Raw genomic sequence first — 56063 nt, forward strand, 5'->3', positions numbered from 1 at the left:
TCCGGGTGCCGAGGTCGCGTGCCAGCTCATCAAGGCGGTCCCGGTCTGCCGGGGAGCGGAGGTCCACCAGGGAGGCGACGACGTAATGGCGGTGCGGGGCGGTGCGGTGCAGTTCGCGGATGGTGTTGATGATCGTGGCGCCGGTGCTGAGTTCGTCGTCCACCAGGACCACGGTCCCGGCCAGGTCCAGGGCGGCCCGGCTGGTCGGCAGCAGCTGATGGGAGGTTGCATGCGAATGCATTTCCTCGAACGCGCCGTACGGCTCGATCCCGCTGCTGCCCTGCCGGGTGGAGTGGAGGTAATACGTGCCCAGTTGCCCGGCCACCAGCTGCCCCAGCCCGGTGGCGGTTTCCGCGTAGCCGATGGTCACGACGCCGGGAAGTTCCGTTTGCTCTCCGGCGAGCAGGTCGCACAGGGCTGCCACGGCGGCCATCCTGGTGCGCCGTTCAGCCTCGGCCGGGGCCACCCCGCCGTCCGGCAGTGATGCGGCGTCCAGCAGGCGCTCCAGCCTGTCGGCGGCCTCGTCAATGACGGCGGTCAGGGATCCGGAGGCCTCGGGGAGCTGGAGTTCCCGGCGGACCAGGAGCCCCAGCAGCCGCCCCGCCGACGTCACGATCCCGGGTTCGGTGGGGACGTGCTTGGCGAGCACCCGCGAGACCAGCAGATGGGCCCGTTTGGGATTGCGCCGCAGCGCCAGCCCGACCAGTGCCTTCACCGGCAGCACGCTGCGGCCGGGCTCTGAGACCACGTCGACGCCGAGGGCATCGCGCACGTAACCGCCGCTCCAGGGAGCCTCCGTCGAGAGTTGCTTCACCGCATGCTCGCTTCCAGTAGTTCGACAAAATTGACGCCAGGCCGCGCGACCCCGAAGGCCCTGGCCCGCAACAGGGTGCGTTCCGCCCAGGCCCGATGTGGCTTCGCCTCGTTCATCTTGTTTCCATAGGACGATGCCTTCACCCCTCCCCCTGCACTCCCGGCAATGTCCAGCGCATCGAGGTATTCCTCGTGGCTCACGACGCACATGGCGTGCACCACGGGCACATGGGTGGGATGGATAACGGTCTTGCCCAGCAGGCCGTTGGCCAGATCCAGTTCAATCTCGCGGATCAGGCCGTCCAGATTTTCCAGCAGGATCCGCTTCCGGAGTTTGCCCTCGTTGGCGGCTTCGAACGGCGTGGACCGCAGTTGCGGCCGCAGGACCCGTTCTGTGTTGACGAAGTGTTCCCAGACGGGGCCGGTGATGACCCAGCCGTCATTCGGGCGGCCGAAGATGTTCACGACGTCGCCGATGATGTTCGCGACGACCTTGACGTTGTAGATGGTCAGGTCGCGGGAACGGCGCAGGCCAAAGGCACTCGACATGTCGGTGGCACCGATCCGGACGCACAGCACGAGATCACGGAATTCTTCGATCAGGGCGAGGTTGTCCGTCAGCACCCTGACGCGTGACTCCAGGTGGGTTGTCGACAGGTCCTCGATGATCGGCATCGCCATCAGGGCCTGTTCCTCCGGGGCCCCGGTGCGTCCGGCTTCTTCGTTCAACAGCTGCAGTGCCGCCAGGAAGGCGCGCCCGCGCCCTGTTTCGTTCTCGAACTTGGGCAGGACGAAGCCGTAGACCACTTTGAGGGCGGCACCGGCCCTGCGGCCGACGTCGAGCAGCTGTTCGGGCGTACGGCACCGGATGAAGATCAGCGGGAGCTCGCCCGGATCGTCGTGGGCCAGTTCCGCCAGGGCAGCGAGCAGGTTCTCCTCTGCGGCGGGGACTTCCCCGTCGGGGACGGCGTCTTCGAGGCAGACGACGATGCTGAGGCACCCGGCCCGCGCCTGTTTCCGGATTCCGTGTGCCAGCGAGCTTCTGGTGGCCGGCGAGTACAGGGTGGCGCCCAGTGCGACGGCGAGCAGGCCCGGGTCCGAGGTGCGGTGAAGGTGTTCAGGGCGAAGGTGGAAAAGCCTATCCTTGACGGATTCGGTCAGGGCTTTGAAGTGCTGCATCGTCCCCTAGCGGATAGCAGTGGTGCGCTTCCGGATCAGCGCAGGAGGACCCGTTGGTCCAGTGGGATGGTCATGGTGAAACCGAAAATAGCCCAGATGGCTGCATCGGAGGCGTCTGCGGGCACGAACTCGGCGCGAAGTTCAAGGACCGCGCCGACCCGCACGACATACAGAACGCTCCGCAGCCCGGCATCGTTCCGGGCGGCAACCGCGGCGGCCGCGCCGTCGAAGACTCCGACCGTCAGCGGGGTCTCCCCCGCGACGAACAGGGCGCGTCGCAGCAGCCGGATGTGGCGCAGCGACACGATGCCGGCCCCGTCCTGGACGCCGGCCAGGGGCCGATTTCCGGGAGTGACGACGGCTGTCCCGGCCTTGTGCCCGTCCGTGTGGTGTGCGCCGGTGGTGAGCCGCTGGTCCTCCCACGCCACCGAGCGAACCCCGGCCACCAGGAGTGAGCCAATCGCGGATTGCCTGGCGTTCAGGCGCACCACCGGGTTCGCTTCCCCCAACTCGCGGAGGCTGCCAAAGTCCGGGGCAGGGAACAGCCGCTCCGACGCCGTCGGGGCGCGCCGGGGGCCCGGCCTGGATGCCGCCGGGGCGCTCGTGGACGGTGCGGGCGCCGGGGCGGCACCGAGCGTGAGTCCGCCCGACGGGGCCGGTGCGGAGCCGAGCGTGAGTCCGCCCGACGGGGCCGGTGCGGAGCCGAGCGTCAGCCCGCCCGACGGGGCCGGTGCGGAGGCGCGGGCAGTGCTGTGCGCAGGGGTCTGGGTGGGCTCAGGCTGCGCCACGGCCTTCCGGCGCCGGCTGAGGTATCCGATGTCGGTCCGCACTGCGGTTCGATTCAACGCCATGTTCAGAGCTTCAGCTTGAAGTCGGCAGCAACGGCTGCGAGCCCGGCCTCGTAACCTTGGCCGAGGGCACGGAACTTCCAGCCCCCGGCGTGCCGGTAGAGCTCGCCGAGGATCATGGCGTTGATCTTGTCGAGGTTCCCCCGCGGCACCGTGAAACGCAGAAGTTCCCGGTTTTGTTCGGTGGCGACCCGCAGGTAGGCGTTCTTGACGGCCCCGAAGGTACCGGGCCCCCGCACATCCGGATCCACGTAGAGGAGCACCGCGATCTTCTGGACCGACTCGGGCACCCGGTTGAGGTCGACGTCGATCTGTTCCTGGTCTTCCGCTCCCGCGAAGGAAATGCTGCCGTCGGGGCTGGCGATCTGGTTGAAAAACACCAGATGGTCATCCGAGATGGCGCGGCCATCCGTCCCGCACATGATCACCATCGGAACCAGCTCCGCCTGCGGGCCACGGCTCGGGACGAGGTCCCAGCCGATTCCCAGCAGCACTTTCGCCAGTCCCGGGTTCTCAGCAGTAAGGGCGGCGTTGCTGCCCGCGACCATCGAAGTCACTAGCGTCCTTCCAGATGAAGACCATCAATATCAAACTTGTCCCGAAGGAACTGGCCGTGGACGGCCAGTTCCGTTACGGCCCCCGTCCGGACCTGGTTGTCCAGGTTCTGGGCGGTGGAATATAGCGTGTCGAGCTGTTCCAGCAATACCGCTGTGTCCGCCGAGTCGTCGGTCCGCGATGCAGCGGCCAGCATCAAATAGGCCCGCAGCGGCGACGGGAGATAGTCGGTGACGACGGCGTTCAGCAGGACGCGCTGTTCCGTGGACGCCCCCGACTGGCCGATGTAGCCGATGAGGGCACGCAGGATGTCGGCCAACTGCAGCACTTGGGACACCACGACCGTGGGCAGTTCGGCGCCATTGCCCAGGACGGTCCGACGGAGCTCCTCAAGCGCGGTCCCGGTGACGGTCAGTTCGTCCGCAACCGGATCCGCGGCGGGCGGAGATTCGGCCCCGGGGACCGCGGCGGAGCGGGACGCCGCTCCGCCGCCGAACAGCGAGCCTAAGAATTTTGCGACCATAGCCCGTAAGCCTATTGCTCAGGGCTGACGACCACTAATTCCCCTCCTGTTGCCGCACCCTGTCCAGGTAGGGGCGCGCCCGTTCCAGGCCGGTTTCGAGGGCCTGCACGGTGCCTTCCATGCTCTTGTTGGCCTGGGAGCGGAAGGTGTCGATGGCGTCCATGGTCTGGAAGACGTTGTCGAACGCCTTCTGCAGTGTTTCGACGCTGACGCCGGAACTCGCCGCCTGCTGGTGGATCCGCGCGGTCTGATCCTTGAGCATCTCGCTTGTCTTCAGGATCATGTTGTTCGTCGTCGTGTTGATGGCGTCGATCTGGTCCAGCACCATTTTCTGGTTCGCCAGCGCCTGGGCCACAATGACGGCGGTCCGCAGCGCGGAGATCGTCGTCGTGCGGGCCCGTTCAACGCCCTTGATCAGTTCGGTGTTGTTCTTGCGGATCATGTCGATGGCGAGATAGCCCTGAACCGAGACGGCCAGCTGGGTCAGGATGTCCTGGTGGCGCTGGCGGATCGGATACAGCACGTCCGAGTCGAGTTTGCCCGCCTCTTCGATCTGGCCCTGCATCTTCATCTCGTCGATCCTGCTGGCGGTTGCAGTATCCAGGGCCTTGGCGAACACGGCATATTCGCTCAGTCCCTGCATGGTCTCCCACAGCTGGGTCTTTTCCTGCGCAAGCGAAGCGTTGTCCTTGAGCAGTTCGTCCTGCCCCGCCATCAGGGACTTGATGATCTTGTCGAGCTGGGTCTGCGCACTCTCGTATTTCTGGAAGTACTTCGCCAGCTTGTTGCCGCCCGGGATGATTCCCAGGATTTTGCGGCCGACGCTCAAGTCGGAGTTGTTCGGCGTCAGGTCCTCCACGGTGGATCGAAGCTCACCGAGCGTCGAGGCGACCTGCACCTGGGCGTTACTGCCGGACTTCTTCGCACCGGCCAGCGACGTGGATGACCGCTCCAGCAGCCGGCTTGAGGTGCTGGCGGAGGCCACCAGCTGCTGCCCGGCCAGCCGGTTGATGCCATCAATTTTGCTGGAGTACTCGGGGCTGAACGGGCTCATCGCCGACACCTCGCTGATGAACGCGCGCGCCTGCGCGTTGATCTCCTGCTGGCGTTCGGCCGGAACCGGAACCATTCCCGGAGCGTCGTCCACCTTGACGATGTCAACGCTTTCCGGGGCGTTCAGTACCAGCGGCGACGAGGCGGTGGCCTCCGGCGGCGTGAGTTGCATGCTCATGGGTCCGTCTCTCTTTCTAGGGTCTTGGGTGCTCAGCCGAGCTGGACGCCGAAGTCCGCGGCGATGCCGGCGAGGCCGGTGGCGTAGCCCTGGCCGACTGCCTTGAACTTCCACTCGCCGTTGTGCCGGTAGAGCTCGGAAAAGATCATGCAGGTCTCCGGCGCCGCGTCCTCACTCAGGTCGTAGCGGACGACTTCCGCGTCGGTTTCCTGGTTGACCACACGGCAGTACGCGGCACGCACCTGGCCGAAGTTCTGCCGGCGGGCTTCCGCCTGGTCGATCGAGACCACGAAAACGATCCGCTCAACGTCCGCGCCGACGGCGGAGAGCTCGACGGCGACCACTTCGTCGTCGCCGTCGCCGTCACCGGAGCGGTTGTCACCCTTGTGAACAACCGAACCATCAGCGGCGGCCGGTTGGTTGTAGAAGATGAAGTCCGCGGAGCTGCGGACCTTGCCATCCGCGCCGAGCATGAGCGCTGAGGCATCCAGGTCAAAGGCGTCACCGGTGGTCGTGCGGGGATCCCAGCCGAGCCCGACGAGAACTTTGTTCAGCCCCGGGTCGGTCTTGGTGAGCGAAAGGTTGCTGCCTTTGGTGAGGGTCAGTCCAGCCATTGGTTGTTCTCCTTGTTCAGTCGGGGGGGAGGGGTGACTGGGCGGCCCGGGTTTCCCCGGGCCGACCGGCTTTTAGTCCAGCGCGATGCCGAAGTCCGTGGCAACGCCGTGGAGGCCCGAGGCGTAGCCCTGGCCGACCGCACGGAACTTCCACTCGCCGTTGTGGCGGTAGATTTCGGCGAAGATCATGCAGGTTTCGGCAGCGGCGTCCTCGGTCAGGTCGTAGCGGACCACTTCGTTGTCGGTCTCCTGGTTCACGACGCGGCAGAACGCGTCGCGGACCTGGCCGAAGTTCTGCCGGCGGGCCTCTGCCTGGTCAATCGATACGACAATGACGATCTTCTCGATGTCCAGCGCCACGGTGTCGAGGTCAATCAGGACCTGCTCGTCGTCCCCGTCGCCTTCGCCCGTGCGGTTGTCACCCTGGTGGACGACCGAGCCGTCCGGCGAGGAAAGCTGGTTATAGAAGATGAAGTCCGCGTTGGAGCGGACCTTGCCGTCAGCGCGGATAAGGAGAGCCGAGGCGTCGAGGTCGAACTGTTCACCGGCGGTGCTCCGCGGGTCCCAGCCCAGACCGATCATTGCTTTGCGAAGTCCCGGATCGGCTTTCGTGAGCGACAGGTTGCTGCCCTTGCTGAGAGTCAGGCTTGACACGAGGTACTCCTTCAGTTTGGTGGGTGCAGTCGGTAGGGCTCAGAAGCCCCGGTCCCGTTTGGCTACAGGGCGGACGCCGCGGCGCCGAGGACATCCCCTGCCGTGCGGCCGTTGGCCGGATTGCCGATCGCGTGGAAGGTCCAGGCGTTGCCGGTCCGTGAAAGCTTCGACATGATCATGGCAGTGTTCCGGCCTGACTCCGTGAGGGAGTAGCGGGCCACTTCCGGGCTGCCTGCGGCCGAGTCGTCGATAACCCGGCAGAAAGCGTTCTGGACCATGTCGAAGGTCTGCTGGCTGTAGCTCGTGATGACAAACACGATGCTCTGGACCGCCGGCGAGACGGCCGGCAGGTTGACCGTCATGGTCTCGTCATCGCCGTCGCCGGCGCCGGTGAGGTTGTCGCCGGTGTGGCGGACCGCGCCGTCCTTGCTCTTGAGCTGGTTGAAGAAGACCGTGTCCAGGTGCTTGCCTTCGGCGTCGAACATGATGGCCGAGGCATCCAGGTCGATCTCAACGGTCTTCGTGCCGCCGAAGAACCCCTTCTTGGCCGGGACAGCGGAGTCCCACCCCAGACCCAGGCGGACGTTCGTCAGGGACTCGCCGTTCTGCTTGGTGAGCGACAGTGACTGGCCTTTTTGCAGACTCAAACCCATTGATTTACTCGCTTTTCCCTAGTCGTGGTTACTGCTTGGTAAGTGCTGCTAACGAGCTAGCTTTTTACGTCCGCTGGCTCGTGTACTTGCTTGGCGGCGCTGGCGCGCCGGTTGCGCATAATCGATCCGGTAAAGGCGGCGCCGATGAAGACCACGCCGATCAGGCCGGTAATGATTTCGTTGATCGGGGTCACGATGGTGATCAGCAGGATGACCGCCAGGGCGCCGATGGCCCAGTGCGCGCCGTGGTCCAGGTATTCGAATTCGTCCAGCGTTCCTTCGCGGACCAGGAAGACGGTCAGCGAGCGGACGAACATGGCGCCGATGAAGCCGAGTCCCAGGGCAATGATGATGGGGTCGGAGGTGATGGCGAAGGCGCCGATGACGCCGTCGAACGAGAAGGACGCGTCGATGACCTCGAGATAGAGGAAGAGCATAAAGGCGGCCTTGCCGGCCAGTTTGGCGGAACCGGAGGGACCGGAGTGGACCAGGCGGTCCGCATCCGCCGCGTCGATGTCGCCGTCCTGATCGACGTCGAAGAGGTTCCCGAGGCCGTTCACCAGGAAGTAGGTGATCATGCCGAGCAGGCCGGAGAGGAGCACGATGCCCTGCTTCTCGCCGGAGACGGCACCGGCGATGGCCAGGGCGGCCATGCCTGCGATCAGGGAGGCGCCTTCGAGTTTGCCCAGCCGGGCCAGCGGGATTTCAAGGAACTTGATCCACTTGATTTCACGGTGGGCGAGGATGAAGTCCAGGAACAGCATCAGCAGGAACATTCCGCCGAAGGCGGCGATCTGCGGGTGCGCCTCGTGCAGCAGGTACCCGTAGCTGCCGGGCGTGGCCGGGTCACCCTTCTCCATTGCCAGGGTGACGGCTTCGACCGGATTCAGGCCGGCCGTGACACCGACGATCAGGAGCGGGAACAGGATGCGCATGCCAAACACGGCGATGATGATGCCGACGCTGAGGAACATCTTCTGCCAGAACGCGTTCATCCGCTCCAGGATTCGGGCGTTGACCACGGCGTTGTCGAAACTCAGGCTGACTTCCAGGATGCCCAGGATGATGCAGAGGATGAGCGCTTCGGGCCCGCCATAAAAGAAGGCGACCACTAGGGCGATGATGGTGACCGCGAACGACCATCCGAATGTCTTGAGGATCAAGCTGGAACAACTCCTGGAACGACGGGTCCTGTCCGGTCGACGGCAGGACGGCGAAAAAACATCCCGGAAGTTATCCCCCAAGACTTCGTGGCACCCATCCTATCCGCTGGGTGCGACGCTGCGCCCTGCCACGCCCGTATTATCGCTAACGACGAACGGCGGCCAGCACCTGGCCAGCGCCCGAACGGAGAAAGTCCCCGCCGATCAGGGCAGGGACTTTCCGGCGCGACCGGTGCGGCTAGCCGCGCCGCACTTCCACACCGTCGGACTTCAGGAAAAGCTGGGTCTCGGAAGGGACCACCGGAACCAGCCAGAGAACGTTGCCGCTCAGCGAGACCTCTTCGACCTCACCGGCTGCCAAAACCTGGGCGTGCTTAAGGATTTCAACCCGATCTCCGGCCTTCAGGCTCCGCCAGTCAGAAACCGTGGTCGCTGACGTATGGCGCCCGGAAATGACCGTTCCACGTGCTTTCATGAACTTCTACCCCCTTGTATATGTTCTTTATCACAACTTCATTGGTGTGAACTTCCATTTCTACTACAGTTCCCGGGGCCCTGCCGCCCGTGTTGCAGACTATTTCGGGAGTACCGGGAATTGTCCACCCGAAGTGCATTTTGTTTTCCTTCAGGCGAGATTTCCGACGGCGGATTCGGCCGCCGCCCGAATCTTGCCGGAGGCCACGAGAAGGTCCGCCGCTTCAAGTTCCGGTGAGAGGAACCTGTCCGTGCCCGGACCGTCGACGACGTCGCGCAGCGCGGCGATCACGGCGGTACCCGCGGGCCCCGGGGTGAGGTCGCCGCCGGAGAGCTGGGTGCGGATGTCCAGCGCCCGCGCCGAGGCCACGAGTTCAATCGCGAGGACCCGGCGCAGGTTCTCGACCGCGCGGCGGAGTTTGCGGGCCGCGTGCCAGCCCATCGACACATGGTCCTCCTGCATCGCGGAGCTGGGGATGGAGTCCACCGACGCCGGGACGGCCAGCCGTTTGTTGTCCGAGACCAGCCCGGCCTGGGTGTACTGGGCGATCATCAGGCCCGAATCGACGCCGGGGTCCGCCGCCAGAAACGCCGGCAGCCCGTGCGAGCGGGCCGGGTCCAGCATGCGGTCGGTCCGGCGCTCGGCGATGGAGCTCAGGTCCGCGACGGCGATCGCCAGGAAGTCCAGCACGTAGGCCACCGGGGCGCCGTGGAAGTTGCCGTTCGAGCTGACCCGGCCGTCGGGCAGCACCACCGGGTTGTCGATCGCGGCGGCCAGTTCGCGGGAGGCGACCATGGCGGCGTGGTCCACGGTGTCGCGGACGGCGCCGGCCACCTGGGGGGCGCAGCGCAGCGAGTACGCGTCCTGGACCTTGGTGTCGTTGATCCGGTGCGAGGCCACGATCGGGGAGTCGGAGAGGACCCGGAGCATGTTGTCCGCGGAGGCGGCCTGGCCCGGGTGCGGGCGCAGCGCCGCGTGCAGCTCGGGGAGGAACACCTGGTCGGTGCCGAGCAGCGCCTCGACGCTGAGCGCGGCGGTGATATCCGCCGTCGTGAGCAGCCCGCGGATGTCCGCGATCGCCATCAGCAGCATACCGAGCATGCCCTCGGTGCCGTTGACCAGGGCCAGGCCTTCCTTCTCGGCCAGGGTGACCGGCTCGATCCCGTGGGCGGCGAGGAGTTCCGCGACCGGGCGGCCGCCCCTGCTGCCGTACAGCGTGCCGTCCGGGCCGGCCGCTTCGCCCTCTCCCATCAGCACGAGGGCGCAGTGGGACAGCGGCGCAAGGTCGCCCGAGCAGCCGAGGGAGCCGAATTCGCGGACCACCGGGGTGATGCCGGCGTTGAGCACGTCCACCATGGTCTGCAGCACCACGGGGCGGACGCCGGTGCGGCCGGAGGCGAGGGTTTTGGCGCGCAGGAACATGATGCCGCGGACCACCTCGCGTTCCACGGCCGGGCCCATGCCGGCGGCGTGGCTGCGGATGAGCGACTTCTGCAGCTGGGTGCGCAGTTCGGTGGGGATGTGCCGGTTGGCCAGGGCCCCGAATCCGGTGGAGATGCCGTAGGCGGGGGTTTCGCTGTGCGCGAGGTCGTCGATGTGGGCGCGTACCTTGGCGACGGCGTCGAGGGCGTCCGGCGAGATGGTCACCCGGGCGTCGTGGCGGGCGACGGCGACGACGTCCTCGGGGGTGACGCCGCTGGAGCCGAGGGTGACGGTGAGCGGCGTGTGGGTGGTGAGAGTCATGGTGTTCCTACTTCGTTCTCATCGAGTGCTCCGCAAGTGCCCTTCTGGTGGCTCAAAAGGGCAGTTGCGGAGCAGTCGATGTGGGGTTGGGACCGGTTAGCGGGTTTCGTTCATGGGAATGCGGACGCCGCGCTCGGCGGCGACCTCGACGGCGCGGTCGTAGCCGGCGTCGACGTGGCGGATGACACCCATGCCGGGGTCGTTGGTGAGCAGTCGTTCGAGTTTCTGCGCGGCGAGGTCGGTGCCGTCCGCGACCGAGACCTGGCCGGCGTGGATGGAGCGGCCGATGCCAACGCCGCCGCCGTGGTGGATGGAGACCCAGGTGGCGCCGGAGGCGGTGTTGAGCAGGGCGTTCAGCAGCGGCCAGTCGGCCACGGCGTCCGAGCCGTCGGCCATCGCCTCCGTTTCGCGGTACGGGGACGCGACGGAGCCGGAGTCGAGATGGTCACGGCCGATCACAATGGGCGCCTTGACCTTGCCCTCCTTGACCAGCTGGTTGAACAGCAGACCGGCCTTGGCGCGGTCGCCGTAGCCCAGCCAGCAGATGCGGGCCGGCAGCCCTTCGAACTCCACTCGTTCCTGCGCGGCGTCGATCCAGCGGTGCAGGTGTTTGTTGTCCGGGAAGAGGTTTTTGATGGCGGCATCCGTGACCGCGATGTCCTCCGGGTCACCGGAGAGCGCCACCCAGCGGAACGGGCCCATGCCCTCGCAGAACAGCGGCCGGATGTATGCCGGGACGAAGCCGGGGAACTCGAAGGCTCGGTTGTAGCCGCCTTTGCGGGCCTCGTCGCGGATGGAGTTGCCGTAGTCGAACACCTCGGCGCCGGCGTCCTGGAATTCGACCATGGCCTGGACATGCTTGGCCATGGAGGCCTGGGCCTTCTTGGTGAAGCCCTCCGGGTCGGCCGCAGCCTCGCGGTGCCATTCCCCGACCGTGATGCCCTCGGGCAGGTAGCTCAGCGGGTCGTGCGCGGAGGTCTGGTCCGTGACGATGTCCACGGTGAGCTGACCGGCAAGGTGGCGGCGCAGGATTTCGGGGAAGACCGTGGCGGCGTTGCCGACATAGCCGACGGACCAGCCGCGGCGCTCCGCCTTGGCCGCGAGGACCTTGGCGATGGCGGCGTCGAGGTCGGTTTCGACCTCGTCGAGGTAGCGCTTGCCGAGGCGGCGGCGCAGGTGGCTTTCGTCGACGTCGACGATCAGGCAGGCGCCCTCGTTCAGGGTGACGGCGAGCGGCTGGGCGCCGCCCATCCCGCCGCAGCCGCCGGTGAGGGTAAGCGTGCCGGCGAGCGTGCCGTTTTCGTCCCCGGTGAGTTTGCGGGCGATCGCGGCGAAGGTTTCGAAGGTGCCCTGCAGGATGCCCTGGGTGCCGATGTAGATCCAGGACCCGGCGGTCATCTGCCCGTACATCATCAGCCCCTCGGCCTCCAGCCGGCGGAATTCCGGCCAGTTCGCCCAGTCGCCGACAAGGTTGGAGTTGGCCAGCAGCACCCGCGGCGCCCATTCGTTCGTGCGGAAGACCCCGACCGGTTTGCCGGACTGGACCAGAAGGGTCTCATCCTTTTCCATGGTTTCCAGGGTGCGGGTGATCGCGTCGAACGCGGCCCAGGACCGGACGGCGCGGCCGGTGCCGCCGTAGACGACGAGGTCATCCGGGCGTTCGGCGACCTCGGGGTCCAGGTTGTTCATGAGCATGCGCAGCGGGGCTTCCGTCTGCCAGCTCTTGGCGGTGAGCTCGGTGCCGCGGGCCGCTTTGACCGGGCGGGCACCGGTGGTGAAGTCGGCGGGTGCCATGAGGGGCTCCTTCTGGTTCCTGGTGGTTCGGCGAAATGAGGTGCTGTTTCAACTAAAGCCTGCCCGGCTCCGCGGAAACAGGGCCCGCACGCAGGTGCTGTCCGGGATTCCAGACCCGGGCGACAGGTCCGCCGCCCCCACGTTGCGCTATCACATCCCGTGCCTAAAACCTGTGGATAGGGAACGTGGATAGGGACTGTCAGGCGGGGCGGCCGTGGATCCGGATCGAGAGCTCGTCGGCGACCTTTTTCACCCGGGCGGCCAGGGCCGGCCACTCCTCGGGCGGCAGTTTGTCCTCGATAAAGGTCACGGCGACGGCGGCGGTCGGCCAGCCCACATGATCCGTGACGGCGGCGGCGATCGAGCCGAACCCGGGCGTGACCTCCCCATGTTCGGTCGCGTAACCGCGCTGCCGGACCTGGTCCAGATGCGAGGACAGCGCCGAGTACTTCATGATCGGCGACTCAGTCTCGTGCCGGGCCGTGAAAGCGGCAGCGTTGGGGTACAGCGCGCGGACCTGCGATTTCGGCAGCGCCGCGAGGATGGCGCGTCCGCTCGCGGTGAGATGGCTCGGCAGCCGGACGCCGACGTCGGTCACGAGCGACGGGCGGTTTTTCGCCCGTTCCTCAACGATGTACAGCACGTCCCGGCCGTGCAGCACGGCGAGATGGGCGCTTTCGCCGATTACATCCACCAGCGAGGCGAGCATCGGCCGGCCCAGGCGGGACAGCGGTTCCTGCCGCGAGTACGCCGAACTGAGCTCGAACGCACTGATCCCCAGCCCGTAACGCTGTTCCTCGTGCAGATGCATCACAAAGCCGTTGGCCTCCATCACCCCCAGGAGGTGGTAGACGCTGGAGCGCGGCAGTCCCAGCGCGGTGGCAATGTTCGACGCCGCCATCGGCCCCCGCTTCGAGGCCAGCAGTTTGAGGATGCGCAAGGTATTCTCCGCCGCCGGAACCTTGGACGCCAGCTTTGCCGGGGCGGCCCGCGGCGCCGCGTCGTCGGCAGGCGGGGTGGTGCTGGTGGCTGGCATAAATCCTCTTCACATGGTGTGGTGTCCGGTATCCCGTACTTAATCATGCGCCCTGGCCGGGGCCCTGGGCGGTCCGGTGCGGGGTTGTGCCGTCTGGTATCCCGGACATTCCTGCGCAGACGCCGGCCCTTTCCGCCGCGGGGCCGGGGACGCGTCCCGGACGGGGACTTCCGGCCCTTGCCGCTGCCCGGCGGCGGCGCTTGGATGGACCCGACAGCCGGACACAGGAGGGCAGCCATGCGCTGGATTGCCGGGGTGTTTGTGATTGCGCACGGGCTGGTTCATCTGGCCATCTGGCTGCCGAAGCCGGACGAGAAGGCACCGTTCGACGTCGGCCACTCACCGTTTGCCGGCAATGTTCGCCGGCTGGCATCCGGGCTGGCCATTGCCGCCGCCGTGATCCTGGCGTTCGGCGGGCTCGGCCTGATCGGGGACGCGGCGTGGTGGGTTCCGGTCACGGTCGCCGGAGCGGCGGTATCGGCTGCACTGTTGATTCTGACTTTCAACCGCTGGTGGCTGATTGGCCTCGGGCTCAACGCCGCGATCATCGTGCTCGCACTGCAGCAGGCGGACTAAATGGTCGAACTACCCCGCGCCGTCCAAATATCCCCGGGCGGCAGCATATCCTCGGACGGCAGCGGCCTCGGACAGTGGCTGGGCGTTGATCGCCGGTGGGGCGAGCCCCTGGGTTTTTCCCGCTCGCCCCGACGGATCGCGGCGCTGGCCAGGACCGGCGGCGTGCTGATGATTGGACTGGGTGGCACCCTTGCCCTGGGCGCAACGGGGTACAGCCACCGTCCGGCAAGTAGTCGGCGCGGCAGCCTAAGTGGTGCCCGGTCCCGCAGGGGTAGAAGTTACTCGTGTGACGAGAGGGGCGGGCGGCTACAGTTGCTTCACGGCTGGTCCGGACCGCACAGGACGCTGGCTGGAGAGCCATCCCAAATCTGGTCCGGAACCGCCGATCGTGCATGACTCGCTTTTCGAAGGAGTGGTTCCGATGGGGTCCCCAGCATCTCCGCAGGTACAACACCAGAGACATGGCCTGGCACGGCTGCTGTCGAAAACGGTCAGCCGCGCCAAAATTCCGAGAGTTCCATTCCGGGTGGGGCAGGTGCTGATCGGGGATGACCCGTTCACAGGCCGGCACCTGGGCACCGTGGCAGTTATCAAGACCCCGTATGTGGGCCTCCGGACAGCCGGCAGCCCCGCAGGGCGCGTCGTCTTCTACGACTACCGGCAACTCCGGTACCCCGAATAGTGGAAGGGCCAGAAGACGTGAGCTCAGCGAATGTTTCCTCCCACTTCCTGACTATCGCGGAAGTTGCTGCAGCGATGCGCGTGTCCAAGATGACCGTCTACCGGCTGGTGAAAGCGCACGCCATCGCGGCCGTGCGGGTGGGTCGTTCGTTCCGGGTTCCCGAGGAAGCCGTCAATGACTACATCCGGCGCTCCACCGAACCGGCTACCCTGGACCAGGGCGACGACAAAGGCGCCGACGGAGACCAGGGCGCAGACAAGGGCGACGGCAAGAATACTGAGTGATCAGCGTCCGGTCAGCGCGCCGACCAGCCGCCGTCCATCGTGTAACTAGCGCCTGTGACCATACCGGCATCATCGGACGCCAGCCACGACACCAGGGAGGCGACTTCCTCCGGCTCGACGAGGCGCTTCACCGCGGCCTCGGTCAGCATGATCTTGCTGAGCACCTCGGACTCCGGGATCCCGTGCACCTTGGCCTGGTCCGCGATCTGGGACTCAACGAGTGGCGTGCGGACGTAGCCGGGGTTGATGCAGTTGGACGTGACGCCGTGCGCGCCGCCCTCCAGCGCCGTGACTTTGCTCAGCCCTTCGAGTCCGTGCTTGGCTGAGACGTAGGCGCTCTTGAACGGCGAGGCACGCAGCCCGTGCACGGATGACAGGTTAATGATCCGGCCGTAATTATTCGCGTACATGTGCGGCAGCGCGGCGCGGATGAGCAGGAACGGGACTTCCAGCATCAGCGTGATGAGGCGGCGGAAGTCCGCGGGATCGAAGTCCTCGATCGGGCTGATCCGCTGGATGCCAGCATTGTTGATGAGGATGTCGCAGTCCAGGCTGACGGCCTCGAGGGATCCGACGTCGAGCAGGTTCACCGCCCAGACGGTGCCGCCGACCTCGTCGGCCAGGGCCTCGGCCGCGGCCTCATCAACATCCGCGATCACCACCTTGGCACCCCGCGCGGCGAGGGCGCGGACGCTGGCGGCGCCAATTCCGCCGGCTCCGCCGGTCACCAGGGCCTTGCGCCCGTTCAAGCTGCTCTCCATGGCTGCACTCCTCAAGTTTGTGGTCTTATACAGCCCAGAGGAGGTGCGATGCACAGCACTGAGCAGCTTCACTGAGTATTGCCGCACAAAGTTGGCGATTCAATGGTCAAACAGGCACGAGGTATGTGCAGAATTGCAGATATGAAACCGAACCCGGATGACCTGCTCGTACTCCTGGCCGTCTCCCGCTCGGCGAAGTTCACCACTGCCGCGCAATCGCTGGGGCTGAACCACACGACTGTGTCGCGCCGGATTGCGGCACTGGAGAAGGCCCTGGGCGGTCGGGTGCTGTCCCGCGCGTCGGGCGGCTGGGAGCTCACGGATCTGGGCGCCGAAGCGGTGCAGGTGGCGGAACGCGTGGAAGCGGCAGTCCGTGTCCTCGACGAGCCGGGCCGGGCGCCTGACCCTGTGACCGGCGTCGTCCGGATGACCGCAACGGACGGCTTCAGCGCGTACATCGCGGCACCCGCGGTGGCCAGGATCCGCCGGGAGCACCCCGGTCTCAGCGTTGAGATCATCACCATGACGCGGCGGGCGCTGCAGCAGCGTTCCGGCCTGGACATCGAAGTTGTGGTCGGTGAACCGCAGGTGCACCGGGCCGCGGCGGCCCGGCTCGGCGAGTACATGCTGGGTATGTATGCCTCCCGCCACTATCTGGCCGAGTACGGCGCTCCCACGACAATCGAGGAACTGAGCACCCATTCGCTGGTCTACTTCGTGGATTCCATGCTCCAGGTGGACGACCTGGACGCGCCGCGCCGTCTGGTGCCCGCCATGCGGGACGGGCTCAGCTCCACCAACGTCTTCGTCCACATCGAGGCGACCCGCGCCGGCGCCGGCATAGGGTTCCTGCCGTGCTTCGCGGCGGACCTGCACCCCGACCTGGTCAGGCTGCTGCCCGAGGAGTTCGCCGAACTCCTGCCCTACTGGATGGTGCTGCGGCCCGATTCCATGCGCCGCCCCGCCGTCGCCGCGGTGGTGCAGGCCCTGCGCGAGCAGACGAAGGCGCACCGTGAGGCGCTTATGGGGCGGGGAGGAACTGCGCCGACTGCTCCGTAGGCGCCGTTTGGGGCCGCAAAACGGCCGTTACGGAGCAGCCGACGGCGGGAGTGGATCCTCTGTTTTCGGGTCGTGCCGGACCGGAGCGCCGGCGGCAAAGGACCGGACCTTGGCATCATTCCAGATGTGCGCGGGTACCGCCCCGCCCAGCAGGCGCCTTGCCAGCCCCGGGTCGTCGTCGAACGGGATGTCACTGCCGGCCATGATCATGTTCCCGTACCGCCGGCCCTTGAGCATGGCCGGGTCCGCGATAATCACCGTGTGCTTGAAGGTGTCCGCGATGGTCGCCGCGTCCTCGCGTGCGTTCCGCAGGTCCGGGGCGTCCCCGGAATTCACCACGTACATCCCGCCGGGTGCCAGGACGCGCACGGCGTGCTCGGTGAACTCTTTGGTGGTGAGCGGCCGCGGCGTCACCGAGCCAGCAAAAACATCGCGGATGATCAGGTCCCGGGTCTGCGGGGTGAGGCTTTCCGTCACCTCGCGCGCCTCCCCCACGCGCAGGCGCATCAGCGGTGCCTTCGGCAGGTCGAACCACCCCCGGACGTACTCCGCCAGTTTGCCGTCGAGCTCGACCACCACCTGGCGGGCCTCCGGGTAGGCGGCGTGGAAGTAGCGCGCCAGTGAGCATGCTCCGCCGCCAAGATGGAGGGCGCGCAGCTTCGGCCGGGATTCCCGTGCCCAGCGCGATTCCACCAGCGCCGAGATCCAGCGCATGTACTCGAAGTCCAGGAACAACGGATCCGCCAGGTCGATGTGCGAACTCATCACGCCGTTGATCCGCAGCAGCCAGCCGTTGGAATTGTCCTGATCGGCGATCAGCTCGCAGTCACCGGTGTCGATGTAGTAGACGCCCTCCACGGGCCCGTCGGGACGGCTGCCCTTCGGAACGTCCACGACTCCCGCCGTCTTGTCGGTGTTGCTCCGGCCAGCGGCCCTGCCCCGCTTCGCCATCAGCCGTCCACCGTTCTGCCCATGTTTCAAGCCTAGTTGACGGCGCGGGCGGCCTTCGCCGGAAGGATGCGCCCGCGCCGAGCGGTGGTGCGCCCCGTATGCTCCGAAGTGACGTGTGGAAGATCGCGCGGCGGGGTCCAGCACACCGCGCGGGCAGATCAGGGCGCCTCAGCCCCGCCCCGCCCATCCGCCCTGGTCTGCCCCAGGAAAACCCTGCACTGATCGGCCCCGAGAAGAATTAAGCAAAGGGTACTTACTATTTGTTAGTAACCATGCTTACTATTAAGCCTCCAGTTATTGCTGGTTTGTGATCAGCAGCCGATCTTGAAAAGAGAGCGAAGATGACAGAGAACAACTGGCCCGAAAACGGTACCTACGGCACCCCCACGGCCACCCAGCAGACGACTCCCCTCCGGCCGGCAAGCACGTTCCCGCCGACCGCCGAAGCCGACGCCACGTTCCCCCCGACCGCCGACGGCGAGGCCTACGGTACGTCCACCGCAGCCGGGGTCTCGAAGACCGACGCAGCCAAGGACGAGGCAGCCGGCGTCAAGCGCCAGGCCTCGGATTCGGTCCAGAATGTGGCCGAGACCGCCAAGACCGAAGCAGCCAATGTCGCGGCCGAGGTCAAGACAAACGCCAAGGATCTGCTGTACCAGGCAAAGTCCGACCTCACGAACCAGGCCGGCACGCAGCAGCAGAAGGTGGCGGAGGGCCTGCGCTCCATTTCCACCGAACTGCACACCATGTCCGCCGCCTCGGATCAGCCCGGCGTCGCCAGCGACCTGGTGCGCCAGGCCGCCGAGCGGTCCTCCGCCGTGGCCGCCTGGCTCGACGGCCGCGATCCGGGCTCGCTGCTGACCGAGGTAAAGTCCTTTGCCCGCCAGCGCCCTGGCACGTTCCTGCTGATCGCGGCCGGAGCGGGCGTGCTGGCAGGCCGGCTCAGCCGCAGCCTCAGCGCCGGCGCCCCGGACGCTCCGACCACCGCAGGTACCGGCCGCCCGGCCACCCGGGTTGCCGATACCGGAATGGCGGTTCCGCCGCCGCCCGTGCAGATGCCTGCACCGGAAACCACGACGGCGGGCTTCGCGGACACCACTTACCCGCCCGTCCCGCGCGAGACCGACCCGCTCGGCGGCGGCCGCGAGGACCGCTGGGCTTCGGAACCCGTCGTCACCAACCCGCTCCGGCAGGATGGGCTCCGCGACGATCCCTTTGATGGCGGACGTCGATGAGCACCGAAATTCCGCACACCGCCGCGCACGCCAAGGCGGAAACCTCGTCGCTGGGCGATCTCCTGGGCGAGGTCACGCGGGACATGTCCACCCTGATGCGGCAGGAAGTCGAGCTGGCCAAGGTTGAACTGAAGCAGTCCGCCACCCGCGCCGGCAAAGGCAGCGGGATGCTGGCCGGCGCGGGCGTCGCTGGTCACTTCGTCCTGCTGTTCCTGTCCCTCGCGCTCTGGTGGGCGCTGGGGAACCTCATAGGGCTGGGCTGGTCCGGCGTCGTCGTCGCCGTCATCTGGGGCATTGTCGCCGCAGTCCTGGCCGCCAAGGGGCGCAAGGAACTCAACGCGATCAAGGGCATGCCCCAGACCGCCGAAACGCTCCAGGAAATCCCGCCCACGCTCAAGCCCACCCCCTAAGTACAGCGAGGAAACACGATGAGTGAAAACCCGGATGTCATCCGAGCAGATATTGAAGCAACCCGCGCGCGGCTGGGCACGAATGTCGACGCCGTGGCGGACAAAGTCACCCCGTCCCACATCGTCCAGCGGCAAACTGACAAAGTGCGGGACGCCGTCTTTGGAGTGAAGGAGAAAGTCATGGGAGCTGCCGACCACACCGCCGGCAATGTCCATTCCGCCACCGGCAGCGCCGGGGCCCACCTCGGCGACGCCGGCGCGGCGATCGGTGACGCCCCGGCGCAGCTGAAGACCAAGACGCAGGGGAACCCCATGGCGGCAGGGCTGATTGCCTTCGGGGCGGGTCTGCTGGTCTCCTCGCTGATCCCCGCCAGCCAGAAGGAACGCGAAGCCGCGGATGCATTGAAGACCGCTGCCGAACCGCTCACGACGGAGCTCACCGAGGCCGCAAAGCACGTGGCTGAAGGACTGAAGGAGCCTGCCCAGGCTGCAATGGAAAATGTGAAGGCGAGCGCCGCCGATGCCACCGAACACGTCAAGGCCGAGGGCCAGGGCGCGGTAACGGATGTCAAGGACCGGACCGCCGAGGCCAAGGACAACGTCCAGCAGGTCTGATCCCGCTTGAACCGGCCGGCCCTCCTGCGCTCACGCGCCGGACGGGCCGGCCGTCGCACTTAACCCGTAGAGGAAGAATTCCCATGGCAAAGAATCCCGCCACCGCAGACACTGGGGCAGACGCCGAAACCCAGGAGAGCAGCACCGCCAAGGCCCGCACGGCGCCCCATCCGGACGACCCGCGCAAGCCGGACAGCCCTACCGATGTCACCAAACCGTCGTGGAAGTACATCGCCAGGAAAACGTATCGAGAATTCACCAAGGACCAGTGCCCGGACCTCGCCGCGGCCCTAACCTACTATTCCGTGCTCTCCATTTTCCCGGCCCTGCTGGCCCTGGTATCCCTGCTGGGCATCTTCGGCGACGCCGGGAAAACCACCGGCGCGTTGCTGGAAATCATCTCAGGATTCGCCCCCGCCGACACCGTGGACGCCATCCGCGAACCGGTCCAGCAGCTGACCGGCTCCTCCGCCGCAGGCCTTACCCTGGTGCTCGGCATCGTCACCGCACTCTGGTCCGCGTCCGGCTATGTCGGCGCGTTTGGCCGGGCCATGAACCGGATCTACGAAGTCGACGAAGGCCGGCCGTTCATCAAGCTTCGGGGCACCATGCTCGCGGTCACGATCGTAACTGTACTCATCGTCCTCGTCCTGGCCGCCATGCTCGTCCTGAGCGGGCCGGTAGCAGAGTCCGTCGGCAGGATGATCGGTCTGGGCGGGACTGTCCTCGTTGTCTGGAACATCCTCAAGTGGCCCTTCATGGTGCTGCTTGTAGTCCTCACAATCGCCATCCTCTACTACGCCACCCCCAACGTGAAGCAGCCCAAGTTCCGCTGGATGAGCCTGGGTTCCTTCATCGCCCTGGTGATCTTCCTGCTCGCCTCCCTGGCCTTCGGGTTCTACGTGGCCAACTTCAGCAGCTACAACGAGACCTACGGCACGATCGGCGGCGTGATCATCTCGCTGCTCTGGCTCTGGATCCTGAACATGTCGCTGCTGTTCGGAGCTGAGTTCGACGCCGAGATGGAACGTGGCCGCCAGCTCCAGGCCGGCATCGAAGCAGAGGAAACCATCCAGCTCCCGCCCCGGGACACCAAACAAAGCGACAAGCTGCAGGCCCGTGAAGAGGAAGACATCCAGCGCGGCCGTGAACTGCGTGAACGAAGCGGCGAGGACACTGCATCGGAGCCAGCCCGGCGCACGGGTGCCACCCAGGAAAGCGGTCACATTCAGGATTCGGGTCCGCGCAACCCGCGGGACGAAAGCCACTAGCCCTTTCCCGCCCTTTGCGTTCTAATGGGCAAAACACCGCCCGGAGGCGGACAGGGCTGACCGGGAGGACGGATGACGGCACCCGCGGCAGGGCAGGAACGCACCACCGTCGCCGTGGGCTACGACGGGTCAGAGGCAGCGAAAGAGGCCGTCCGGTGGGCCGCGGAGTACGCGGCCGCCGGTAACTACCCGCTCCGGGTAGTCCACGCCTGGGTGTGGCCCGTGTTCACGAAAAAGCTCGGCCCGGTCCCGGGCGTGGAAGGCAGTGGACTGCGGCACTCAGCCGAATCCATCCTGGCCGACGGCGTCGAACTGGCCCGCACTGCCCGCGCCGCCGCCCGGGCGCCGGCGGGACCCACCGTGGAGACGGCAGCCGAAACCGCCCCCGACGTCGAGGGCACTATGGAAGCCGGACTCCCGGCGCCGGTGCTGCGCGATGCGGCCCGTGACGCGCGGCTCCTGGTGGTCAGCAGCCGCGGTCTCGGCAGTGTGCTCGGGCACGTGGCCGGGTCAGTCTGCCTCGAGCCGGCGGCCTCCTCCCCCTGCCCCCTGATGGTCATCCGCCGCCGGCGCAGCCCCGGCGGGCCGGTGGCCCCCGTCGTCGTGGGCGTCGACGGGACGTCCAGAAGCTCCGAAGCGCTGGCTGGCGCCGCCGAGCTGGCGGCAGTGCTGGGTACATCCCTGCGGATCGTCCACATCGACCAGAGCCGCGGCGGCGCCGGCGAAGGCCACGGCCGGCACAGCCCGCTGCGCGGCCAGGAACTGTTGGAACACACACTGGAGGAGGCCCGAAGCCTTGCCCCGCAGCTGTTGATCTCAGCCGACCTGCGGGAAGGTCGCGCGGCGTCCAAAGAACTGCTGGCGGCCGCCAGCGACACCGAGGTACTGGTGATCGGAACCCACAACCGCGAGGGCGGCCCGGGCAACACCGTCACGGCCGTCCTGAACAAGGCGCGCTGCAATGTCCTGACCACGCGCTGACCCCGCCCCACCGGACCACCGCCTTCAGAGGGGAGCTGGAGGTTCTAACAGAGGAGGACACCCGTGCGAGCCTGGCGGGTAGGACAGCCCGGGCCGATGAGAAGCGGCCCGCTGGTTGCGGACGAGTGCCCCGATCCACGTCCGGGCCCCGGGGAGGTGCTGCTGCGGGTCCATGTGTGCGGCGTCTGCCGGACTGACCTTCATCTGGCCGAGGGTGACCTCGCTCCGCGGCGCCCCGGCGTCATCCCGGGCCATGAAGTCGTCGGCGAAGTCATCGCGGCCGGGTCCAGCGCCACGCGGTTCTCCCCTGGCGACCGGGTCGGTGTTTCCTGGCTGGGCGGGACCTGCGGCTCGTGCCGCTTCTGCCTCCGGGGGGCGGAGAATCTCTGCCTCTCCCCCGTGTTCACAGGCTGGGACCGCGACGGCGGCTATGCCGAACTCATCACGGTGGCCGAAGACTTCGCCTACCGGCTCCCGTCGGGCTTCTCGGGTGAGGAGGCCGCACCTCTGCTCTGCGCGGGGATCATCGGCTACCGCGCGCTGTGCCGCGCCGAGCTGCCCATCGGTGGCCGGCTGGGCATCTACGGATTCGGCGGATCCGCGCACCTCGCAGCACAGATTGCCCTCTTCCAGGGCGCGCGGGTGTACGTGATGACCCGGTCGGAGGAGGCGCGCCGCCTAGCCCTCGAGCTGGGGGCGACTTTTGCCGGCGCCGCCGACGAGCAGCCGCCGGATCCGCTGGACTCCGCCATCCTCTTTGCCCCGGCCGGCGCTCTGGTTCCGGTGGCCCTGCGGGCCCTGGACCGGGGTGGCATCCTGGCCGTCGCCGGTATCCACCTGAGCGATATCCCGCCGCTGCATTACGCCACAGAACTGTTCCAGGAACGCCAGCTGCGCAGTGTCACGGCCAACACGAGGGCCGACGGCGAGGAGTTCTTCCGCATCGCCGCGGAGATCCCGCTGCGCCCGACGACGGTGCCCTATCCGTTCGCGGCCGCGGACCAGGCCCTGCTGGACCTGTCGGAGGACCGGATCACGGGCGCTGCCGTACTCCGGATGGACTCCCCGTAGCCGGCATCCCGGCGCATCCCACGCAGCCGTCCCGGTTCAGCCGTCCTGGCGCAGGAACACGTGGTCCTGGCCGGCCCGGAGCAGCACCCGCTGGGTGCCGACCCGCACCAGCACCGGGGCGGCGTCGCCGGGGGCCGCCGACACCAGCAGGCGGTCGCGTTCCAGATGGACCGCGAGCATCTGGTCCCGGTAGCGGACCTGGAATTTCACCCGGCTGAGCTCTTTGGGCAACCGGGGCGCGAAGTCGATGGCATCCCGTGTGATCCGCAGCCCGGCGAAACTGCGTTGGATGACGTCGATCGTCCCGGCCATCGCACCCAGATGGATGCCGGAGCTGGTGGTCCCGCCCTGGGTGTCATCCAGGTCCGCGTCCAGGGCCTCCCGGAACACCGCCCACGCCCGCTCGGGATCCCGCTGCGCCAGTACAGACGCGTGGGCCACCCGGCTGAGGGTGGACCCGTGCGCCGTCCTGGCCAGGTAGAAGTCCACCGTGGCAGCCATCTGAGCGGAGGTGACGGCATAGCCCATCCGGGCCAGGAACTGGATGAGCTGGTCCTCGCCCAGGACATACAACAGCATCAGGACGTCCGCCTGTTTGGCCAGCCGGTAGTGATTGGCGCTGTCCCCTTCCGCCTCCAGGATCAGGTCCAGCCGCTCAATGAGCCCGTAAGTCCGGCGGTAATGCTTCCAGTCAAGTTCCCGGAGCGCTTCGTAGCCGTCGAACTGGCTGAGGACGCCGTCGTCGTGGAACGGAACGAACATGCGGCGGCTGAGGTGTTCCCAGACCTCGATCTCGGCGGCGGTGACCAGCAACCGGATACGCAGTTCCTCCATGTCAAAACCTCGGACTGAATGCATGACCCAGACCGCCTGATCGAACACCCAGGCTGCCATGACGTTGGTGTACGCGTTGTCGTTCAGTCCGCCGCCCGGGTCGCCCGGGTTTCCGGTGTGGTATTCATCCGGGCCCATGACGCCCCGGAGGTGGAAGCGGTCTTCCGCCGGGTCAAACTCCGCCATCGACGCGAACAGCCGGGCGACGTCGACGATGATTTCCGCGCCGTGTTCGGTCAGCCACCCGCGGTCCTGGGTGGACTCGAAGTATTGCCAGGCGTTGTAGGCGACGGCGAGGCCAACATGCCGCTGGAGCCGGGAATGGTCCTGCATCCAGCGCCCGGACAGCCTGTTGAACAACAGCTTGGGCGTCTGTTCGGTGCCGTCGCTGCCGCTTTGCCACGGGAACATTGCCCCCTTCAACCCCGCTGCCCGGGCTGCGTCCCGTGCTGCGCCGAGCCGCCGCCACCGGTAATCGACCAGCTCCCGCGCGAGCGACGGCAACCTGGAGTTCAACAGCGGGAGAACGAAGAGTTCATCCCAGAAGACGTGCCCCCGATAGCCCTCGCCATGCAGTCCGCGGGCCGGTACGCCCGCGTCCAGTTCGGCGGTGTGGGTGGTGAGCGTCTGCAGCAGATGGAAGACGTGCAGGTTGAGGATGAGCTGCGTCTGTGAGCCGTCCTCGAGCTCGATGACGAAGGGAGCGAGCAAAACCTCCCATGCCGCCTCGTGCTCGGCCTGGAGCGCCGTAAAACTGCGTGGGGCGCGGGCCAGGACGGCCCCGGCTGCCGCCAGCGGCGAGGCGATGGCGTGGTCGCGCGAGGAGGCCACGGCCACGGTTTTGAGCACGGTCAGCGGCTCCCCGGCTGCCAGGGAAAGCTCGAAGCGGTGCGCTTGCAGCCCGCCCAACACGTCGGGAACCCCGGCCCCGGCCGGTCGATCGGACCCGGAGACTTCGGTCCGGAGCGCGAGGGCGATTCCGATCCCGCTGGTGACGGTCCGGACTTCCACGGTAAGGTCGGCGGCGCCAGGACCGGCAGTGGAAGCGGCAATGTTGACGGACCCCAGGTGCCGGTTCGACAGCGCCTCGTCATCGGGGACGTTGGCGTTGGTGACGTCCGTGTCACAGCCGCTGCGGATGCTGACGGCGCCGTCCCAGCCGACAGCAGTGATCACGGTTTCCAGGGCGGCGAGGTTCGGCGTGGCCATGGACACGAGTCGGCGCTGCCGCAGCTGGAGCTGGCGGCCGGCGTTGTCCTCCAGAAGCGCCTCGCGGATCAGCACCGCGTGCTTCAGGTCCAGGGTGCGCCGCTCGCTGCGGAGGGATAACCCGCCCTCGGACCACCACCGGCCCTCGCCGATCCGGAGGTCCAGCGGCAGCCAGTCGGGGATGTTGACCATGTGCTCGTCGACGGTTTCCTGGTCCATCACAACACTGCGCAGGCTGTTGTAGACGCCGGCGAGATAGCTGCCGGGATAATGCACTGCCCCGGCGCGGTGTTCGGGGGCGGCGCCGCGGGTGGCCAGGTAACCGTTGCCCAGGGTAGTGAGGGCTTCACGGTGGCCTTCGTGCGCCGGGTCGAAGCCCTCGTAGACCAGCAGCCACGGGTGCGTGATGGCAAGTCCAATGTCCAGTTGGCCGACATCTTCGACGACGACGTCGGCCCCCGCCGCTTCCAGTAGGTCTCGGCGTCCGGCGCGGTCGATGCCGACGACCAGCCCGAAGCCGCCGCGACGGCCTGCCTCGATTCCGGCGACTGATTCCTCGATAACCATCGCCCGGGCCGGCAGGATCTGGAGCCGGCGCACCGCTTCCAGGGGCAGCGCGGGGGCAGGTTTTCCCGCGACATCCCGGTCAAGGGCTGTCTGCCCGTCGATGATGTGGTCGAAGGCGTCCCCGAGGCCGGCTGCGGTTAGCAGCGCGCCAGCGTTCTTTGCGGAGGTGGCCAGCACTACGGGAATCCGGCCTGCCTTCAGCCGGCTGAGCAGTTCGGCAGTGCCGGTAAAGGCCCTGACCGGGTTGCTGCTGAGAAGCTTGTCGAACAGTTCGCTCTGGCGGGCCGCGAGGCCGAAAGCGGTCCAGTCCGCGGAGCCATCCGACGGTGAGCCCAGCGGGATGGCTGCGCCGCGGGAGCGAAGAAACGTTGTGACCGCGTCCTCCCCGGTCCGGCCGGCGACGAGGTCCCGGTAGTCGTCGGTGCTGAACGGCTCCCGCCGTGTCCCGGCGGGAAGCCGCGGGTCCTGCAGGACGTCGTCAAAGAGGTGCTGCCAGGCTGCGGCGCGGAGTTCCGCGGTGTCCGTGACCACGCCGTCGAGGTCGAAGATCACGGCATCGACCGGCGCCAGGGCGGCGGCAAGGGTGGGCGACTCCGTCATGGCTCAGTCGTATCAGGCATCCGGCCGCCGCGACAGTGTCGTTCTGCCGCGATTTCCTGCCGGCACCGGGCCTCCATGGCCGCGGTCAGCCCAGCAGCGCATCGAGAGTGGTGAAGCCGTAGCCTGCCTGGCGGATCCGGTCGATCATCCCGGGCAGCGCGTCGGCGTCGAGGGTGGTCCCGTCGTCGGGGTTGGAGCCGACGTGCATCAGCACGATCTCGCCGGGCTGAAGCCGGGCGAGCACGCGGTCCGCCACGATTTGCGCAGTGATCCCTCCGCTGCTGCCCTTCCAGCCCAGGCTGTCAACGGTCCAGCGGACGGGGAGGTAGCCCTGGGCGTTGACGGTGGCGATGGTCCGGGCGTCGCGGTCGCCGAGGGGGAAGCGGAACAGCGGCCGCGGGTCCGCTCCGCCGGCCTTGATGGCCTGTTCGGCTCCCGACAGCTGGTCCCGGATGGCGGCGTCGGGGAGCCCGGTGAAGCCCGGGTGGGTCATCGAATGGTTGCCGACCCGGTGGCCGCCCGCCACGATCGCGGCGACGCCCGCGGGGTTGGCGGCGGCCCAGTTGCCGGTGAGGAAGAAGGTGCCGCGCACCCCGGTGGCGGCCAGGGTCTGCAGGATGCGAGGCAGCCCCGCGGAGTTGGCTCCGGCGTCGAACGTCAGCGCCACGACTGTCCCGGCGCCCGGGATCACCTCGAGGTCGCGTCCGGCGAGCGCGGCGGGGAACGGTGCGGCGGGTGCCGGGGCCGGCGGTTCGGGAGCGGGCGGTGGCGGCGGTGGCGGCGCCAGGGGTCCGGGCGCAGGGGGTGCCGGGGGCGGGGCAGGTGAAACCGGGGCGGGGGCGGCCGTAGCCGTTCCGCTGGGGCCGGGGGCCGGGGTTTCCGACGGCGACGCTGGCACCGGAAGGTCCGAAGGGCTGTCCGACGGGCTACTCGACGGGCTGGCGGTGGCCGGGAGCGACGGCGAAGTGGCTGCCGGCGTCGGACTGGCTGAGGGCGGCCCGGACGAAAAGACGACGCCCAGCACCACCGCGGCGGCCAGCAACAGCACCGCAGCCGCGGCCGCCAGCCACCGGCGCCGGTCCCCCGAAAAGATCGCCCACATGCCTCACAGTGGCACCAGCGGCCACGGCCGGAGTAGGGCTAAAGTGCCCAGCGCCCGTCAAAACCCCCATGCAACGCGGGGTCACTCCGCGCCCATGTTGACCCCTCGGATGGGCGCGGTCTGACCCCGCGTTGCTTAGGCTGAGCCGGAGGGCGCTGCGGGAATCAGGCGGTCGGCCCGGCACCGGTCGAACAGGCGGATGAACGAGTCTTCCGTTCGCCGGTACCCGGTGAAGCCTGCAAGGCGGCTCTTGCTCATGTCGGTGACCACTTCCAGGTTCCGGCCCAGATCACCGTCGGTGTGCCACCAGGAGGCGACCCGCGAAAGATCGGGTTCGGCCAAGCCATGGCGGGCAGCGATGTCAGCCCACTCCCCCTCCCTGCCGAGCATCTGTTGTTCCAGCGGGCGGGGTTGGCCGGCGTACCCTTCGGGCTCAACGCCGAAATAGGCGGCCAGCGCGGGCCACATGCGCCTCCACCGGAAGATGTCGCCGTTGACGATGTTGTAGGCCTCGTCACCCACACCCTCAGCAGTGGCCGCCCAGATCATGTGTTCCGCCAGCAGCCCGCTGTCCGTCATATCGGTGAGGCTGTTCCACTGCGTCTCGGACCCGGGGAAGATAAACGGCTGCCCCAGTTCCCTGCAGATGGATGCCTGGACGGCGAGCGTTAGGCCCATGTTCATGGCATTGCCGACCGCATGCCCGATCACCGTATGCGCCCGGTGCACGGACCAGCCGAAGCCTTGCTTGCCGGCGGCAGCCCACAACTCGTCCTCCTGGGCGTAGTAGAAGTTGGGCGTCGGCAGCCGCGGCTCGCTTTCGCGGAACGGGGTGTCGGGCATCTCCCCCGCCGCATACGCTTCAAAGGGCCCAAGATAGTGCTTCAGCCCGGTCATCAGCGCCACGTGCTTTACCGGATGGCCGCTGAGGCTGGCGAGCAGGTTCCGCAGCATAGCCGCGTTGGTCTCGATGTTTTCCTGTTCCGTGCTCATCCGTGACCACGCCGTGTAGAACACGTGGCTCGGCCGCTCGCCGGCCAGGCCTTTCCGCAGGTTCTCCACTGAATTCAGGTCCGCACTCACATGCCGAACATCCCCGCGCTGAATCGGGCGGCGGGACAGTGCAACGACATCCCAGCCCTCATCCGCGAGCCTGTCGACCAGGGCCGATCCGGCAATCCCGCTGGCCCCAACCACAAGGGCAGTCTTCGTCTCAACGGTGTCTGAACTGCTTCGCACGCTATGCCTCCTGTTGCTTTCCCGCTCCAACTTTCCCGCTCCAGCGTCTCACGCCCCTGCGCGGGGGCGGCCCGCCGGCGCGGCGTAACCTGTAGCCGCCCGGCCTCCCGGGGAGCCCATCGCAGTAGGATGCAAAGTAGTCCACAACGCGAAATCTAAGGCGGGCTCTCCGTGAAACTTTTGCTCCGGTATCCGCTCGTGGCGGGCACCCTCGCCGTCCTCCTGGCCGTACTGGTTCTGCTGGTGTCCGGGCAGCCGCTGATAGCGCAGATCGCGGCCAGCCTCTACGCCCTGGCAGTGGCGGTCTATCTGGGGGTCGGCATGGTCCGCAGGCTGATGGGCGGCCAGTGGGGCATCGACATCCTGGCGGTCACCGCGATCGTAAGCACCGTCCTGGTGGGCGAGTTCATCGCCTCGATGATCATTGTCCTGATGATGGCCGGCGGCACAGCCCTCGAGGACTTCGCTGCCGGCCGGGCCAAGAAGGAACTGACGTCGCTGCTGGAACGCGTCCCGCAGACGGCCCACCGGGAACGCAACGGCAGCTCCGAAGCCGGCACCCCCGCAGCCGGAACCCATACAGACGAAAACCACGCAGGCGGCCAACACGAGGATGTCGCCGCCACCGATGTCCGGATCGGCGACATCCTGCTGGTCAGGCCGGGGGAAGTCGTGCCGCTGGACGGCATCCTGCTCTCCGAGTCCGCCACCCTGGACGAGTCCTCGCTCACCGGCGAGAGCCTTCCGGTGGAGCGGGTCACCGGCGACGGACTGATGAGCGGCTCCCTGAACGGGGAAGCCGCCGTCCGGATGCAGGTCACGGCCCTGATGGAGGACTCGCAGTACAGCCGCATCGTCGCCCTGGTCAAGGAAGCCGCGGACAGCAAGGCACCCATGGTGCGGCTCGCGGACCGGTACGCCGTTCCGTTTACCGCCCTGGCCTACCTGCTGGGGGCGATCGGCTGGATCATCAGCGGCAGCCCGGCCCGGTTCGCGGAAGTGCTGGTGGTCGCCACCCCGTGCCCGCTGCTGATCGCCGCCCCCGTGGCCTTCCTGGGCGGCATGAGCCGTGCCGCGCGCGGCGGCATCATCGTCAAATACGCCGGCGTGCTGGAACAACTGAGCCGGATCAAAACCGTCGCCTTCGACAAGACCGGCACCCTGACCTATGGCCGGCCCGCGCTCGTCGGGGTGCGGACATCTGGTTCCTTCACCGAGGACGAGGTTCTCGGGCTGGCGGCCTCCGCCGAACAGTATTCCTCCCATGTACTCGCCGCCTCCGTGATGGATGCCGCACGGACCCGCGGGCTGGTCTTCGAAGCCGCCACGGAGGCCACCGAATTCGCCACGCACGGCGTCCGGGCACGCTTCGACGGCCGCGACGTGGTGGTCGGCAAGCCCAAGTTCGTGGCTGAATCGGCCCCCGGCGTCACGGAAACAGAACTGGCCAGCGGCGAGCTCGCCATTTACGTGGGCGTGGCCGGGGAATTCGCCGGGTCCCTCGTGATGAGCGACCCGATCCGCAAGGAAGCCCGCCGCACGCTGGCCGAACTCACCGGGCTCGGCGTCACCCGGACGGTCATGCTGACCGGCGACGCACTCGCCACCGCCGAGCACATCGCGGACGAAGCCGGGCTCACCGATGTCAGAGCCGAGTGCCTGCCGCCGGACAAGGTCGAGGCCGTCCGCTCGCTGCCCGTCCGCCCGGTCATGATGGTCGGCGACGGCGTGAACGACGCGCCCGTCCTGGCCGTCGCCGACGTCGGGATCGCGATGGGCGCGCGCGGCTCGACGGCGGCCGGCGAGTCGGCCGACGTCGTGATCATCCTGGATGACCTGTCCAAGGTGGCGTCCGCCGTGCGGATCGGGCAGCGCACCGTCAAGGTGGCGCTGCAGAGCATCTGGATCGGGATCGCGCTGAGTGTGGCGCTGATGGTCGCGGCGATGGCCGGCTATGTCCCCGCCATCGCAGGTGCCCTCTCCCAGGAACTGGTGGACCTGGCCACGATCCTCAATGCGCTGCGCGCGCTCAGCCCGGGCAAAAGCTCCGGCAGCTCCGCCGGCAAGAAGACCGCCGGACCCAAGGGCCCGGGGCTCAAGGGCGACGTCGGTGCTACCGGGCGGCCTGTCTCTCGGCTTCCGCGATCCGCGGAACGGTTTTGAGGTAGCTGTCCGGGTTCAGCGAGATCGAGTCGATGCCCTCGCTGACCAGGAACGCCGCGAACTCGGGATGGTTGCTGGGCCCCTGGCCGCAGATCCCGATCTTGATCCCGGCGGCATGGGCCTTGCGGATGGCTTCGCTGATCATCGCCATCACGGCCTCGTCCCGCTCATCGAAGAGCGCGGCGAGCTGCGCCGAATCCCGGTCCACGCCCAGGACCAGCTGGGTGAGGTCGTTGGAGCCGATGGAAAAGCCGTCGAAGCGGGTGGCGAATTTTTCGGCGAGGACAACGTTGGACGGAATCTCGCACATCATGTAAACCTCCAGGCCGTTCTCTCCGCGGACCAGGCCGTTCTCCGCCATCACGGCCAGCACCCGGTCCGCTTCCTGCGGGGTCCGGCAGAACGGGATCATCACGATGATGTTGCCGAACCCGAGCTGTTCCCGGACCCGTTTGAGGGCCACACATTCCAGGGCGAATCCCTCCCGGTAGCGCTCGTCGTAGTAGCGGGAGGCGCCGCGGAAGCCAAGCATGGGGTTCTCCTCCGGCTCCTCGAACGCGGACCCGCCGATCAGGTGCGCATACTCGTTGGTCTTGAAGTCGCTGAGCCGGACGATCACCGGCCGGGGATGGTAGGGAGCGGCGATTTTGGCGATGCCGCGGGCCAGGGCGTCCACAAAGTAGTCCTTCGGGTCCGCGTAGCCACTGGTCAGCGCGCGGATCTGCTCGGCTTCCCCGGGGTCGGTGACCCGCTCGGGATGGACCAGCGCCATCGGGTGGACCCGGATCAGGCTGCTGATGATGAATTCCATCCGGGCCAGCCCGACGCCGTCGGCCGGCAGCCGCCACCACTGGAACGCCGCCGCGGGGCTGGCGATGTTGACCATGACTTTGGTGTGCGTCTCCGGCAGTTCCCCCAGGTCCACCTCCTCGGTGTCGTAGGCGAGGCTGCCCTCGTACACGCGGCCTTCATCGCCCTCGGCGCACGAGATCGTCACGGCCAGGTCTTCCGCCAGCACGGTCGTGGCGTTCCCGGTGCCGACGACGGCGGGGACCCCGAGTTCGCGGCTGACGATCGCCGCGTGGCTCGTCGGGCCACCGTGGTCGGTGACGATGCCGGCCGCCCGCTTCATGATCGGCACCCAGTCCGGGTCGGTCATTTCGGTGACCAGGATGGCGCCGTCGCGGAAGTTTTCGATGTCGGCCGCGCTCCTGATCACACACGCCGTGCCCTGCGCGATGGAGTCACCGATCGCGGCGCCCCTGGCCAGCACGGTGCCGGTCTCCAGCAGGTGGTGGAGGGTGAACCGCGACCCCGCCTTCTGCGACTGGACCGTCTCCGGCCGGGCCTGGACCATAAACAGTTCCCCGGTCACGCCGTCCCGGGCCCACTCCATGTCCATCGGCCGGGCGTAGTGCTCCTCAACGCTAACGGCCCAGCGCGCCAGCGCCAGGATCTCGGCGTCGGCCAGGACAAACGCGCGGCGTTCCGCTGCCGAGGTGTCCACCATCTTGGTGCGGGCGTGGCCGCCCCGGCTGTAGATCATCTTCCGTTCCTTGGAACCAAGGGTCTTTTCGATAATCGGGCTGATTTCGTCCGCGGCCGCGGCTTCCGCCAGAAGCGGCTTGAACACGAGGTATTTGTCCGGGTTGATGGTGCCCTGGACCACGGTTTCGCCCAGGCCCCAGGCGGCGCTGATCACCGCCACGCGGGGGAACCCGGAGTCCGTGTCGATGGAAAACATCACGCCGGAGGCGCCGACGTCGGAACGCACCATCCGCTGCACGCCGATGGAGAGCGCAACCTCGAGGTGGTCAAAGCCCTTGACCTCGCGGTAGCTGATGGCCCGGTCGGTGAAAAGCGAGGCGTAGCAGCGGCGGCAGGCGTCCAGCAGCTCCCGTTCCCCGGAGATGTTAAGGAACGTCTCCTGCTGCCCGGCAAAGCTTGCGTCCGGCAGGTCCTCGGCGGTGGCGCTGCTGCGGACCGCGACCGAGAGCCGGTCCAGTCCGGCTCGCTCCCCCAGTTCCCGGTAGTGGGAGCGGATGGACCCGGCAATGTCCGCCGGGAACTCACTGTCCAGGAACAGCTCGCGGATGGCCTCCCCGGTGGCGCGCAGGGAGGTTTCGCCGGCCCGGTAGGACTGGATCCGCGCGCGCATCGCGGCCTCGATCCCGTTGGCCTCGAGGAACCGGCGGTAGGCGTCCGCGGTGGTGGCGAAGCCGTCCGGCACGCGCACACCCTTCGCTTTGAGGGACTGGATGAGTTCGCCGAGGGAGGCGTTCTTGCCGCCCACCTGCGGGACATCGCCCATCCCGATCTCGTCAAACCACAGCACCGGGGATTCAGCCATGTCGCAGCTCCTGCTTTCGGCAACGGGAAGGGCGCGCCGGGCACGGTAGTGAACTGCTGCTGCCTGACGCCTCTGGACCCATCCTGTGGCTGCGGGCCGTCCGGTGTCAGAGTCTTTGGACCTTTGTAACGGTTGTGTCCTGCCCGGCCCGGCGGTGGCGCACGATCTTGTACAGCCAGTCCGCGAGCAGCACGGCGGGGATGGCGGCGAGCGCGACGGCCAGGCCGCCGGGCGAAGGCGGTGCGTGGCCCAGCAGGGTGGCGAGCGGACCAAGGAACAGGAACACCGCCAGCAGGCCGAGTTCGGCCAGCACGGCCCAGACCAGCAGCCGGTTAGTGAACCAGCCGAGCCGCCACGGCGGGACCGAGGCGCTGCGGCAGGCGAAGGCGTTGGCGAGCTGGGCCAGGACCACGGTAGTGAACGCGGCGCCGGAGCCGGCCATCAGGACGTCCGCCGCGGGGAGTTCCGCCCCGGGGGTCCAGCCGGCGCCGAGCAGGACCGCCGTGTAGGCCGTCATTTCGAAAAGCGCCTCGACCGGGCCCAGCAGGCCGAACACCCGGAACATCAGCGCCCGGTCCATCAGGTGCCTGCGCTCCGGAGGGCGTTTCAGCGTCCCCTTGCTGGGAGCCTCACTGCCCAGCGCCAGCGCGGGGAGCAGGTCGGTGCCGATGTCCAGGGCGAGGATCTGCAGCACGCTCAGCGCCAGCGGGAAGCGGCCGCCGGACAGTGCCCAGATCACGAAGGGGGTGAGCTCCGCGACATTGTCCGTCAGGTGGTAGGTCAGGAAACGCCGGATGTTCGCGTACGTGGCGCGGCCCTGCTCCACCGCCGCGATGATGGTGGCAAAGTCGTCATCCAGCAGCACGAGGTCGGCCGCCTCACGGGCCACGTCCGTGCCGCTCAGCCCCATGGCCACGCCGATGTCGGCCTGCTGGAGGGCGGGACCGTCGTTGACGCCGTCGCCCGTCATCGCCACCACGTGGCCGCGACGCTGGAGCAGACGGGCCACCCGGAGCTTTTGTTCGGGGGTGACGCGGCTGACCACGACGCCGTCGCGGTCCAGCAGCGCGGTCAGGACGGCGTCGTCCTCGGGCAGGCTGTGTCCCTCCAGTACCACCTCGGGTGTTCCGATCAAACCGGTTTCCCGGGCGATGGCGGCCGCCGTGAAGGCATGGTCGCCGGTAACCATGGCGACCTTGATGCCGGCCCCGCGGGCCGCCTCGAGTGCCAGCCTTACCTCGGCCCGGGGCGGGTCGTGCAGCCCGATCAGCCCCAGCAGCGTCAGTCCGCGCTCAACTTCCTCGAGCCTGAAGCTGGCGCCCGGCAGTCCGGGCAGGCTCCGCTCGGCCACGGCCAGTACCCGCAGACCGTGCGAGGCCATCTCGTCGACCATCTGCAGGGCCCGGTCGGCACCGGATGGCTCAGCGGCGCCCGCTGCCGCACCGGCGCCGGCCCCACCTCCTCCGTCCCCGCCTCCAACTCCGACCCCGTCTCCAACTCCGTCCCCGCCGCACAACGGAATCACCGACTCCGGGGCGCCCTTGACATACAGCGTGGTCCCCACGATCGCGGACTCCCGCAACCGGCGGGGATCGAAGGCAAAGCGGTGCGATACCGCGGGCTCTGCTGGAGCCGACCCGGGACCTGGCCCGGCAGCTGCCAGCCGGACGGCCAGCGCGTGGATGGCGGCCTCCATGGGGTCGCCCTCGGCGATCCACTGCCCCTCGTGGAGCACCGCGCGGCCCACGGAAGCGGCCAGCGCGGCGGTGCTGAGGTGCAGCGCCTCCCCGGTTCCCGTCCCGGTGATCTCAGCCTCCGGCCCGTAGCCTGCGCCGATGACGCTGAGCACCCCGGCCGGGGTCCAGACCTCGACGGCGTTCATCCGGTTCTGGGTCAGCGTGCCGGTTTTGTCCGTGCAAATGAAGGTGGTGGAGCCGAGGGTTTCCACCGCTTCCAGGTTCCGGACCAGTGCGTTGCGCTGCGCCATCCGTTGCGCCCCGACGGCCAGGGACAGCGTGACCGTGGGCAGCAGGCCCTCGGGCACCAGCGCCACCATCACGCCGATGGCAAACAAGAAGGCGTCCCGCCAGGAGATTCCGACCAACAGGGAGAGCACAAAAAACAGCACGCCAATGCCCAGGGCCATCGCGGCGGTGATGCGGACGATTCGTTGCAGCTCCCGCGCGAGCGGGCTTGGCGGCGCCTTGACTTTTCCCGTCAGGGCGGCGATTTCGGCGAGTCGGGTCTTGGCGCCTGTTCCCGCGACCACGCCTTCAGCCTGGCCGTTGACCAGGAAGGTCCCGCCGAAGACGTTGTCCCCGGGTGCCTTGGCGACGGCCTCGCTTTCACCTGTGAGCATCGATTCGTCCACGGAGCAGCCTGCCGCCACGGCCAGCCGGAGGTCCGCCGGAATCCGGTCGCCGGCAACCAGTACGACGGCGTCGTCCGGCACCAGCTCGGTGGTGTGGACCTTGATGAGGCGGTTGTCCCGGCGGACCGAGACCATGGCCGGGAGCAGTTCGCGGAGCTTTGCGGCGGCGTGCTGGGCGCGCTCCTGTTGGATGTAGGCGAAGATACCGTTCACCAGGATGACAACAACGATCGCGATCGCCAGCTGCGGCATACCCGCCATGTAGGCCAGCACGGAGGCACACCACAGCAGGACGGCAAAAAAGTGCGTCAGTTCGGCCAGCAGCCTCCGCCAGCCAGGGACGGTGCCGGTCTCTGGAAGCTTGTTCGCCCCGACTTGAGTGAGTCTTCGGGCCGCCTCGGCGGAGCTCAGTCCTGCAACGCCCGGCAACGCCGCGGCGTTCGACCCCCCGGCGGAAGCCTCCGGCGTCACGGCCGGCCGGGGACGCTCAGGCGTAACACCGGAGACCGGCCCGGGTCAGGTAGCTCATGGGATTGAGGGTGCCCCCCGCGGGTGCGCGCCGTTAGGGCCAAAGGTCACTGGGCCTCACCGGGGGCCCAGAAGCGCCCACACCATTGTGAGTGTCCTGTCCCGAGAACAAATCCATTGACAAAAAGCGAAGAGAAACGAAGTGTAAAGGTAGAAGCGCCAGAGTTTGCAGACCTCGGCTGACGACTCCAATCAACTCGCTCAGCAGTGGTTTCGCTCAGCGACGACGCCGCGGGATCGGCAACCCGTTTCACACAGCAATCTCACAGGCGATCCTTATGACGAACACAGTCGGCGAGCCCACTATTGTTCGAACCCGGGTTTGCCGCGGTCGCGACGGCCGGTGCACCTTATTGGAGCGTCGGCGGCGAGAGCCGTGGCCTTCCGACGCAAGAAGAATGGCACGTGTACCAACTGATGGTGGCGGCTCAGCATGATCACTTTGCGCAGGCACGTACTTCCTCCGGTCCTGGCCGTCCTGTTGCCATCAACGCAGGCCTGTCTTCCGTAAATCGGCCCCTTGGCCGCTGGAGAATCCGCTCCAGCTGTCATTCAAACAAGCAACACCAGTTAGGAACCCTCGAACATTGAGGTGCCACCAATGTCACCAAAACGCGAAACACGCTTCTGGAACCATCAAAATGCGCCCTTGATCGTCCTCGGCGTCGGCATTCTCCTGGTGCTGATCGCCGCTGGGATAGTCGTATGGGCTATCAATATTGCCCCGGTCATCTCTCACCTTCCATGAATCTAGGCGAACGGGGTCCTCAGCCGATCGGGCACGGCATCGGTCCCGACGGCCTTGCGGGGCCTGTACCGGCAGGGCGGGTCGCCAGCGTACGCGCCAGCATCAGTCGAGGGCAGGCGCGCGGTGCCGTCCCAGCGTCCGGAGATAGGCGCCGAAGCCGTGCGGCGCCCGGGCGTGGATCCGGCCTGAGGTCAGCACCCGCATGCTGTCCGTGGCCATGACGGTGAACGCGCGGCTGCGCAGGCTTTGCACCAGGGTCCGGTCCTCCTGCGAGGCGAGCTTCGGGAAGCCTCCGGCGGCCAGGTAGGCGGAGGCCCTGACGCCGAAGTTGGCTCCGTAAATGTGCGGGTGGTCCTCCTCGAAGGGGTGGCGTTCCTGCCAGCTCCGGAGCAGCTCCGGGTCCATCCCTGCGGGGTCCGGTTCCACCGAGCCCAGCACGGCGTCGGCTCCGGCCTCGGCGAATTCCAGCTGGCGGACCAGCCAGTTTCCCGGGACCTGCGAGTCCGCGTCCGTGTTGGCCAGCCAGGTCCGGCCGGCCCAGGGCGGCGGTGTCCACCGCTTGCCGGGCGGTCTCCGCCGGGATGTTCCGATCCCGGCGGCCCGGACCCCGGCCGCGCGGCTGGCTCCGGTGTTGCGGAAATCCACGTCCAGGGCGCGGAAGCGCCGGTCCGCCGCGGCGTACCGGGCCGCGATGTCTGCGGAGCCGTCGCTGCAGCTGTCCAGCACCACGATCACGCGGACCTCGACTTCGGGCCGGAGCCGGTGCAGCGTATCGGCGGCGCATTGCACCGCGCCCAGCGCGCGGCTGAGGTGCTCCTCCTCATTGTGGGCAGGCAGCACGACGGCGATCCGGTCGAGGCTGTGCCCCCGGGGCAGCGGCAGGGCAAGGGCGGCCATTCCGGCTAGCCTTTCCGGGCCCGCGCGCCGGCGTCAGCGCGCGGCGGTTCCCCGCCGGCCCCGGGCGCAACCAGGACCTCGAGGATGAAGTCCCGTTCCCGGTAGAGCCCGGAGTCGGCCCAGCCGAGTCGGCGGCGGGCGGCGGCGTGGACGGAGTCGCCGTCGAGCTCCCAGCCGGAGATAGGGTGCCGCCAGTGGCACAGGGCCAGGGTGCCGCCGGGCAGGAGTGCTGCCTCAATCCGGTCGAACAGTTCGGCCAGCTCACCGGGGGCGAGGTAGTAGCCCACCTCGGAGACCACGATCAGGTCGAAGCGGCCCTCCGGCCAGTCCTGCGGGACGGTGACGTGGCGGGTCCGGGCGGCCGGCAGGTGTTCGAGGCGCCGGGCGGCGTGGGCGAGTGCGGCGCTGCTGGCGTCGACGGCCAGGAAACTGACACAGCGTTGCGCGAGTTCCAGGCTGAGCGTCCCGATCGAGCAGCCGATTTCGAGTCCGGCCGTGTAGTTCAGGCCGGGCAGTGCTGCGAGCGTGAGAGCGCGTTTGCGGTGTTCGTACCAGCTGCTGGTGTACTGCCAGGGGTCGTCGTTTCCGGTATGCACGCCGTCAAAGACGCGTTCCGCGTCGGCGGCGGCGTAGGCGCCGCCGCCGACGCTGCCGCCGGCCCGGACCGCCGGACGCTGCCACGCGAACATCTCGAACGGCCGGTCAAAGTGGGCCAGGAATGCCGGCGGAAGCAGCACCTCGTCGCCGGGCCGGCCGGACAGCGCGCGGGTTTGCGAGCCGTGGGCCGCCATCGCCGCAGCCTTGGCCTGCTGTTCGGCGGGCTGCAGCGGCAGGCGCAGCCAGGACTGCCAGGCCGGGTCCGCGGGGGCCGCCCAAAGCCAGTACCAGATGGGGTATTCCAGCAGCCCGTGGCCGCCTTCCACGGCCGCCTCGGCGGCTGCGGCACCCAGTGCCTCGTGGTCAGGGTGGCCGTCGTGCCGGTAAGGGGCCACCAGCGTAATCTGCTCCGGCGGCAGTTCCGAACCGGTGGTTATGTGCGCCAGGGCGCGCTGCAGGGCTGCGTCCACCTCCGGCCGGTGGTCTGCGAGTTTACCGTCCGGCAGGGCGAGGAATTCCCAGTCCGGATCGGGCAGCAGGCGCGCGAGGGCTCCGTCGAATTCCTGCAGCCGGACGGCCGCAAGCTGATCCGGCGTCGTCGTGGGGGAATCCGGGTGCGAGGCCTCACCGGCCGTGCACAGCAGCACGGTGACGCGGGCGCCGAGCCCCCGCAGCCGGGCGAGCAGCCCGCCCGCGCCGAGGGATTCGTCGTCCGGGTGCGCGGCCAGGACGATGAACGCCTGGCCGGCGAGTTCGCCGGCGTCGAGCGGCAGTTCCGGGAGGGCGGCGAGTCCGCTGGCAACCCAGGCGTCCTCGCTGGTGCCGGCGTCGCGGTGGCTGAAGTTCACCATGGGTGGTCCCCCTTGAGCGTGCGGGCACCAAGCTGGGCGTCGTCGCGCATGGCGTGGTGCTGGCGGATGTAGAGCGAGAGGTCAGCCATCCGCTTGCCGTAGACCGGGTCGAAGGCGAGCGGGCCGGGTCCGAGGTTCTGGCTGACCAGGGTCTGGATGCGTTCGACGGCGGCGGCGACGTGGCCGCGGATGCGGAGGGCCTCGCTCCAGGCGCCGGTGTCCGAGAGTTCCCCGGCATCGATCCTGGCGGCGGTCCGGGCGAGGTAGCCGGTCAGGGCGGTGAGCGTCCGGTCGATCTCGCCGAGGTGGGCGAGCGCGATCTGGTCAGGGTCGCGGCCGCCGTCGGCCGCGGTGAGCAGGGAATCCCTGAAGCTGCGGGCCACCGCGACGGCGCCGCCCAGCCAGCAGGCTGCCACACCCATGCCGCCCCACGCGAAGCCGGGCCGGCGGTAGTACCAGCCGGCGTCGCCCAGCGGCACGGCAGGGACGGCGTCGAAGTGCACGGTGCCGCTGGGGATCTCCGCGAGTGCCCGGGTGGTCCACTGCGGGTCCTCGAAGCTGATGCCGTCGGCGTGCAGGTCGACGGCGAACGCCGCCCGGCCGCCGTCGTCCAGCTGGGCGGTCACGACGGCGTGGTCCAGCTGGGCGGCGAGGGAGCACCAGGGCTTGGCACCGTGCAGCCGGAAGCAGCCGTCCACCTCTGCGGCCTTGAGCCGCAGGCCGGGGGCTTCCGCGGCGAACACACCCCAGGCGCCGTCGAAGTGCACGCTGGCAAAGTCCGGGCAGTCCCAGCCTTCCAGTTCCGCCTGGCCGGTGGCCTGGGTGAGGATGGCGGCGGCGTCCAGGTGGGGTTCAACGGCCCGGCCGGCGGCGACATCGACAGCTGTAACGGAGGCCTGGATTTCCCAGAGGACCGCCGTCTTGCCCGCACCGGGGTTCGGGGCAGTTGCCGCTGCGGCTTTGGCCAGCTCCAGCAGGGCCGGGACGTCGCCGACCGCCGACTGTGCGGCCGCCAGCAGAGGGCCCAGCCGGGCGAGGTCCTGCGGCGCCGAGCTGATCCTGACGGCGAGTGGCCGCTGGGAATCGGGAGTCCGGTTCATTCGGTGCCCTGTCCTCCTTCGAAGTGCTTGCTGCTCCCGGCGTCCGTGCCTGCCGGCCGCTCTACTGGCCGGTAATTTCAGGCCGTCCCGTAAATCTAAGCACACTTAGCACTTTGGGGTTCCCGTGGCAGTCCTTCCCCCGGGCGACACCCCGGATGCCGCAACACCCGTTGCTGCAGCACCTGCGGCTACAGCACCCGGGCAACGGCGAAGCCGTCCCAGCCTTTGGAGCCCACGGTCTGGATCACCGTGCCGTCCAGCCGGCGGTCCGAGCCCAGCAGTTCCAGGGCGCTGATGATGCCCGGGGCGTTGACGGGGTCCATGGTCGGATCCAGCACGGCGCCTTCCCAGACCACGTTGTCTATCACGACGGCGGTGCCGGGCCGGCCGAGGCGGATGGCCCAGTCGAGGTAGCGCGGGTTGTTTTCCTTGTCCGCGTCGATGAAGACGAAGTCGAACGGCTCGGCCCCCTCGTTGGCGAGCGCCTGCAGGGTATCGAGTGCGGCCCCGACCCGGATCTCCACGAGAGAGCCCAGCCCGGCGAAGTCGACGTTGGCGCGGGCCACCGCGGCGTGTTTGGGGAGGTATTCGCAGGTGATCAGCCGGCCGCCGTCGGGCAGGCCCTGCGCCATCCAAATCGTGCTGAACCCGGCCAGCGTCCCGATCTCCAGCACCCGGCGGGCGCCGGAGAGCTGGACGAGCAGTTTCAGCAACTTGCCGGCGGTGGGGGCGACTTCGATGGGCGGCATGCCCGCCTCGAGCGCGGTGGTCACGGCATGCTTCAGGGTGCCGTCGGGACGGACCACGGACTCGGACAGGAAGTCCTCGACGGCGGTCCAGCGGGCAGTGGGCTGATGCTCGAACATGCGCCAAGTCTCCCAGCTGGCCGGTCCCGGCGGTAGGCTCCGACGGCCCGGGATCCGGCGGTAGGCTCGGGGGCCTAGCCTGCCGCGGGGCCCGATCCGCCGTCGAGCGCCTGCTCCAGGCGGTCCAGTTTCCCGGTGAGTTCGCCCGCGAAACCGGGGCGGATGTCTGCCTTGATTACCAGAGATACCCTGCTGCCGTAGCGGCCCACGGCCTCGGTGGCGCGCTTCACGACATCGAAGACTTCATCCCACTCCCCCTCGATCGTGGTGAACATCGAGTCGGTGCGGTTCGGCAGGCCGGACTCGCGGACGATCCGCACCGCCTCGGCCACGGCGTCGTGGACGGACGCCTCGTCCGACGGGATGGCCTCGGAACCGGCGGGCGGGCCGCCGGCAGTGGCTGCGGGACGGCCTGAAGGTGCGACAGAGAATGCAAGCAACATGGAACCAGTCTGTCACGTGCGCCGGCGGCAGGACGGCGCACGTGGGCCCGATCGGTCCTGCTCCCGGACCGAACCAGAGCCCGTCCTGGGCCTGGTGCCTGCAGCCGCATCCGTCACATAAATCAATACCCGGAAGTAATCTCCCCGGTCCGGCCCTGCGTTGCTAACCTAAGCAAATGAACCGGGTAGCAGACCGCAGGCCGCTCCGCGCCGATGCCGCGCGGAACGTGGACAAGATCATTACGGCCGCCCGCCAGTGCTTCCGGGAGCACGGCCCCGAGGTCCCGCTACAGACGATCGCCGTGACCGCCGGCGTCGGCCCGGCCACGCTCTTCCGGAACTTCGCCGACAAGGAAGAACTGGTCCTCGCTGCGCTGCACCGGCAGCTCGGCCTGCTGGTCGATCCCGTCATCGAGGAGGCCCTCGCCGGGCCGGACGCCGCGGAAGGGCTCTTCCGTGTCATTGATGCCCTGATGGGCGTGGCCAGCGAAGAAGCCAACCTGTTGGGAGCGGTCGCCGGCCGGCGCGGGCTGCTCACCGGCATCACGGGCGATCTGATCGAATCCGTGGCGGTGCTGCTGGGCCGCGGACAGGGCCAGGGGACCCTGCGCAGCGACATTTCGATGACGGACCTGATCCGTCTGCTGGCCATGCTGATCGGTGTTGTGGACACGATGGAGGCTGGTTCGGATGCCTGGCGCCGCCCCGTCGCCCTGGTCGAGGACGCCATCCGCACCGAGCGCCCGCACCGGCCGCTGCCGCCACAGGCGCCGCTGCCGGGCACGGCGTACGATTCGGTGCTCGGCTAGAAACCTGTGGGCTGGGAAACAATCGTCGGCGCAGTCGGCGGTCTGCTGCTGGTCTACGCCGTCCTCCTGCTTCTGCTGTGGGGCTATGCGCGCCGCCACCCGGAAACCGTGACGATGAAGGACGCGCTGCGGCTGCTGCCGGACCTGCTCAGACTCCTGCGGCGGCTGCTCGCGGACAAGACCCTGGGCGCAGGGGCGCGGGTCCGGATTGCCTTGCTCCTGGCGTACCTGCTCTCCCCGATCGACCTGGTGCCGGATTTCGTTCCGGTGATCGGCTACGCCGACGACGTTATCATTGTGGCCGTCGTCCTGCGCGCAGTGATCGCACGGGCCGGAGCGGATGCGCTGCGCCGGCACTGGCTGGGGACGCCCGAGGGGCTGCAGCTCATCCTCCGGCTCGGCGGCCTCGGAGCACCCTTGTAGGAGCTCAGACCCTGAAGGACGTACCGGCGGGGCCGCCGTCGAACCTGCGGAGGATCTCCCGGGCAACGATGCGGAGCTTGACGTTCCTGGTGTTCGAGACCCTGGCCAGCAGCGCGAGCGCGTCCGACTGCGAGCATCTGCTCTGTGCCATCAGGATGCCGGCGGCCAGGTTGATCTCGGTCCGGGACCGCATAGCCTGCAGCAAGTCCCGGTTCACGCTTTGGGCGGATTCCAGCCGGATGGCCAGCCTCGTCACCTTGGCGGCGCGGGCGGCGAGCGCCCCACAGGCCGCCAGGGCGCCGTCGTCGAAAGCCTCGGGGGACGTCGAAAAGAGCGTCAGGGTGGCCGCCGCGTCCCGACCCACAAGCAGCGGGACAGCGAGAATGCTGCGGCTCCCGCGCTGGGCAGCCGCCCGCTGGTAGCGCCTCCACCGCGGATCCATAATCGTGTCCGGCACCATCACGACCTGCCCGGTCTGCCGGGCCTCCAGCCCCGGCCCCTGCCCGATGTCATCCTGCAAGCGGTCCAGAACCCGGGCTTCGGCGTTGCTGGCGGCGAGGACTGCCGCCTGACGTCTCCCGGCTGCCCTCACCGAGCACAGCATCGGGCGGCCGGTCTCAGCGGAGGCGAACCCGGCGGCCAGATCGGACAGCTGCCGGAGGAAATCCTCGAGCAGTTCATTATCCAGCAACAGATCCTGCAGGCGCTCCGTGAGCCGGGATCCCTGCATCAATCCTCCGCGGGCTTTTCTTTGGCCTCCTGCAAGTGGTGCTGCAGCTTTTCCTCGGCCTCCCGCCGGCGCCGGGCCATCTCGCGCAGCTCGCGGGTGGACTCTGCCCCCGGCGGAACGAACGGCGCGGGCGGCTTGTGGTGCTGGCCCTTTCCGGGCGCGGGGGTATCCGGATCGTCGGTCTCGCTCATACCCGAATGCTCCCACGGGGGCCTTGCGGCAAATAGGGACTAAAGACCGTTACGGAGCGGTACGGGCGGGCGTGCAGAACCGCGTCAGGCCTGCGGGCCTGCGGCAGGTCCGCTAGCCCCAGCCCAGCAGCCGGAGTCCTGCTGCCGCGCCGGCTCCGGCGAGGACAACGACGAGGAACGGTGCGCGGAACGCCAGGGCAATGACGGCCGCGGCGAGTGCCCCCAGGCGCCCATCCAGTGTGAGCGTCTGGCCGGAAGCCACGGTGTTCACGATCGTCAGGGACGCCAGCAGGCCAATCGTCATGGTCCCCGCGATCCGGGACATCCGGGGGTCGCGGAGCACGCTGGCCGGGACCAGATAGCCCAGCAGTTTCCAGGCGTAGGCCAGCAGGCAGGAGAGCAGCACCCACATCCACAGTGTCATCTGTCGTCCCCCGGGTGATGGATGTGCGGGTGTTCGGCGTAGGGGTCCACGTCCGGTTCCAGCCCTTCGTCACTGCGGCCATGGCTGAACCAGCCGATGGCCGCCGCAACCACCGCGGCCACCAGGATCGGCACCCCGGCGGGCACAAACGGTACGGCCAGCACGGTGGCCAGGGCACAGACGACGGCGATCGCGACAGGTTCGCGGCCCTTGAGCCGCGGCCAGAGCAGGCCCAGGAACGCCGCCACGGCGGCGCCGTCGAGGCCCCACTGCTTGGGATCGCCCAGCGCCCCACCGGCCAGCGCACCCACGGCGGTGAACAGGTTCCAGAGGACGAAGATGCCCAGGCCCGCGGTCCAGAAGCCGCGCTTCTGCTCGAGCGGGTCCGTCTGGCCGGTGCTTGTGGCGGTGGACTCGTCGATGGTGACGTGCGCGGCTGCGAACCGCCGCCAGCCCCGCGGCTGCAGCAGGGCGTTGATCTGCATTCCGTAAATCCCGTTGCGCATGCCCAGCAGGGTGGCTGCCCCCATCGCGGCGACGCCGGAGCCGCCCCCGGCCACCACGCCGATGAAGGCAAACTGCGAGCCGCCGCTGAACAGCAGCAGGCTCAAGGCCATGGTCTGCCAGAAGTCGAGTCCGGAGGTGACGGACAGGGCACCGAAGGACACCCCGTAGAGACCGGTGGCGATGCTGATGGAGAGACCGACGCGCACGGCCGGGGACTGCAGGAGGGTCATGGCCGGACCGGTTTCGGCGTATGGGTGTCCCGGCCGGACCAGCGAGATGGCATGGGACAACTCAATCACAGCCGCGGAGCTCCCTGCCAACCCCGGCTGGCGTCGCAGAAACAGGACTTTGCGCAGGGGTCGCTGCCCGTCAATCCGACGTACCGTGTGACTATGAGCGGTGTCGTGGAGATGACAGCTGTGGTTAAGCGTTTCGGGTCCGTGACGGCCCTGGACGGACTGGACTTCGAGGTGGCCGCCGGCGAGGTGCACGGCTTCCTCGGCCCCAACGGATCCGGCAAGTCCACCACGCTGCGGCTCCTGCTGGGCCTGCTGCGCTCCGATGCCGGTTCCATCCGGGTTCTCGGGCTGGATCCGTGGCGCGAGGTCGCAACCCTGCACCGCCGGCTGGCGTACGTCCCGGGGGACGTGGCCCTCTGGCCGAACCTGACGGGCGGCGAAGTGATCGAGCTGCTGGGCCGGTTGCAGGGCGGCCAGGACCGCGCCCGCCGGGACCGCCTGCTGGACCTGTTCGAGCTGGATCCCACGAAGAAGTCGCGCACCTACTCCAAGGGAAACCGGCAGAAAGTCGCCCTGGTGGCTGCCCTGGCCACCGACGCCGAACTGTTCCTGCTGGACGAGCCGACGAGCGGGCTGGACCCGCTGATGGAGGACGCGTTCCGCGGCTGCGTCCGCGAGCTGCGCGCGCAGGGGCGCACCGTCGTGCTGAGCAGCCACATCCTCAGCGAAGCCGAGGCGCTCTCGGACCGGGTCAGCATTATCCGCGCCGGACGGGTGGTGGAGACCGGCCCGCTGGAGCAGCTGCGGCACCTGACCCGCACCTCCGTCACCGCCGACGTCGCCGTGGTGCCTCCCGGACTGGACCTCCTGCCCGGCGTCCACGACGTCGTCATCACCAATCACCGGGTCACCGCCCAGGTCGAGCCCGCCGGTCTGAACCATCTGATGCAGGCGCTTACGACGGCGGGACTGACGTCGCTCACGAGCCAGCCGCCGACGCTGGAGGACCTGTTCCTGCGCCACTACGGTGACCTCAGCGCCGGTGTTCCTGCCGCGGCCGTCGGCTCGGCGCCGGCCCGGCCCAGCACCCCGGGGCCGGGCGGACGGCGGGCCGGCGATGCCTGAGACCCTGGCCGGGACCGGCGTCCTGATCCGGCTCGGGCTCCGGCGGGACCGGTGGATGCTGCCGGTCTGGATCGCAGGTTTTGCCCTCATCGCGTACTCGACGGCGGCGGCCGGAGCCGAGCTCTATCCGGATGTGGCGAGCCGCGTCGAGGCCTCCACCGCCTTGAATGCGACCGCCTCGATGGTGGCGCTCTTCGGCCGGATCTACGACCCCAGCTCCATCGGCGCCCTTTCACTGATCAAATACACCGCGTTCATGACCGCCATCCTCGCCGTCCTCATGGTCATCCTCGCCATCCGGCACACGCGCAGCGACGAGGAGACCGGCCGTCTGGAGCTGCTCGGCGGAGGGCGGCTGGGCCGCGACGCGCCGCTGGCAGCTGCCCTCACGATCAGCCTGGGCGCCAACGTGCTGCTCGGGTTGCTCTCGGCCGCCGCGCTGGCGGCCGGGGGGCTGCCGGCCGCCGGCTCGCTCGCCTTCGGTCTGGGCTGGGCTGCCACGGGCATGGCTTTCAGCGCCGTGGCCGGGCTGGCCGCCCAGCTGACCGCCAGCGCCCGGGCCGCCACCGGGTTCAGCATCGGCGTCGTCGCCGTCACCTACGCGTTGCGGGCCGTGGGTGATCTCGCCGAACCGGGTCCGTCATTCTTCTCCTGGCTGTCGCCCATCGGATGGAACCAGCAGATCCGCGCCTTCGCCGGCGACCAATGGTGGGTCCTCGCGCTGCCGGTCAGCCTGTCCCTGCTGCTGGTCCCGGCATCCTTTGCGCTCCGCGCCAGGCGCGACCTTGGGGCAGGGCTCCGCGCTGAACGCCCGGGGCCGGCCGTCGGCTCGCTCTCCGGCGTCTGGGACCTGGCCGTCCGCCTGCAGTACCGGGTGCTGCTGGCCTGGGCCGTGGCCTTCCTCGTTTTCGGCGTTGTGATCGGTTCCCTGGCCAGCAATGTGGGAGAGCTGCTGAGTTCACCGAACGCCCAGGACCTGATTAAGATGCTGGGTGGCCGGCAGGCCCTGACCGAGGCCTTCCTGGCCGCCGAGATCAGCATCATGGGGTTGTTGGCCGCCGCCTACGGGGTGTCCTCGGCCAACCATCTGCGCGGCGAGGAGGCCACTGGCCACACCGAAGCCCTGCTGGGCACCGCGACCACCCGGATCCGCTGGGCGAGCAGCCACTTCGCGTTCGCCCTCGCCGGGGTCGCCGTGCTGTTGCTGCTGGCGGGGGCGTCGATCGGCGTCGGGGCCGCCTTCGCCGTCAACGACTCCGGATTGGTGGGCCGCAGCACTGTGGCCGCTCTGGCCCAGATCCCGGCAGCGTGGGTGGTGACCGCGATTGCGCTTGCGGTGTTTGGCTGGGCGCCCCGGCTCGCCGGCGCGACCTGGGGCATCCTGCTGGCCTTCGTCGCGCTGGGAGAATTCGGTGTGCTCTGGAACGCCCCCGAATGGCTCATGGACCTCTCGCCGTTCCGGCACTCCCCGCTGCTGCCGGTGGGCTCCGCGGGCGTGCCGGGGCTGGCCGGCCTCATCATGGCTGCGGCGGCTCTAGCGGCGCTGGGCTATGCCGGCTGGCGGCGCCGCGATCTCGCGGCCTAGGCACCTACCCGGTCAGCGGAAGCTCGGGGAGCCCGCCGTCAGCTGGGCGAGAACCTGCGCGGGACGGTTGGTGGTGATCTCGTGGATCCCAAGCTGCTGGCAGAGTGCGACGTCGGATTCGGCGTCCACGGTCCACACCCGGAAGCGCCGGCCGGAGTCGAGCCAGCGCCGGATGGTCCGGGAATGCCCGCGGACATAGTCGATGCCCGGCCCGGCCAGCCCGGCCTGGCAGTCGTCCAGGATCCGCTCGGCCTCGGTTTGCGCGGCCCTCATCACGTTCGCCAGCGCCCCGCCGGTGAGCGCCCCGAGGCCGAGTTCCTCCCGGATCTCCTCGGCGTTGACGTCGTCCACGAGCTGGCAGACGGCGAACGCCGGGACTGACTTCAGCAGGTGCTTGACCGAGTCCGGGCTGAAGCTCATGAACGACACCCTGATGTTGCCAAGCCGGGACGTCGCGGGATCCCACCCCTGGGCCCGAAGGACGGCCAGGACCCGGTCTTCCAGCTTGAGCTGGAAGGGGCTGGGGTGTTTGAGCTCAATTGCCAGCCCGATCTCCCGGTCAGCGGTCCGCAGCAGCACCAGCAGCTCGGGCAGCGTCAGCAGCTGCGTGGACCGGGCACCGTATTTGTCCGGAATCCTGGCACCTTTCCAGGAGGAGAAGTCCAGCTGCCGAAGCTGCTCGAGGGTGCGGTCCGCGACCGGCCCGGTGCCGTCCGAGGTGCGGTCCAGATTGGCGTCGTGCACCAGCACAGCGTGCTGGTCCCGGGTGAGGTGGATGTCGCACTCCACCCCGTCGGCGCCGTCGGCGATGGCCTGCAGGTAGGCGGCCCGGGTGTGCTCGGCGAAGGCCGCACTGGAACCGCGGTGGGCGTAGACCAGCGGACGGGCTGTGGTGGACTCGTCAGTCGTCATGCTGCCACGTTAGCCGACGGCGGCTGCCAAACCGGGGCTAGGCTGGGCACATGCAGGTGAATACTGAGCCCAGTACCCGTTCGGAAGGCCCCGGCGGCGCCGGCGCTGCCGCTCCCGGCGGTCCCGACCGCCGCCACACCGTGTCCGCCGGCGACGCCGAAAAGGCCGCCGCGCTGCGGAAAATGAAGCTCCTGGCGCTCTCGCTGCTGATCCTGATGGCCGTCATCTTTGTAGTCGCCTTCGCCTTGCAGAAGCAGTATCCCTGGCTGGAGTACGTCCGGGCCGCGGCCGAGGGCGGTATGGTCGGCGCCCTCGCCGACTGGTTCGCCGTGACGGCCCTGTTCAAGTACCCGATGGGCCTCAAGATCCCGCACACCGCCATCATTCCGCAGCGTAAGGACCAGATCGGCGCCTCGCTGGGCGAATTCGTGGAAACCAATTTCCTCTCCGAGCAGGTGGTCCAGGAAAAACTGGCCACCGTTGACATCGCCCGCAAGGCCGGCGCCTGGCTCTCCGGACCCGGCGGCGCCGAACGCGTGGCCAGGGAGGGCGCCGCCGTGCTCCGCGGCGCCTTCACCGTACTCAACGACGACGACGTGCAGGCCGTGATCGAGGGCATGGTCCGCCGGCACCTGATCGCCCCGCCATGGGGTCCGCCGGTGGGACGGGTCGCCCAGCGCATCTTCGAGGACGGCCACCACCACGCGCTGGTGGACGTGCTCGTGGACCGCACCGTGGACTGGGTCCGGGACAACCAGGACACGGTCAACCGGCTGGTCACCGACCGTTCCCCGACCTGGGTGCCGTCGTTCGTGGACGGGCTGGTCGGCGACAAGGTCTACGTGGAGATCCTCAAGTTCACCCGCGCCGTGCAGTCCGATCCGCAGCACCAGGTCCGCCGCTCGATCGACAAATACCTCAAGGACCTCGCGCAGGACCTCCAGCACGATCCGGTGATGATCGCCCGGGCGGAAGGCATCAAGGCCCAGGTCCTCGGCGATCCCGAGATCCGGGAACTTGCCTCCCGCACCTGGGGCACGATCAAGGCCGCGCTGCTGTCCGCCGTCGACGACCCGCACAGCGAACTGACCGTCCGGTTTAAAGCCGCCGTCCATGACTTCGGCACCCGGCTGGTGGTGGATCCCGAGCTGGCCGGCAAGGTGAACAAGTGGATCGGCGACGCCGCCGGATACCTCGTGAAGACGTACCGCTCGGACATCGCCGGGGTCATCACCGATACCGTGGCCCGCTGGGACGCCGAGGAAACCTCGCAGAAGATCGAGCTCCAGATCGGCAAGGACCTGCAGTTCATCCGGATTAACGGCACTGTGGTGGGGGCCCTGGCCGGGCTGGCGATCTTTGCCCTGGCGCATCTGGCCTTCGGCTGACGTGCCCACGGTCCGCGGCTCCGGCTAGGCGGCCGCGACCTTTGCCTTCGCCCGGCCCGGCAGGGCAAAAACGGTGAAGGCCAGCGCGCCCAGCGCCGTCACCACGAGCAGCAGCAGTCCGATCGAGTAGCTGCGCGTCGCGGCGTCATACGTCGCTCCCATCACCAGCGGCGGGAAGTACCCGCCCAGGCCCCCGGCGGCGCTCACCACGCCGCTGATGCTGCCGACTTTCCCGGCCGGGGCGAGTACCCCGACCCAGGCGAACACGCCGCCCGTGCCGAGGCCCAGCGCCGCCGCCATGGCGACGAATGTCAGGCCGGCGGGGACCTCGCCGTCGGGCTGCAGGTTCACCACCCACGCGAGGACCGCAACGCCCGTCAGTGAAACGACCACCACGGGCTTGGGCCCGATCTTGTCTGCGAGCATGCCGCCGACCGGCCGGGCCAGCACGGCCGCGAGCGCGAAGCCGGCGGTGCGGGCCCCGGCGCCGCTGGGGTCGAAGCTGTAGACGTCGCGGAGGTAGGTGGGCAGGTAGGTCGCGAAGGAAACGAACCCGCCAAAGACCACCGCGTAAAGGAAACACATCTTCCAGGTGACCGGCGTCTTTGCGGCGTCCAGCAACTTGGGCAGGACGGGGAGGGTGCTGCGGGTCCAGCCCGGGGCTTCCTTCATCCGGAACCAGACGAGTGCCGCCATCACGGCAAGGATCGCGGCGATCAGCAGGTGCGTTGGGAAATAGCCGATGCCGGCGACCAGCCGCGGGTTCAGGAAGGCGGCCAGCGCCGTGCCGCCCATCCCGGCGCCGAAGACGCCGGTCGCGAAGCCGCGCCGGGACGGTTCGTACCAGGCGCTGACAAAGGGAATCCCGACGGCGAAGACCGTTCCGGCGACGCCAAGGAGGAGGCCGGCGCCGAGGACCAGGGCGAAGGAACTGAGGAGCCCGCCGAGCGACACAAGCAGAATCGGCAGGATGGAGGCGAGCAGCACGAACGTGAACATCACGCGGCCGCCGTACCGGTCCGTCAGGGTGCCGACAACGATCCGGCCCAGCGAGCCCACGAACACCGGCATAGCCACGAGCACGCCGGTGGCGGCCGGGTTCAGCTGCAGGTTCTGCGTATAGAAGGCGCCGAGGGTGGCCACGGAATTCCAGGCCCAGAACCCGACCACCGAAGCCGAGGTGGCGAGCACCAGGTTGAGCGTCCGCCCGGCGGGGACGGCCGAGGGATTGGGCGCGGATCCGGCCACTGGGTTTCCTCTCAGTCAGGTCAGTTTTTGGGTCAGTTTTCCGTCGATTTCTGTTCGGTTCAACGGTTCCGGGTGTCGCGGTCGCGGGTTCCAACCGCGGACCAGCCGCGGCGGGCGGCGACGTTGGAGGCACGCCCCGCGGGTGTGCCTGCCTTGCCGCCGCTCCGGTCCCGGTCCCTGTCACGCGAGCGGTAGACGATGTAGGGGCGGAACAGATAGTGGAACGGCGCGGTGAAGGCATGGACCAGCCGGGTGAAGGGCCAGATCACAAAGAGCGCCATGCCCACCAGGGTGTGCAGATGGAAGGAGAACGGCGCGGCCGCCATGGCCCCAAGGTCCGGCTGGAAGACGAACAGCGAGCGGAACCACGGGGCCACCGTTTCACGGTAGTTGTGCCCGTGTTCGCCCTCGAAGACACTGGCCAGGGTGGTCCACAGGCCGAACACGATGGCCGCGGTCAGCACCACGTACATCATCTTGTCGTTCCTAGTGGTGGCCATAAAAACCGGCCCGGTGGTGCGGCGGCGGTAGATCAGCAGGAGGATCCCGCCCAGGGTCCCCACCCCCGCGATCCCGCCCACGAACAGGGCGTTGAAGTGGTAGAAGTCCTGGCTCATCCCCACCGCCTGGGTCCAGGCCATCGGGATGACCAGGCCGAAGAAGTGGCCCGCGATCACGGCGAGCAGGCCAAAGTGGAACAGCGGCGAGGCGATCCGCAGCAGCCGGGATTCGTACAGCTGGGAGGATCTGGTGGTCCAGCCGAACTGGTCGTATTTGTAGCGCCAGACCAGCCCGCCCACCAGCACCACGACCATCACGTACGGCAGGACGCCCCAGAGCACAATGTCCAAGGCGGAGAGTTCGACGGCGGATCCGGGCTCAACGTCGGATGCGAGCATTCTCAGGCCCCCTTCACGGGCAGCAGGCGGGGATCGTACGGGTCCAGGCCCACCGCTTCGGTGGGCGGACCGTAGCCGGCCATCCGCATCACGGACTGCTCGTCCGCCGGCGATTTCCCGGGCAGCGTGGTGCAGATGGCCTGCAGGATCCTGGCGTGCGGCAGTTCGTCCCGCAGCAGCCCGAAACGGAGCATCTCCAGGCTGGCCCGGAAACTCGTCAGCAACTCCCGGCCGGCGGCGAGGTCCACCCGGGCGGCGTATTCCAGCACCATCGGCAGGTAGTCGGGCAGCTCCCCGTGGGTGTCGACCAGGATGTCGCTTTGCCGGTAGGTCTTTTTGAAGTTTCCGAGAACCTCGCCGCGGCGCCGGGTGTCCCCGTCCGTCCAGTAGGACAGGTGCAGGGCGTGGCGCTTGCCGAGGTCGAACTCACGCACGTAGTGGGCCTGGCTCTGCATCGGCGGCGAGGATTCCAGCGAATCGAGTACCTCCTCGAAGTCCGCGGCGGCGCCGGGGAACTCGCCCAGCGCGGCCCGCATCAGCGGCACCTTGCCGATCAGGTCCTCGTCCGGGTAGGACAGGCACCAGGCCGCTGCGAGGTAGACGACCTGCTGGCGCCGGCTCACGGCTGTTCCCCTTGCGGCAGGTTCGGTTTGTCCGGGATCGACGCTTTTTCCGGAAAGAGCCCGGAGGGAGCCCCCGTGCCGTCCCAGTTCAGCAGGTTCACCCGGCCGCGGAGGGTGGTTCCGCCGGGCGCCTCGCTGGAGGTCTGCCGGTCCCGCAGGGCGTTGAAGGTCTCCACGGCCACCGGGACGGGCCTGCCGCTGGCCTCGCCGAACGGGGAGGAATCCTGCATGCCCGGGCCGCCCTCGAAGTCCAGCGAGCAGCCCATCTCCTCCAGGTCATGCGCCTGCTCCACGTGCGCCTTCGGGATCACGTAGCGCTCCTCGTACTTAGCGATCGCCATCAGCCGGTACATCTCGTACATGGTCTGCCCGTCCATGCCCACGGCCTCGGGGATGGAGTCGTCCGGGTCGTTGCCCAGGCTGATGCCGCGCATGTAGGAGCGCATCGCCGCGAGTTTCTTCAGGACCGCGGTGACCCGGTCCGCGTCACCGGCGGTGAAGAGTTCGGCGAGGTATTCCACCGGGATCCGCAGCGCGTCGATGGCGCCAAAGAGGTTGCCGGCGTCCTCGCCGTCGTGGCCCTGGTCGCGGAGCAGGTCCACCACCGGGGATAGCGGCGGCACGTACCAGACCATCGGCATGGTCCGGTATTCGGGGTGCAACGGCAGCGCCACCTTGTAGACCTTGGCGAGGGCGTAGACCGGCGAGCGCACGGCGGCGTCGATCCAGTCCTCCGGAATGCCCTGGGCACGGGCTTCAGCCTGGACAGCGGGGTCATTCGGGTCCAGCAGCACGTCCATCTGGGCGTCGTAGAGTTCCTGCGGGTCCGTGACGGCGGCCGCCGCGGTGACGGCGTCGGCGTCGTACAGGAACAGCCCCAGGTACCGCAGCCGGCCCACGCAGGTTTCCGAGCAGACCGTCGGCAGTCCCACTTCGACCCGTGGGTAGCAGAAGGTGCACTTCTCGGCCTTCCCGGTCTTGTGGTTGAAGTAGATCTTCTTGTACGGGCAGCCGGTGACGCACTGCCGCCAGCCGCGGCACTTGTCCTGGTCCACCAGCACAATCCCGTCCTCCACCCGTTTGTAGATTGCGCCGGAGGGGCAGGAGGCCATGCAGGACGGGTTCAGGCAGTGCTCGCAGATCCGCGGCAGGTAGAACATGAACGTCTGCTCGTACGCGAACTTGATCTTGTCCTCGGATTCGCGGCGGACCTTCTCCACGATCGGGTCCAGGTGGCCGTACTCGGTGGAGCCGCCCAGGTCATCGTCCCAGTTCGCGGACCAGGTGATTTTGGTGTCCTCCCCGGTGATCAGGGACTTGGGCCGCGCCACCGGGAAATCGTCGCCCAGCGGGGCATCGATGAGCGTTTTGTAGTCGTAGGTCCACGGCTCGTAGTAGTCCTTGAGCTCGGGCTGGACGGGGCTGGCGAAGATCCCGAAGAGCTTCTTCACCCGGCCGCCGGCCTTGAGGACCAGCTTGCCGCGTTTGTTCAGCACCCAGCCGCCCTGCCACTTGTCCTGGTCCTCGTAGCGGCGCGGATACCCCTGCCCGGGGCGGGTTTCGACGTTGTTGAACCAGACGTACTCGGTGCCGGCACGGTTGGTCCAGGCCTGCTTGCAGGTCACGGAGCAGGTGTGGCAGCCGATGCATTTGTCCAGGTTCATGACCATGCCCATTTGAGCCATAACACGCATCAGTACTGCACCTCCTGGGAACGACGGCGGACGGTGGCAACCATGTCGCGCTGGTTTCCGGTTGGGCCAAGGTAGTTAAACGCGTAGGCCAGCTGGGCGTAGCCGCCGATCAGGTGCGAAGGTTTGACCAGCAGCCGGGTCACGGAGTTGTGGATGCCGCCGCGCCGTCCGGTCGCCTCCGACTTCGGCACGTCGATGGTGCGTTCCTGCGCGTGGTGGACGTAGACGACGCCGGCCGGCATCCGGTGGCTGACGATCGCCCGGGCCACCAGGACGCCGTTGATGTTCAGGCACTCCACCCAGTCGTTGTCCCTGACCTGGATGGATTCCGCGTCGGCGGGGCTCATCCAGACCGTCGGCCCGCCCCGGGAGAGCGAGAGCATCAGCAGGTTGTCCTGGTATTCGGAGTGGATGGACCATTTGGAGTGCGGCGTCAGGTACCGGACCACCACCTCCAGCTGCCCGTCCCCGCCGAGTTTGGGCTCGCCGAAGAGCCGGTGCATGTCCAGCGGCGGCCGGTAGATCGGCAGCGCCTCGCCGATGTCGATCATCCAGTCATGGTCGAGGAAGAAGTGCATCCGTCCGGTCAGGGTGTGGAAGGGCTTGAGCCGCTCCACGTTGATGGTGAACGGGGCGTAGCGCCGGCCGCCCGTTTCGGAGCCGGACCATTCCGGCGAGGTGATCACCGGAACCGGCCCGGCCTGGGTCTGCGCGAACGTGATGAACTTTTCCTCCGACCCTTCGGAGAGGTCCGCCAGTTTCCGGCCGGTGCGGATTTCCAGGTCCTTGAAGCCCTGGACGGACAGGGCGCCGTTGGTGGTGCCGGAGAACGCCAGGATCGCCTCCGCCATTTTCGCGTCGGTGTCGATCGCGGGCCGGCCGTCCGCGGCGCCGCCGAGCATCACCCCGTTGGAACGGCTGAGCCTCTCCAGCGGGCCGGCGAGTTTGTAGGTGACATTCTTGACCGTGAAGCCCAGCTTGTCGGCCAGCGGCCCGACGGCGGCCAGCTTGTCCGCGATGGCGGTGTAGTCCCGCTCCACCACGGAAAAAATGGGCATGTTCTGCCCCGGGACCGCGGGGATGGACGTGTCCCGCCAGTCCCGGACGACCCCGCCGGGCTGGGCGAGCTGGCCGGGGGTGTCGTGCTGCAGCGGCACGCTCACGAGGTCCCGGCGCACGCCCAGGTGGGTCCTGGCCTGCCGGGAGAACTCCTGGGCCAGCAGGTGGAACAGGTCGAAATCCGTTTTGGTCTCCCACGGCGGGTCGATCGCCGGGGTGAAGGCGTGCACAAACGGGTGCATGTCGGTGGAGGACAGGTCATGCTTTTCGTACCAGGTGGCGGCCGGGAACACGACGTCGGAGAGCAGGGTGGTCGAGGTCATCCGGAAGTCCGCGGAGACCAGCAGGTCCAGTTTTCCCTCCGGCGCCTGCTCATGCCATTTCACGTCCGTGGGCCTGAGGCCTTCGGCGTGGTCCTTGCCCAGGACGTTGTTGTGCGTGCCGAGCAGGTTCCGGAGGAAGTACTCGTTGCCCTTGGCGGAGGAGCCGAACAGGTTGGAGCGCCACAGCACGAGCGTCCGCGGCCAGTTCTCCGGGGCGTCCACGTCCTCGATGGCCGGGTTCA

Annotated in this window: 53 protein-coding genes (2 of these 53 only partly in view); 17 read left to right on the forward strand and 36 right to left on the reverse strand. The window is 68.3% G+C overall.

The genetic code is table 11. From position 1 onward, the window contains the following. From AC50X9_RS06325 to AC50X9_RS06390, 14 genes are all read right to left on the reverse strand, one after another. Positions 1-814, reverse strand: the beginning of a protein-coding gene (locus tag AC50X9_RS06325; RefSeq protein WP_494891454.1) for a phosphoribosyltransferase domain-containing protein. The gene continues 1799 nt to the left of window position 1, outside the view; only the first 814 of its 2613 coding nucleotides appear in the window; it begins with the start codon at positions 812-814; its stop codon lies beyond the left edge, outside the window. Continuing rightward, the gene (locus AC50X9_RS06330) at positions 811-1992 is read right to left on the reverse strand and encodes an HpcH/HpaI aldolase/citrate lyase family protein (protein WP_494891456.1); all 1182 of its coding nucleotides are present in this window, start codon (positions 1990-1992) and stop codon (positions 811-813) included. Before AC50X9_RS06330 ends, AC50X9_RS06325 begins: the two co-directional genes overlap by 4 nt. 35 nt (positions 1993-2027) lie before the next feature. After that, positions 2028-2843 (reverse strand): hypothetical protein, encoded by an 816-nt coding sequence (locus AC50X9_RS06335; protein ID WP_494891458.1) that lies wholly within the window; start codon positions 2841-2843, stop codon positions 2028-2030. A 2-nt stretch (positions 2844-2845) separates the two neighbouring features. Then, on the reverse strand, positions 2846-3388 hold the full coding sequence (locus AC50X9_RS06340) for a TerD family protein (RefSeq protein WP_494891706.1): 543 nt from the start codon (positions 3386-3388) through the stop codon (positions 2846-2848). An 8-nt stretch (positions 3389-3396) separates the two neighbouring features. Beyond that, positions 3397-3918, reverse strand: a complete 522-nt coding sequence (locus AC50X9_RS06345) for a hypothetical protein (protein WP_494891460.1) — start codon at positions 3916-3918, stop codon at positions 3397-3399. A 34-nt stretch (positions 3919-3952) separates the two neighbouring features. Further along, on the reverse strand, positions 3953-5149 hold the full coding sequence (locus AC50X9_RS06350) for a toxic anion resistance protein (RefSeq protein WP_494891462.1): 1197 nt from the start codon (positions 5147-5149) through the stop codon (positions 3953-3955). Positions 5150-5181: 32 nt separating this feature from the next. Further along, positions 5182-5763: a TerD family protein gene (locus tag AC50X9_RS06355; protein ID WP_494891464.1), complete on the reverse strand. Its 582-nt coding sequence runs from the start codon at positions 5761-5763 to the stop codon at positions 5182-5184. A gap of 72 nt (positions 5764-5835) precedes the next feature. Continuing rightward, a complete protein-coding gene (locus tag AC50X9_RS06360) occupies positions 5836-6417 on the reverse strand; it encodes a TerD family protein (RefSeq protein ID WP_494891466.1) in 582 nt (193 codons plus the stop codon). Between the two features lie 62 nt (positions 6418-6479). Further along, positions 6480-7070, reverse strand: a complete 591-nt coding sequence (locus AC50X9_RS06365; RefSeq protein ID WP_494891468.1) for a TerD family protein — start codon at positions 7068-7070, stop codon at positions 6480-6482. Positions 7071-7126: 56 nt separating this feature from the next. After that, on the reverse strand, positions 7127-8233 hold the full coding sequence (locus tag AC50X9_RS06370) for a DUF475 domain-containing protein (RefSeq protein ID WP_494891470.1): 1107 nt from the start codon (positions 8231-8233) through the stop codon (positions 7127-7129). A gap of 238 nt (positions 8234-8471) precedes the next feature. Beyond that, on the reverse strand, positions 8472-8708 hold the full coding sequence (locus tag AC50X9_RS06375) for a hypothetical protein (RefSeq protein WP_494891472.1): 237 nt from the start codon (positions 8706-8708) through the stop codon (positions 8472-8474). Positions 8709-8858: 150 nt separating this feature from the next. Then, the gene (gene hutH / locus AC50X9_RS06380; protein ID WP_494891474.1) at positions 8859-10451 is read right to left on the reverse strand and encodes a histidine ammonia-lyase; all 1593 of its coding nucleotides are present in this window, start codon (positions 10449-10451) and stop codon (positions 8859-8861) included. 96 nt (positions 10452-10547) lie between these two features. Continuing rightward, positions 10548-12245 carry a urocanate hydratase gene (gene hutU / locus AC50X9_RS06385; RefSeq protein WP_494891476.1) on the reverse strand — a complete coding sequence of 566 codons (1698 nt, stop codon included), beginning with the start codon at positions 12243-12245 and terminating at the stop codon, positions 10548-10550. A 199-nt stretch (positions 12246-12444) separates the two neighbouring features. Beyond that, positions 12445-13281: an IclR family transcriptional regulator gene (locus AC50X9_RS06390; RefSeq protein WP_494891478.1), complete on the reverse strand. Its 837-nt coding sequence runs from the start codon at positions 13279-13281 to the stop codon at positions 12445-12447. A gap of 237 nt (positions 13282-13518) precedes the next feature. On the opposite strand from AC50X9_RS06390, the gene AC50X9_RS06395 reads away from it, so the two are divergent. The 3 genes from AC50X9_RS06395 (at position 13519) to AC50X9_RS06405 (ending at position 14823) form a co-directional block, all read left to right on the forward strand. Continuing rightward, positions 13519-13857, forward strand: coding sequence for a hypothetical protein (locus AC50X9_RS06395; protein ID WP_494891480.1), 339 nt, complete (start codon positions 13519-13521; stop codon positions 13855-13857). Positions 13858-14383: 526 nt separating this feature from the next. After that, positions 14384-14539: a hypothetical protein gene (locus tag AC50X9_RS06400; RefSeq protein WP_494891482.1), complete on the forward strand. Its 156-nt coding sequence runs from the start codon at positions 14384-14386 to the stop codon at positions 14537-14539. 17 nt (positions 14540-14556) lie between these two features. Beyond that, entirely contained in the window at positions 14557-14823 is a 267-nt protein-coding gene (locus AC50X9_RS06405) for a helix-turn-helix domain-containing protein (RefSeq protein ID WP_494891484.1), read from the forward strand. 11 nt (positions 14824-14834) lie between these two features. Here AC50X9_RS06405 and AC50X9_RS06410 read toward each other — a convergent pair whose 3' ends face one another. After that, positions 14835-15584, reverse strand: a complete 750-nt coding sequence (locus tag AC50X9_RS06410) for a 3-hydroxybutyrate dehydrogenase (RefSeq protein ID WP_494891486.1) — start codon at positions 15582-15584, stop codon at positions 14835-14837. Positions 15585-15725: 141 nt separating this feature from the next. Here AC50X9_RS06410 and AC50X9_RS06415 point away from each other — a divergent pair, with 141 nt between their 5' ends. Continuing rightward, positions 15726-16643: a LysR family transcriptional regulator gene (locus AC50X9_RS06415; RefSeq protein ID WP_494891489.1), complete on the forward strand. Its 918-nt coding sequence runs from the start codon at positions 15726-15728 to the stop codon at positions 16641-16643. A gap of 27 nt (positions 16644-16670) precedes the next feature. On the opposite strand, the gene AC50X9_RS06420 is transcribed toward AC50X9_RS06415, so the two are convergent. After that, complete coding sequence (locus tag AC50X9_RS06420; protein ID WP_494891491.1) at positions 16671-17594, reverse strand: spermidine synthase; 924 nt, start codon at positions 17592-17594, stop codon at positions 16671-16673. 341 nt (positions 17595-17935) lie between these two features. On the opposite strand from AC50X9_RS06420, the gene AC50X9_RS06425 reads away from it, so the two are divergent. From AC50X9_RS06425 to AC50X9_RS06450, 6 genes are all read left to right on the forward strand, one after another. Beyond that, complete coding sequence (locus tag AC50X9_RS06425; protein WP_494891493.1) at positions 17936-18829, forward strand: hypothetical protein; 894 nt, start codon at positions 17936-17938, stop codon at positions 18827-18829. Then, entirely contained in the window at positions 18826-19239 is a 414-nt protein-coding gene (locus AC50X9_RS06430; RefSeq protein WP_494891495.1) for a phage holin family protein, read from the forward strand. The genes AC50X9_RS06425 and AC50X9_RS06430 overlap by 4 nt, the downstream gene beginning before the upstream one ends. 18 nt (positions 19240-19257) lie before the next feature. Next, on the forward strand, positions 19258-19854 hold the full coding sequence (locus AC50X9_RS06435; RefSeq protein WP_494891497.1) for a DUF3618 domain-containing protein: 597 nt from the start codon (positions 19258-19260) through the stop codon (positions 19852-19854). Between the two features lie 83 nt (positions 19855-19937). After that, a complete protein-coding gene (locus AC50X9_RS06440) occupies positions 19938-21125 on the forward strand; it encodes a YihY/virulence factor BrkB family protein (protein WP_494891499.1) in 1188 nt (395 codons plus the stop codon). Positions 21126-21197: 72 nt separating this feature from the next. Then, positions 21198-22106 (forward strand): universal stress protein, encoded by a 909-nt coding sequence (locus tag AC50X9_RS06445; protein ID WP_494891501.1) that lies wholly within the window; start codon positions 21198-21200, stop codon positions 22104-22106. A 63-nt stretch (positions 22107-22169) separates the two neighbouring features. Further along, entirely contained in the window at positions 22170-23177 is a 1008-nt protein-coding gene (locus AC50X9_RS06450; RefSeq protein ID WP_494891503.1) for a zinc-dependent alcohol dehydrogenase family protein, read from the forward strand. Positions 23178-23213: 36 nt separating this feature from the next. Here AC50X9_RS06450 and AC50X9_RS06455 read toward each other — a convergent pair whose 3' ends face one another. From AC50X9_RS06455 to AC50X9_RS06465, 3 genes are all read right to left on the reverse strand, one after another. Beyond that, a complete protein-coding gene (locus tag AC50X9_RS06455) occupies positions 23214-26387 on the reverse strand; it encodes an HAD family hydrolase (RefSeq protein WP_494891505.1) in 3174 nt (1057 codons plus the stop codon). Between the two features lie 85 nt (positions 26388-26472). Then, on the reverse strand, positions 26473-27489 hold the full coding sequence (locus tag AC50X9_RS06460) for a polysaccharide deacetylase family protein (RefSeq protein WP_494891507.1): 1017 nt from the start codon (positions 27487-27489) through the stop codon (positions 26473-26475). Between the two features lie 135 nt (positions 27490-27624). Further along, positions 27625-28728 (reverse strand): SDR family oxidoreductase, encoded by a 1104-nt coding sequence (locus tag AC50X9_RS06465; protein ID WP_494891509.1) that lies wholly within the window; start codon positions 28726-28728, stop codon positions 27625-27627. A gap of 171 nt (positions 28729-28899) precedes the next feature. Here AC50X9_RS06465 and AC50X9_RS06470 point away from each other — a divergent pair, with 171 nt between their 5' ends. Beyond that, the gene (locus tag AC50X9_RS06470) at positions 28900-30891 is read left to right on the forward strand and encodes a heavy metal translocating P-type ATPase (protein WP_494891511.1); all 1992 of its coding nucleotides are present in this window, start codon (positions 28900-28902) and stop codon (positions 30889-30891) included. On the opposite strand, the gene ppsA is transcribed toward AC50X9_RS06470, so the two are convergent. Both ppsA and AC50X9_RS06480 read right to left on the reverse strand, forming a co-directional pair. Further along, positions 30842-33241: a phosphoenolpyruvate synthase gene (ppsA, locus tag AC50X9_RS06475; protein ID WP_494891513.1), complete on the reverse strand. Its 2400-nt coding sequence runs from the start codon at positions 33239-33241 to the stop codon at positions 30842-30844. The genes AC50X9_RS06470 and ppsA overlap by 50 nt on opposite strands. 106 nt (positions 33242-33347) lie before the next feature. Then, positions 33348-36083 (reverse strand): cation-translocating P-type ATPase, encoded by a 2736-nt coding sequence (locus tag AC50X9_RS06480; protein ID WP_494891515.1) that lies wholly within the window; start codon positions 36081-36083, stop codon positions 33348-33350. 658 nt (positions 36084-36741) lie between these two features. Between AC50X9_RS06480 and AC50X9_RS06485 the strand changes: the two genes are divergently transcribed. After that, on the forward strand, positions 36742-36888 hold the full coding sequence (locus AC50X9_RS06485; protein ID WP_494891517.1) for a hypothetical protein: 147 nt from the start codon (positions 36742-36744) through the stop codon (positions 36886-36888). Between the two features lie 102 nt (positions 36889-36990). Here AC50X9_RS06485 and AC50X9_RS06490 read toward each other — a convergent pair whose 3' ends face one another. The 5 genes from AC50X9_RS06490 to AC50X9_RS06510 all read right to left on the reverse strand — a co-directional run bounded on the left by AC50X9_RS06490 (position 36991) and on the right by AC50X9_RS06510 (position 41642). Further along, positions 36991-37785, reverse strand: coding sequence for a glycosyltransferase family 2 protein (locus AC50X9_RS06490; RefSeq protein ID WP_494891519.1), 795 nt, complete (start codon positions 37783-37785; stop codon positions 36991-36993). Between the two features lie 5 nt (positions 37786-37790). Beyond that, positions 37791-39233 (reverse strand): PIG-L family deacetylase, encoded by a 1443-nt coding sequence (locus tag AC50X9_RS06495; RefSeq protein ID WP_494891521.1) that lies wholly within the window; start codon positions 39231-39233, stop codon positions 37791-37793. Then, positions 39227-40333, reverse strand: a complete 1107-nt coding sequence (locus AC50X9_RS06500; RefSeq protein ID WP_494891523.1) for an acyl-CoA dehydrogenase family protein — start codon at positions 40331-40333, stop codon at positions 39227-39229. Before AC50X9_RS06500 ends, AC50X9_RS06495 begins: the two co-directional genes overlap by 7 nt. Positions 40334-40521: 188 nt before the next feature. Beyond that, entirely contained in the window at positions 40522-41199 is a 678-nt protein-coding gene (locus tag AC50X9_RS06505; protein WP_494891525.1) for an O-methyltransferase, read from the reverse strand. Positions 41200-41273: 74 nt separating this feature from the next. Continuing rightward, on the reverse strand, positions 41274-41642 hold the full coding sequence (locus AC50X9_RS06510) for a thiamine-binding protein (protein ID WP_494891527.1): 369 nt from the start codon (positions 41640-41642) through the stop codon (positions 41274-41276). A gap of 176 nt (positions 41643-41818) precedes the next feature. Between AC50X9_RS06510 and AC50X9_RS06515 the strand changes: the two genes are divergently transcribed. Beyond that, positions 41819-42451 (forward strand): TetR/AcrR family transcriptional regulator, encoded by a 633-nt coding sequence (locus AC50X9_RS06515; RefSeq protein ID WP_494891529.1) that lies wholly within the window; start codon positions 41819-41821, stop codon positions 42449-42451. 6 nt (positions 42452-42457) lie between these two features. After that, positions 42458-42874 carry a YkvA family protein gene (locus AC50X9_RS06520; RefSeq protein ID WP_494891531.1) on the forward strand — a complete coding sequence of 139 codons (417 nt, stop codon included), beginning with the start codon at positions 42458-42460 and terminating at the stop codon, positions 42872-42874. A gap of 4 nt (positions 42875-42878) precedes the next feature. On the opposite strand, the gene AC50X9_RS06525 is transcribed toward AC50X9_RS06520, so the two are convergent. The 4 genes from AC50X9_RS06525 to AC50X9_RS06540 all read right to left on the reverse strand — a co-directional run bounded on the left by AC50X9_RS06525 (position 42879) and on the right by AC50X9_RS06540 (position 44956). Next, on the reverse strand, positions 42879-43604 hold the full coding sequence (locus AC50X9_RS06525; protein ID WP_494891536.1) for a GAF and ANTAR domain-containing protein: 726 nt from the start codon (positions 43602-43604) through the stop codon (positions 42879-42881). Continuing rightward, a complete protein-coding gene (locus AC50X9_RS06530; protein ID WP_494891541.1) occupies positions 43604-43795 on the reverse strand; it encodes a hypothetical protein in 192 nt (63 codons plus the stop codon). Before AC50X9_RS06530 ends, AC50X9_RS06525 begins: the two co-directional genes overlap by 1 nt. A gap of 112 nt (positions 43796-43907) precedes the next feature. Further along, a complete protein-coding gene (locus tag AC50X9_RS06535) occupies positions 43908-44219 on the reverse strand; it encodes an AzlD domain-containing protein (protein ID WP_494891543.1) in 312 nt (103 codons plus the stop codon). After that, entirely contained in the window at positions 44216-44956 is a 741-nt protein-coding gene (locus AC50X9_RS06540; protein ID WP_494891708.1) for an AzlC family ABC transporter permease, read from the reverse strand. The genes AC50X9_RS06535 and AC50X9_RS06540 overlap by 4 nt, the downstream gene beginning before the upstream one ends. 162 nt (positions 44957-45118) lie before the next feature. Between AC50X9_RS06540 and AC50X9_RS06545 the strand changes: the two genes are divergently transcribed. Continuing rightward, the gene (locus AC50X9_RS06545) at positions 45119-46090 is read left to right on the forward strand and encodes an ABC transporter ATP-binding protein (protein ID WP_494891545.1); all 972 of its coding nucleotides are present in this window, start codon (positions 45119-45121) and stop codon (positions 46088-46090) included. Beyond that, entirely contained in the window at positions 46083-47675 is a 1593-nt protein-coding gene (locus AC50X9_RS06550) for an ABC transporter permease (RefSeq protein WP_494891547.1), read from the forward strand. Before AC50X9_RS06545 ends, AC50X9_RS06550 begins: the two co-directional genes overlap by 8 nt. Positions 47676-47687: 12 nt before the next feature. Here the strand turns inward: AC50X9_RS06550 and AC50X9_RS06555 are convergent, their stop codons facing one another. Then, positions 47688-48587 carry a glycerophosphodiester phosphodiesterase gene (locus tag AC50X9_RS06555; protein ID WP_494891549.1) on the reverse strand — a complete coding sequence of 300 codons (900 nt, stop codon included), beginning with the start codon at positions 48585-48587 and terminating at the stop codon, positions 47688-47690. 50 nt (positions 48588-48637) lie between these two features. Between AC50X9_RS06555 and AC50X9_RS06560 the strand changes: the two genes are divergently transcribed. Further along, a complete protein-coding gene (locus AC50X9_RS06560) occupies positions 48638-49975 on the forward strand; it encodes a DUF445 domain-containing protein (protein WP_494891551.1) in 1338 nt (445 codons plus the stop codon). A 24-nt stretch (positions 49976-49999) separates the two neighbouring features. Here the strand turns inward: AC50X9_RS06560 and AC50X9_RS06565 are convergent, their stop codons facing one another. The 5 genes in view from AC50X9_RS06565 to AC50X9_RS06585 are tightly spaced (at most 59 nt apart) and all read right to left on the reverse strand, a layout consistent with a single transcriptional unit that may run on beyond the window. Beyond that, positions 50000-51223, reverse strand: coding sequence for an MFS transporter (locus tag AC50X9_RS06565; protein ID WP_494891553.1), 1224 nt, complete (start codon positions 51221-51223; stop codon positions 50000-50002). Between the two features lie 59 nt (positions 51224-51282). Continuing rightward, positions 51283-52122 carry a respiratory nitrate reductase subunit gamma gene (gene narI / locus AC50X9_RS06570; protein ID WP_494891556.1) on the reverse strand — a complete coding sequence of 280 codons (840 nt, stop codon included), beginning with the start codon at positions 52120-52122 and terminating at the stop codon, positions 51283-51285. A 2-nt stretch (positions 52123-52124) separates the two neighbouring features. Beyond that, positions 52125-52745 carry a nitrate reductase molybdenum cofactor assembly chaperone gene (gene narJ / locus AC50X9_RS06575; protein ID WP_494891558.1) on the reverse strand — a complete coding sequence of 207 codons (621 nt, stop codon included), beginning with the start codon at positions 52743-52745 and terminating at the stop codon, positions 52125-52127. After that, the gene (narH, locus tag AC50X9_RS06580; RefSeq protein WP_494891560.1) at positions 52742-54439 is read right to left on the reverse strand and encodes a nitrate reductase subunit beta; all 1698 of its coding nucleotides are present in this window, start codon (positions 54437-54439) and stop codon (positions 52742-52744) included. Before narH ends, narJ begins: the two co-directional genes overlap by 4 nt. Next, on the reverse strand, positions 54439-56063 hold the 3' portion of the coding sequence (locus tag AC50X9_RS06585; protein WP_494891562.1) for a nitrate reductase subunit alpha. The gene runs 2086 nt beyond the window's last position; only the last 1625 of its 3711 coding nucleotides appear in the window; the start codon falls outside the window, past its right edge — the gene reads right to left on this strand; it ends in the stop codon at positions 54439-54441. Before AC50X9_RS06585 ends, narH begins: the two co-directional genes overlap by 1 nt.

The organism is Pseudarthrobacter sp. HLT1-3 (assembly GCF_059383535.1).

Excerpts from the sequence above, each read along its gene's own strand:
- AC50X9_RS06525 (WP_494891536.1), bottom strand. The coding sequence starts at position 43,604 with ATGCAGGGATCCCGGCTCACGGAGCGCCTGCAGGATCTGTTGCTGGAT.
- AC50X9_RS06505 (WP_494891525.1), bottom strand. The coding sequence starts at position 41,199 with ATGTTCGAGCATCAGCCCACTGCCCGCTGGACCGCCGTCGAGGACTTC.
- AC50X9_RS06365 (WP_494891468.1), bottom strand. The coding sequence starts at position 7,070 with ATGGGTTTGAGTCTGCAAAAAGGCCAGTCACTGTCGCTCACCAAGCAG.
- AC50X9_RS06455 (WP_494891505.1), bottom strand. The coding sequence starts at position 26,387 with ATGACGGAGTCGCCCACCCTTGCCGCCGCCCTGGCGCCGGTCGATGCC.
- AC50X9_RS06495 (WP_494891521.1), bottom strand. The coding sequence starts at position 39,233 with ATGGTGAACTTCAGCCACCGCGACGCCGGCACCAGCGAGGACGCCTGG.
- AC50X9_RS06375 (WP_494891472.1), bottom strand. The coding sequence starts at position 8,708 with ATGAAAGCACGTGGAACGGTCATTTCCGGGCGCCATACGTCAGCGACC.
- AC50X9_RS06560 (WP_494891551.1), top strand. The coding sequence starts at position 48,638 with ATGCAGGTGAATACTGAGCCCAGTACCCGTTCGGAAGGCCCCGGCGGC.
- AC50X9_RS06340 (WP_494891706.1), bottom strand. The coding sequence starts at position 3,388 with ATGGTCGCGGGCAGCAACGCCGCCCTTACTGCTGAGAACCCGGGACTG.
- AC50X9_RS06410 (WP_494891486.1), bottom strand. The coding sequence starts at position 15,584 with ATGGAGAGCAGCTTGAACGGGCGCAAGGCCCTGGTGACCGGCGGAGCC.
- AC50X9_RS06545 (WP_494891545.1), top strand. The coding sequence starts at position 45,119 with ATGAGCGGTGTCGTGGAGATGACAGCTGTGGTTAAGCGTTTCGGGTCC.
- AC50X9_RS06510 (WP_494891527.1), bottom strand. The coding sequence starts at position 41,642 with ATGTTGCTTGCATTCTCTGTCGCACCTTCAGGCCGTCCCGCAGCCACT.
- AC50X9_RS06395 (WP_494891480.1), top strand. The coding sequence starts at position 13,519 with ATGCGCTGGATTGCCGGGGTGTTTGTGATTGCGCACGGGCTGGTTCAT.
- AC50X9_RS06435 (WP_494891497.1), top strand. The coding sequence starts at position 19,258 with ATGAGTGAAAACCCGGATGTCATCCGAGCAGATATTGAAGCAACCCGC.
- AC50X9_RS06500 (WP_494891523.1), bottom strand. The coding sequence starts at position 40,333 with ATGAACCGGACTCCCGATTCCCAGCGGCCACTCGCCGTCAGGATCAGC.
- AC50X9_RS06425 (WP_494891493.1), top strand. The coding sequence starts at position 17,936 with ATGACAGAGAACAACTGGCCCGAAAACGGTACCTACGGCACCCCCACG.
- AC50X9_RS06335 (WP_494891458.1), bottom strand. The coding sequence starts at position 2,843 with ATGGCGTTGAATCGAACCGCAGTGCGGACCGACATCGGATACCTCAGC.
- AC50X9_RS06515 (WP_494891529.1), top strand. The coding sequence starts at position 41,819 with ATGAACCGGGTAGCAGACCGCAGGCCGCTCCGCGCCGATGCCGCGCGG.
- AC50X9_RS06420 (WP_494891491.1), bottom strand. The coding sequence starts at position 17,594 with ATGGCGAAGCGGGGCAGGGCCGCTGGCCGGAGCAACACCGACAAGACG.
- AC50X9_RS06540 (WP_494891708.1), bottom strand. The coding sequence starts at position 44,956 with ATGACCCTCCTGCAGTCCCCGGCCGTGCGCGTCGGTCTCTCCATCAGC.
- narI (WP_494891556.1), bottom strand. The coding sequence starts at position 52,122 with ATGCTCGCATCCGACGTTGAGCCCGGATCCGCCGTCGAACTCTCCGCC.
- AC50X9_RS06350 (WP_494891462.1), bottom strand. The coding sequence starts at position 5,149 with ATGAGCATGCAACTCACGCCGCCGGAGGCCACCGCCTCGTCGCCGCTG.
- AC50X9_RS06415 (WP_494891489.1), top strand. The coding sequence starts at position 15,726 with ATGAAACCGAACCCGGATGACCTGCTCGTACTCCTGGCCGTCTCCCGC.
- ppsA (WP_494891513.1), bottom strand. The coding sequence starts at position 33,241 with ATGGCTGAATCCCCGGTGCTGTGGTTTGACGAGATCGGGATGGGCGAT.
- hutU (WP_494891476.1), bottom strand. The coding sequence starts at position 12,245 with ATGGCACCCGCCGACTTCACCACCGGTGCCCGCCCGGTCAAAGCGGCC.
- narH (WP_494891560.1), bottom strand. The coding sequence starts at position 54,439 with ATGCGTGTTATGGCTCAAATGGGCATGGTCATGAACCTGGACAAATGC.
- AC50X9_RS06555 (WP_494891549.1), bottom strand. The coding sequence starts at position 48,587 with ATGACGACTGACGAGTCCACCACAGCCCGTCCGCTGGTCTACGCCCAC.
- AC50X9_RS06485 (WP_494891517.1), top strand. The coding sequence starts at position 36,742 with ATGTCACCAAAACGCGAAACACGCTTCTGGAACCATCAAAATGCGCCC.
- AC50X9_RS06445 (WP_494891501.1), top strand. The coding sequence starts at position 21,198 with ATGACGGCACCCGCGGCAGGGCAGGAACGCACCACCGTCGCCGTGGGC.
- AC50X9_RS06330 (WP_494891456.1), bottom strand. The coding sequence starts at position 1,992 with ATGCAGCACTTCAAAGCCCTGACCGAATCCGTCAAGGATAGGCTTTTC.
- AC50X9_RS06490 (WP_494891519.1), bottom strand. The coding sequence starts at position 37,785 with ATGGCCGCCCTTGCCCTGCCGCTGCCCCGGGGGCACAGCCTCGACCGG.
- AC50X9_RS06460 (WP_494891507.1), bottom strand. The coding sequence starts at position 27,489 with ATGTGGGCGATCTTTTCGGGGGACCGGCGCCGGTGGCTGGCGGCCGCG.
- AC50X9_RS06535 (WP_494891543.1), bottom strand. The coding sequence starts at position 44,219 with ATGACACTGTGGATGTGGGTGCTGCTCTCCTGCCTGCTGGCCTACGCC.
- AC50X9_RS06345 (WP_494891460.1), bottom strand. The coding sequence starts at position 3,918 with ATGGTCGCAAAATTCTTAGGCTCGCTGTTCGGCGGCGGAGCGGCGTCC.
- AC50X9_RS06430 (WP_494891495.1), top strand. The coding sequence starts at position 18,826 with ATGAGCACCGAAATTCCGCACACCGCCGCGCACGCCAAGGCGGAAACC.
- AC50X9_RS06530 (WP_494891541.1), bottom strand. The coding sequence starts at position 43,795 with ATGAGCGAGACCGACGATCCGGATACCCCCGCGCCCGGAAAGGGCCAG.
- AC50X9_RS06550 (WP_494891547.1), top strand. The coding sequence starts at position 46,083 with ATGCCTGAGACCCTGGCCGGGACCGGCGTCCTGATCCGGCTCGGGCTC.
- AC50X9_RS06440 (WP_494891499.1), top strand. The coding sequence starts at position 19,938 with ATGGCAAAGAATCCCGCCACCGCAGACACTGGGGCAGACGCCGAAACC.
- AC50X9_RS06390 (WP_494891478.1), bottom strand. The coding sequence starts at position 13,281 with ATGCCAGCCACCAGCACCACCCCGCCTGCCGACGACGCGGCGCCGCGG.
- hutH (WP_494891474.1), bottom strand. The coding sequence starts at position 10,451 with ATGACTCTCACCACCCACACGCCGCTCACCGTCACCCTCGGCTCCAGC.
- AC50X9_RS06355 (WP_494891464.1), bottom strand. The coding sequence starts at position 5,763 with ATGGCTGGACTGACCCTCACCAAAGGCAGCAACCTTTCGCTCACCAAG.